The 56,482-nt window shown below is 68.1% G+C and carries 49 protein-coding genes (2 of these 49 running past the window's edge); 23 read left to right on the top strand and 26 right to left on the bottom strand.

Features of this window, described 5'->3' with window-relative positions:
* Together pvdN and pvdM are read right to left on the bottom strand one after the other, a co-directional pair.
* On the bottom strand, positions 1-56 hold the 5' portion of the coding sequence (pvdN, locus tag FOC67_RS12505; RefSeq protein WP_003122677.1) for a pyoverdine-tailoring periplasmic protein PvdN. It extends 1,228 nt beyond the left edge of the window; the window shows 56 of its 1,284 coding nt (coding positions 1-56); it begins with the start codon at positions 54-56; its stop codon lies beyond the left edge, outside the window.
* 22 nt (positions 57-78) lie between these two features.
* Positions 79-1,425 carry a pyoverdine-tailoring dipeptidase-like protein PvdM gene (gene pvdM / locus FOC67_RS12500; RefSeq protein WP_003103610.1) on the bottom strand — a complete coding sequence of 449 codons (1,347 nt, stop codon included), beginning with the start codon at positions 1,423-1,425 and terminating at the stop codon, positions 79-81.
* A gap of 215 nt (positions 1,426-1,640) precedes the next feature.
* Between pvdM and pvdP the strand changes: the two genes are divergently transcribed.
* Positions 1,641-3,275, top strand: coding sequence for a pyoverdine maturation tyrosinase PvdP (gene pvdP, locus FOC67_RS12495; protein WP_009316148.1), 1,635 nt, complete (start codon positions 1,641-1,643; stop codon positions 3,273-3,275).
* A 48-nt stretch (positions 3,276-3,323) separates the two neighbouring features.
* On the opposite strand, the gene ompQ is transcribed toward pvdP, so the two are convergent.
* The 4 genes from ompQ to fpvR form a co-directional block, all read right to left on the bottom strand.
* A complete protein-coding gene (gene ompQ, locus FOC67_RS12490) occupies positions 3,324-4,748 on the bottom strand; it encodes a pyoverdine export/recycling transporter outer membrane subunit OmpQ (RefSeq protein WP_020989355.1) in 1,425 nt (474 codons plus the stop codon).
* A gap of 5 nt (positions 4,749-4,753) precedes the next feature.
* A complete protein-coding gene (pvdT, locus tag FOC67_RS12485; RefSeq protein WP_003139295.1) occupies positions 4,754-6,745 on the bottom strand; it encodes a pyoverdine export/recycling transporter ATP-binding/permease subunit PvdT in 1,992 nt (663 codons plus the stop codon).
* Complete coding sequence (pvdR, locus tag FOC67_RS12480; RefSeq protein ID WP_003089547.1) at positions 6,745-7,920, bottom strand: pyoverdine export/recycling transporter periplasmic adaptor subunit PvdR; 1,176 nt, start codon at positions 7,918-7,920, stop codon at positions 6,745-6,747. The genes pvdT and pvdR overlap by 1 nt, the downstream gene beginning before the upstream one ends.
* A gap of 100 nt (positions 7,921-8,020) precedes the next feature.
* Positions 8,021-9,016, bottom strand: a complete 996-nt coding sequence (gene fpvR, locus FOC67_RS12475) for a pyoverdine signaling pathway anti-sigma factor FpvR (RefSeq protein WP_024947806.1) — start codon at positions 9,014-9,016, stop codon at positions 8,021-8,023.
* A gap of 163 nt (positions 9,017-9,179) precedes the next feature.
* Between fpvR and fpvI the strand changes: the two genes are divergently transcribed.
* From fpvI to lldA, 6 genes are all read left to right on the top strand, one after another.
* Positions 9,180-9,659: a pyoverdine signaling pathway sigma factor FpvI gene (gene fpvI / locus FOC67_RS12470; protein ID WP_003103620.1), complete on the top strand. Its 480-nt coding sequence runs from the start codon at positions 9,180-9,182 to the stop codon at positions 9,657-9,659.
* A gap of 132 nt (positions 9,660-9,791) precedes the next feature.
* Positions 9,792-11,123 (top strand): L-ornithine N(5)-monooxygenase PvdA, encoded by a 1,332-nt coding sequence (pvdA, locus tag FOC67_RS12465; protein WP_003103622.1) that lies wholly within the window; start codon positions 9,792-9,794, stop codon positions 11,121-11,123.
* 122 nt (positions 11,124-11,245) lie between these two features.
* Positions 11,246-13,534 (top strand): acyl-homoserine lactone acylase PvdQ, encoded by a 2,289-nt coding sequence (gene pvdQ / locus FOC67_RS12460; protein ID WP_126573579.1) that lies wholly within the window; start codon positions 11,246-11,248, stop codon positions 13,532-13,534.
* 180 nt (positions 13,535-13,714) lie between these two features.
* A complete protein-coding gene (locus tag FOC67_RS12455; protein ID WP_003089535.1) occupies positions 13,715-14,038 on the top strand; it encodes a transcriptional repressor in 324 nt (107 codons plus the stop codon).
* Between the two features lie 41 nt (positions 14,039-14,079).
* Positions 14,080-15,000: a LysR substrate-binding domain-containing protein gene (locus tag FOC67_RS12450; protein ID WP_003124571.1), complete on the top strand. Its 921-nt coding sequence runs from the start codon at positions 14,080-14,082 to the stop codon at positions 14,998-15,000.
* Between the two features lie 96 nt (positions 15,001-15,096).
* The gene (lldA, locus tag FOC67_RS12445; protein WP_009316140.1) at positions 15,097-16,248 is read left to right on the top strand and encodes an L-lactate dehydrogenase LldA; all 1,152 of its coding nucleotides are present in this window, start codon (positions 15,097-15,099) and stop codon (positions 16,246-16,248) included.
* A gap of 65 nt (positions 16,249-16,313) precedes the next feature.
* Here lldA and FOC67_RS12440 read toward each other — a convergent pair whose 3' ends face one another.
* A complete protein-coding gene (locus FOC67_RS12440; RefSeq protein ID WP_003089526.1) occupies positions 16,314-16,556 on the bottom strand; it encodes a DUF1654 domain-containing protein in 243 nt (80 codons plus the stop codon).
* Between the two features lie 294 nt (positions 16,557-16,850).
* On the opposite strand from FOC67_RS12440, the gene FOC67_RS12435 reads away from it, so the two are divergent.
* The 3 genes from FOC67_RS12435 (at position 16,851) to FOC67_RS12425 (ending at position 20,135) form a co-directional block, all read left to right on the top strand.
* Positions 16,851-17,087: a hypothetical protein gene (locus FOC67_RS12435; RefSeq protein ID WP_003104944.1), complete on the top strand. Its 237-nt coding sequence runs from the start codon at positions 16,851-16,853 to the stop codon at positions 17,085-17,087.
* A gap of 265 nt (positions 17,088-17,352) precedes the next feature.
* Positions 17,353-17,823 (top strand): (2Fe-2S)-binding protein, encoded by a 471-nt coding sequence (locus tag FOC67_RS12430; protein WP_003089521.1) that lies wholly within the window; start codon positions 17,353-17,355, stop codon positions 17,821-17,823.
* A complete protein-coding gene (locus FOC67_RS12425; protein WP_003131517.1) occupies positions 17,820-20,135 on the top strand; it encodes a xanthine dehydrogenase family protein molybdopterin-binding subunit in 2,316 nt (771 codons plus the stop codon). The genes FOC67_RS12430 and FOC67_RS12425 overlap by 4 nt, the downstream gene beginning before the upstream one ends.
* Before the next feature lie 416 nt (positions 20,136-20,551).
* Here FOC67_RS12425 and FOC67_RS12420 read toward each other — a convergent pair whose 3' ends face one another.
* On the bottom strand, positions 20,552-21,673 hold the full coding sequence (locus FOC67_RS12420; RefSeq protein ID WP_174707735.1) for an ABC transporter substrate-binding protein: 1,122 nt from the start codon (positions 21,671-21,673) through the stop codon (positions 20,552-20,554).
* Positions 21,674-21,957: 284 nt separating this feature from the next.
* Positions 21,958-22,599, bottom strand: a complete 642-nt coding sequence (locus FOC67_RS12415; protein WP_023116885.1) for a response regulator transcription factor — start codon at positions 22,597-22,599, stop codon at positions 21,958-21,960.
* A 276-nt stretch (positions 22,600-22,875) separates the two neighbouring features.
* On the opposite strand from FOC67_RS12415, the gene FOC67_RS12410 reads away from it, so the two are divergent.
* Positions 22,876-23,271 carry a DUF4280 domain-containing protein gene (locus FOC67_RS12410; protein WP_003089513.1) on the top strand — a complete coding sequence of 132 codons (396 nt, stop codon included), beginning with the start codon at positions 22,876-22,878 and terminating at the stop codon, positions 23,269-23,271.
* 22 nt (positions 23,272-23,293) lie between these two features.
* On the opposite strand, the gene FOC67_RS12405 is transcribed toward FOC67_RS12410, so the two are convergent.
* The 11 genes from FOC67_RS12405 to tssB all read right to left on the bottom strand — a co-directional run bounded on the left by FOC67_RS12405 (position 23,294) and on the right by tssB (position 35,966).
* Positions 23,294-23,830, bottom strand: coding sequence for a toxin-antitoxin system YwqK family antitoxin (locus FOC67_RS12405; RefSeq protein ID WP_003131532.1), 537 nt, complete (start codon positions 23,828-23,830; stop codon positions 23,294-23,296).
* Positions 23,831-23,840: 10 nt separating this feature from the next.
* A complete protein-coding gene (gene tssI / locus FOC67_RS12400) occupies positions 23,841-25,847 on the bottom strand; it encodes a type VI secretion system tip protein VgrG (RefSeq protein ID WP_009316136.1) in 2,007 nt (668 codons plus the stop codon).
* Positions 25,848-25,883: 36 nt separating this feature from the next.
* The gene (locus tag FOC67_RS12395) at positions 25,884-26,951 is read right to left on the bottom strand and encodes a M91 family zinc metallopeptidase (RefSeq protein ID WP_003124577.1); all 1,068 of its coding nucleotides are present in this window, start codon (positions 26,949-26,951) and stop codon (positions 25,884-25,886) included.
* Between the two features lie 38 nt (positions 26,952-26,989).
* Positions 26,990-27,523 carry a hypothetical protein gene (locus FOC67_RS12390; protein WP_003089506.1) on the bottom strand — a complete coding sequence of 178 codons (534 nt, stop codon included), beginning with the start codon at positions 27,521-27,523 and terminating at the stop codon, positions 26,990-26,992.
* Positions 27,524-27,596: 73 nt separating this feature from the next.
* Positions 27,597-30,146 (bottom strand): type VI secretion system ATPase TssH, encoded by a 2,550-nt coding sequence (gene tssH / locus FOC67_RS12385; protein ID WP_009316135.1) that lies wholly within the window; start codon positions 30,144-30,146, stop codon positions 27,597-27,599.
* Position 30,147: 1 nt separating this feature from the next.
* A complete protein-coding gene (tssG, locus tag FOC67_RS12380) occupies positions 30,148-31,164 on the bottom strand; it encodes a type VI secretion system baseplate subunit TssG (RefSeq protein ID WP_009316134.1) in 1,017 nt (338 codons plus the stop codon).
* Positions 31,128-32,921, bottom strand: coding sequence for a type VI secretion system baseplate subunit TssF (gene tssF, locus FOC67_RS12375; protein ID WP_009316133.1), 1,794 nt, complete (start codon positions 32,919-32,921; stop codon positions 31,128-31,130). The genes tssG and tssF overlap by 37 nt, the downstream gene beginning before the upstream one ends.
* Positions 32,905-33,330 (bottom strand): type VI secretion system baseplate subunit TssE, encoded by a 426-nt coding sequence (gene tssE, locus FOC67_RS12370; protein ID WP_009316132.1) that lies wholly within the window; start codon positions 33,328-33,330, stop codon positions 32,905-32,907. Before tssE ends, tssF begins: the two co-directional genes overlap by 17 nt.
* 12 nt (positions 33,331-33,342) lie before the next feature.
* Positions 33,343-33,840 (bottom strand): Hcp family type VI secretion system effector, encoded by a 498-nt coding sequence (locus FOC67_RS12365; RefSeq protein ID WP_003089495.1) that lies wholly within the window; start codon positions 33,838-33,840, stop codon positions 33,343-33,345.
* Positions 33,841-33,913: 73 nt separating this feature from the next.
* Positions 33,914-35,398 (bottom strand): type VI secretion system contractile sheath large subunit, encoded by a 1,485-nt coding sequence (gene tssC, locus FOC67_RS12360; RefSeq protein ID WP_003089494.1) that lies wholly within the window; start codon positions 35,396-35,398, stop codon positions 33,914-33,916.
* A gap of 22 nt (positions 35,399-35,420) precedes the next feature.
* Positions 35,421-35,966 carry a type VI secretion system contractile sheath small subunit gene (gene tssB, locus FOC67_RS12355; RefSeq protein WP_003089493.1) on the bottom strand — a complete coding sequence of 182 codons (546 nt, stop codon included), beginning with the start codon at positions 35,964-35,966 and terminating at the stop codon, positions 35,421-35,423.
* Between the two features lie 207 nt (positions 35,967-36,173).
* On the opposite strand from tssB, the gene FOC67_RS12350 reads away from it, so the two are divergent.
* The 12 genes from FOC67_RS12350 (at position 36,174) to zapE (ending at position 50,965) form a co-directional block, all read left to right on the top strand.
* On the top strand, positions 36,174-36,650 hold the full coding sequence (locus FOC67_RS12350; RefSeq protein ID WP_009316131.1) for a hypothetical protein: 477 nt from the start codon (positions 36,174-36,176) through the stop codon (positions 36,648-36,650).
* 59 nt (positions 36,651-36,709) lie between these two features.
* Positions 36,710-38,041, top strand: a complete 1,332-nt coding sequence (gene tssK / locus FOC67_RS12345) for a type VI secretion system baseplate subunit TssK (RefSeq protein WP_023095587.1) — start codon at positions 36,710-36,712, stop codon at positions 38,039-38,041.
* A gap of 17 nt (positions 38,042-38,058) precedes the next feature.
* Entirely contained in the window at positions 38,059-38,817 is a 759-nt protein-coding gene (locus tag FOC67_RS12340; RefSeq protein ID WP_003131567.1) for a DotU family type IV/VI secretion system protein, read from the top strand.
* The gene (locus tag FOC67_RS12335; protein WP_009316127.1) at positions 38,814-42,629 is read left to right on the top strand and encodes a type VI secretion system membrane subunit; all 3,816 of its coding nucleotides are present in this window, start codon (positions 38,814-38,816) and stop codon (positions 42,627-42,629) included. The genes FOC67_RS12340 and FOC67_RS12335 overlap by 4 nt, the downstream gene beginning before the upstream one ends.
* The gene (gene tssA, locus FOC67_RS12330; RefSeq protein WP_009316126.1) at positions 42,626-43,726 is read left to right on the top strand and encodes a type VI secretion system protein TssA; all 1,101 of its coding nucleotides are present in this window, start codon (positions 42,626-42,628) and stop codon (positions 43,724-43,726) included. Before FOC67_RS12335 ends, tssA begins: the two co-directional genes overlap by 4 nt.
* Positions 43,727-43,835: 109 nt before the next feature.
* Positions 43,836-44,921 (top strand): sigma-54-dependent Fis family transcriptional regulator, encoded by a 1,086-nt coding sequence (locus FOC67_RS12325; protein WP_003089480.1) that lies wholly within the window; start codon positions 43,836-43,838, stop codon positions 44,919-44,921.
* Between the two features lie 235 nt (positions 44,922-45,156).
* A complete protein-coding gene (locus FOC67_RS12320; RefSeq protein ID WP_003089476.1) occupies positions 45,157-45,423 on the top strand; it encodes a hypothetical protein in 267 nt (88 codons plus the stop codon).
* A gap of 159 nt (positions 45,424-45,582) precedes the next feature.
* Positions 45,583-46,143: an FMN reductase gene (gene msuE / locus FOC67_RS12315; protein WP_003089470.1), complete on the top strand. Its 561-nt coding sequence runs from the start codon at positions 45,583-45,585 to the stop codon at positions 46,141-46,143.
* Positions 46,144-46,152: 9 nt separating this feature from the next.
* On the top strand, positions 46,153-47,298 hold the full coding sequence (gene ssuD / locus FOC67_RS12310; protein ID WP_009316125.1) for an FMNH2-dependent alkanesulfonate monooxygenase: 1,146 nt from the start codon (positions 46,153-46,155) through the stop codon (positions 47,296-47,298).
* A gap of 29 nt (positions 47,299-47,327) precedes the next feature.
* The gene (locus tag FOC67_RS12305; protein ID WP_003139331.1) at positions 47,328-48,512 is read left to right on the top strand and encodes an acyl-CoA dehydrogenase family protein; all 1,185 of its coding nucleotides are present in this window, start codon (positions 47,328-47,330) and stop codon (positions 48,510-48,512) included.
* A complete protein-coding gene (locus tag FOC67_RS12300) occupies positions 48,509-49,639 on the top strand; it encodes a sigma-54-dependent Fis family transcriptional regulator (protein ID WP_009316123.1) in 1,131 nt (376 codons plus the stop codon). Before FOC67_RS12305 ends, FOC67_RS12300 begins: the two co-directional genes overlap by 4 nt.
* A gap of 171 nt (positions 49,640-49,810) precedes the next feature.
* Positions 49,811-50,965 (top strand): cell division protein ZapE, encoded by a 1,155-nt coding sequence (gene zapE, locus FOC67_RS12295; RefSeq protein WP_009316122.1) that lies wholly within the window; start codon positions 49,811-49,813, stop codon positions 50,963-50,965.
* A gap of 65 nt (positions 50,966-51,030) precedes the next feature.
* On the opposite strand, the gene FOC67_RS12290 is transcribed toward zapE, so the two are convergent.
* From FOC67_RS12290 to FOC67_RS12265, 6 genes are all read right to left on the bottom strand, one after another.
* On the bottom strand, positions 51,031-52,158 hold the full coding sequence (locus FOC67_RS12290) for a glycerophosphodiester phosphodiesterase (RefSeq protein ID WP_003131579.1): 1,128 nt from the start codon (positions 52,156-52,158) through the stop codon (positions 51,031-51,033).
* Between the two features lie 177 nt (positions 52,159-52,335).
* Entirely contained in the window at positions 52,336-52,989 is a 654-nt protein-coding gene (locus FOC67_RS12285; protein ID WP_003111646.1) for a methionine ABC transporter permease, read from the bottom strand.
* On the bottom strand, positions 52,973-54,082 hold the full coding sequence (locus tag FOC67_RS12280) for a methionine ABC transporter ATP-binding protein (protein ID WP_073646974.1): 1,110 nt from the start codon (positions 54,080-54,082) through the stop codon (positions 52,973-52,975). Before FOC67_RS12280 ends, FOC67_RS12285 begins: the two co-directional genes overlap by 17 nt.
* Positions 54,079-54,873 carry a MetQ/NlpA family ABC transporter substrate-binding protein gene (locus FOC67_RS12275; protein ID WP_009316120.1) on the bottom strand — a complete coding sequence of 265 codons (795 nt, stop codon included), beginning with the start codon at positions 54,871-54,873 and terminating at the stop codon, positions 54,079-54,081. Before FOC67_RS12275 ends, FOC67_RS12280 begins: the two co-directional genes overlap by 4 nt.
* A gap of 31 nt (positions 54,874-54,904) precedes the next feature.
* Positions 54,905-56,293 carry an LLM class flavin-dependent oxidoreductase gene (locus tag FOC67_RS12270; RefSeq protein WP_015502895.1) on the bottom strand — a complete coding sequence of 463 codons (1,389 nt, stop codon included), beginning with the start codon at positions 56,291-56,293 and terminating at the stop codon, positions 54,905-54,907.
* 17 nt (positions 56,294-56,310) lie between these two features.
* On the bottom strand, positions 56,311-56,482 hold the 3' portion of the coding sequence (locus FOC67_RS12265) for an SfnB family sulfur acquisition oxidoreductase (RefSeq protein ID WP_003089457.1). Its footprint extends 1,046 nt past the window's final position; only the last 172 of its 1,218 coding nucleotides appear in the window; the start codon falls outside the window, past its right edge — the gene reads right to left on this strand; its stop codon occupies positions 56,311-56,313.

Raw genomic sequence — 56,482 nt, 5'->3', positions numbered from 1 at the left:
GGCAGGCCGGCGGCGAGAATGCCGGCCTGCTTGAGAAAGGTACGACGGTCGTTCATCGGGAGGTCCGTTGCGGCGTGGTCAGGGGGTAGCTGTCGGCTTGGCGCGTTTTTGCACTTCGCCCCAGGCGCGCAGGAAGTTGCCTCCCCAGAGCTTGGCGATGTCGGCATCGGAATAACCGCGGGTGATCAGTTCGGCAGTGACGTTGCGGATTTCGCTGACATCCTTCCAGCCGTCCACGCCGCCACCGTCGTTGAAGTCCGAGCTGATGCCCACGTGGTCGATGCCGACCTTCTTCACCGTGTAGTCGATGGCGTCCACCAGTTCCTTGAGGCCGGCCTTGGGCTCCTCCTCCAGGATGCCGTAGAGGGCGCTGGCGTATTCACCGAAGCGTTGTTCCGGCCAGATGGTGATGATCGGATCGCCCGGCATCAGCGCATAGTCCAGGCCTTCCAGGGGTGGCAGGTCGAAGCGCGCGCGCAGGGCGTTGAGCTTGTCCAGGGTCGGTTTGCTCAGCGGACGCAGGTAGGCGGGGAAGCCGACCACCTGGATCACGCCGCCGCTGTCCTTGATCAGTTGCATCTCGTGGTCGCTGAGGTTGCGCTTGATGTCCACCAGGGCACGCGGCGCGGAGTGCGAGGCGACGATGGGCGCGCGGCTGAGGGCGGCGACCTGTTCCAGGGCCTTGGTCGACATCTGCGAGACGTCGATGATCACCCCGAGATCGTTGAGCCGTTCGACCGCCTGCTTGCCTAGCGGGGAGAGGCCGCCCAGGGCATCCGCCGTGTCGTTGAAGAACGGCAAGGGACGGGAAGAGTCGGACCAGTCGTTGTTGCCGACATAATTGAAGCCGAACATGCGCACGCCGCGGGCGGCCCATTTGTCCAGCTGGGACAGGTCGTCGCCCAGCGGGTAGGCGTTGAGCATGCTCATGACGATGGCGAACTTGCCTTCCATGGCCAGGCGGCGGAAGTCCTCGGGGGAGTAGGCGATGCCGACCTGGTTGGGGAAGTCGCGGACCATGCCGGTGAGAATCTTGTAACGAATTTCCTGCTGGTGACGAGCCTCGTCGACGAATCCCGGGGTCGGCTTGTGTGGCGCGTTCGGGCCGTTCCACATCTCCGGCCAGCCGAAGATCGCCAGGGCAGCGCCGGACAGGCGCCCGCGGCCCGCCTTGACCAGGTCGAGCTGGTTCGGTCCGTCCTTGTCGAACTCGTTGCCTTCGGTGCCGAAGTCCGGCGGGATGGTGATCCGGCTATCGAAGGAGAGGATGCGCTCATGCAACTCCTCGGCGTGCTTCATGACCTTGCGCGGGTAGCCCGCTTCGCTCGGGCCGAAGGTCTTCCAGGCCAGCAGGCCGCCGCCGACGAGGATGAGGAAGATCGGCAAGCCGAGGTAGAGGGCCTTGCGTGTGCGTGTTCTAGTCATTGCCGTCCCAGTCAGGTTCGAGATCGAAAGCGCGGATGAGCGTCTGCCGAAGCGGACTCACCTGTCAGGGTGGGACGAGGCCGGAGCGGGAAAATTTAGCGCCGCGGGAGGGATTGTCGAGTTGCCTGTGGAACGGCATGTGGGCGGTAAATTTGCCGACGGAAGGAACGTTCTAGCTGGATAAAGCGAGCTTCACGGTTGATACAGGTAGGACGATGACGGTTTCTCGACGCGGATTCATGGCGGGCCTGGCCCTTACCGGGGCGGCGGCGCTGCCGGTGGCTTACTACACACATCGTCATCTGACCCGCGAAGAGGAGCCGCAGACGCCTGACGAGGCTTCGCTCGACCTGGCGGCTACCGATGGCATACGACTGGGCGACCGCCTGCGCGGTCTATGGGATCTGCGCCTGGTAGGCGGTGATGCCGAACTGCCCGGGCTGCCTCGGGAGGGCTTGCAACTGGTGCTGGACGTGGCACCCAAGGGACGCGGCCTGATTGGCTACCTGGATACTCCTGAACGTCTCCTCGCGGCGGAGCCGCCGCGCTTTCGTGTGCTTGGCGACTTGCTCGGAGCCAGTTCTGCAAGCATCCGCTGGCGTTTGGTGGACCAGGCGAGCGGTTCCGTGGCACCGACTCACGATTGCTCGGCGGTGTTCGACGAGGTCTGGGCAGACTATGCGAACGCGGGCGACGGAACTCTGAGCGGACGCATACAGCGCCTGGAGCGTTCGCCGCTGTCGCCGAACGAGGATTTTCGCTTCGTTGCGGTAAAGCGTCACTTCCCCCTGGCCCATGAGCGCATCGTGCTCAACGAGAAACTTCTCGGTTGGCTGGTGTCGCCGCAGCACCGACTGTTCCACCAGCTATGGCACGCTTCGCGGGACAAATGGCATCGGCTTTCGGAAAAACAACGCAATGCGTTGCGCGGAGTCGGTTGGCAGCCCGGCCCGCTGGACCGCGAACGCGATGCGCGAGGGCCACGCAAGGATCGCAACGCCTCGGGTATCGACTTCTTTTTCATGCACCGGCACATGCTGCATACTGCGCGTTCCATGCAGGACCTGCCGTCCTGGGAGCGTCTGCCGCGACCTGTGGTGCCGCTGGAGTACGATCGTCCCGGCTTCATCCGTTACTTCGACAATCCGGACGGGTTTTCCGTGCCTCCGGCCTGGGTGGCAGTGGATGACGACGAGTACAGCGAGTGGCTGCATGGCCTGAAAAGCGCCGAGGCCTACCATGCCAATTTCCTGGTCTGGGAATCGCAGTACCAGGACCCGGCGTACCTGGCGAAGTTGACCCTCGGCCAGTTCGGTTCGGAGTTGGAACTGGGCATGCATGACTGGCTGCACATGCGCTGGGCCTCGGTGACGAGGGACCCCTCCAACGGCGCCCCGGTCATGACCGACCGTTTTCCGGCCGATTTTGCCCCGCGCTGGTTCCGCCCGGAGAACGACTTCCTCGGCGACCCGTTTTCCTCCCATGTGAATCCAGTGTTTTGGTCGTTCCACGGCTGGATCGACGACCGCATCGAGGACTGGTATCGCGCCCACGAGCGTTTCCATCCTGGCGAAGTGCAGCGCCGCGAAGTGGAGGGCATCCACTGGTTCGCGCCCGGTCGATGGGTCGAGGTCGGCGATCCCTGGCTGGGCCCGGCGACCCATGGATGCGGGCTTTCGGATGTCCAGGCGAGCAGCAACTCGGTGGAGCTGGACGTGGAAACCATGAAGCTGGCTTTGCGCATCATCTTCAGCGAAGAAGATCAACTGAGCGGCTGGCTCAAGCGTGCGCCGCGGCGGCCCTGGTACGCGCGCAACCTGAAGCTGGCGCGCGACCAGCTCAGGCGCTGAACGGCGAAAGAGCGAGTAAGGATGGAGGAGGCCCGCGCAACGCGGGCCTCAGTCTTTCCGCGCGAGACCCTGGCGGTCGCTCTGCCAGCCGCCGCCGAGGGCCTTGTACAGGCCGACCGAGGCCTGCAGGCGGGCCAGTCGCAGTTGCACGGCGGCATCCTGCGCCGCGTACAGCGTGCGTTGCGTTTCGAGGACCGTCAGCAGGGTTTCCGCGCCGGCCTGGTAGCGGCTGTCGGAGAGATCGAAGGCGCGCTGCGCCTGCTCCAGCTCCTGCTGCTGCCAGTGCAGCTGGCGGTCGAGGCCGTCGATGCTGTTCAGCGAGCGTTCGGTGTCGGCAAAGGCGGTGAGGATCGCCTTGCGGTAGGTTTCCAGCAGTTCTTCCTGGCGCGCCAGGCTGCGGTCGCGCTCGGCGCGCAGGCGGCCGTGGTTGAAGATCGGGGCGAGCAGGTTGGCGCCCAGGTTGTAATAGGGGTTGCGGAAAGTGTCGGCGGCGCGGTTGGCGCCGGACGACAGCGAGGCGCTCAGGGTCAGCTTGGGGAACAGCGCCGCGCGCGCCACCTGCACGTCGGCCTGGGCCGCGGCCAGTTGCGCTTCGGCGTTGGCGATATCGGGACGGCGACCGAGCAGTTCGCTCGGCAGGCCCGCTCCGGTCTCCGGCCAGCGCAGGCTGTCGAAAGGCCGCTCGGCCACCTGTAGCGCCTGCACCGGCTCGCCGATCAGGGTGGCCAGGGTAATCAGCGCCTCATGGGCCTGCTGCTCGAGCAGCGGCAGCTGCTTGCGCTGGCTGGCGACCAGGCTGCTCTGCTGGGCGACCTCCAGGGCGGTGGCCGAGCCCGCGGCATGGCGGGTCTCCACCAGGCGCAGGACGTGCTCGGCGTTGTCCAGGTTGAGCCTGGCGATGCGCTGCTGTTCGCGCAGCGCCAATACCTGCAGGTAGCTGTTGGCGACGCCGGAGAGCAGGGTCAGCTCTACCGTGGCGCGGTCGTACTCGCTGGCCTTGAGGCTTTCCAGGGCACTGCGGTAGGCAGCCCGGCGACCGCCCCAGAAGTCCACTTCGTAGCTGGCGCTGAGGCCGGCGGAGAAGGAGTCGACGGCATCGTTGTCGGAGGTCGCGTCGGTACCGCTGTAGCCCGAGTCGCGCAGGAGTTTCTGCCGGCTGGCGCCGAGCGTCGCATTCAGCTCCGGCAGCAACGGCGCGCCGGCGATCACCGCCGAGGCCTGGGCCTGGCGCACGCGGGCCACCGCTGCGCCGAGGTCCTGGCTGTTCAGCAGGGCGCGTTGCAGCAGGCTGTCCAGTTCCGGCGCGCCGAAGGCCTTCCACCACTGGCGGATGTCGCTGGCATCGCTGCGCCCGGCCGCCAGGTAGCGCCACTGGCTGGGCGCGGCCAGGCCGCTGTCGAGGGGCGCCGGCGTGCTGCCGCAGGCGCCGAGCAGCAGGCAGGCGGAAATCAGGGAAAGATTCTTCATGGACATGTCCGTCATTGGCTGGCCAGGGCGGCCACCGGGTCCAGCTGGGCGGCCTTGCGCGCCGGCATGAAGCCGAACACCAGGCCGGTGACCAGCGCGCAACTGAAGGCGCCGACGATGGCCGACAGGGAAAAGGCCACCGCGACCTGGCCGAGCAGCAGCACGCCGCCGATGCACAGGGCCAGGGCGATCCCGGCCAGGCCGCCGACCACCGAGAGCATCGCCGCCTCGGTGAGGAACTGGCGGAGGATATCGCCCTGGCGGGCGCCGGTGGCCATGCGGATGCCGATCTCGCGGGTGCGTTCGCGCACGGTCATGAGCATGATGTTCATCACGCCGATCCCGCCTACCAGCAGGGAGATCGCGGCGATCGAGCCGAGCATCAGCGACAGGGTGTTCTGGGTCTTCGCCTCGGCCTGGATCATCGCCGCGTTGTTGGTCAGCTCGTAGTCGCGCTGGCCGCGGTGCAGGCGCAGCATCAACTGGTCGATGGCGCGTTCGGCCTGGTGCACGCGCTGGGCGTCGGCGGCGGCGATGATCACGTACTCGGGATTGCGCGTGCCGAACAGGCGGATGCTGGCAGCGGAGTAGGGGATGGCGATACGGTTGTCGGCATCCTTGTCGCCGGAGCTGGAGCCTTTCTCGGCGAGCACGCCGATGACCTGGAACGGCACGTTCTCGATGAGGATGTAGCGGCCGATCGGGTTGGCGCTGCCGAACAGCTTCTTGCGCACCTTGTAGCCGATCACCGCGACCGTGGTGGCGGCGTCTTCGTCGCGCTCGGTGAAGTAGCTGCCCTCGGCCACCGGCCAGTTGAGGATTTCCGGGAAGTCGGTGTTGTTGCCGCCGACGTAGGCGTGGTAGTCGATGTTGCCGTAGCGCACCACCAGCTCGCCGCCGTTCACCGGCATGACCTTCTTCACCTGGGGCAGGGTGGCGATGGCGGCGACGTCGTCGCTGCTGACGATGCCCATCGGCGCGCGCGGGTTCGGCGAGTAGCCGCTGAGATAGATGATGTTCGAGCCGAACGCGCCCATCTGCGCCATCACCTGGCGCTTGCTGCCCTCGCCGACGGCGAGCATGACCACCACCGAGGCGACGCCGATGATGATCCCGAGCAGGGTCAGCGCGGTGCGGAACCGATTGATCCACATCACCCGCCAGGCGGCGCGCACCGCCTCCAGCAGTTCGGCGCGCCAGGCCCCCGAGGGTTCGCTGCTGCCCTCGGCGAGGCGCTGGCTGAGATCGTCGGCCTGCAGGTGGCGCTCGACGCCGGCGCTCGGTTGCGCCGGGCGCTCGTCGTTGGCGCTGTCGCTGACGATCTCGCCGTCGCGCACCTCGATGATGCGCTTGGCGCGGGCGGCGACGTCGCGGTCGTGGGTGATCAGGATCACCACGTGGCCCTGGCTGGCCAGCTCGTCGAGCAGCGCCATGACTTCCGCGCCGCTGTGGCTGTCGAGGGCGCCGGTGGGTTCGTCGGCGAGGATGATATGGCCGCCGTTCATCAGCGCGCGGGCGATCGACACCCGCTGCTGCTGGCCGCCGGACAACTGGTGCGGACGGTTGGCGGTGCGCTCGGCCAGGCCCAGGCGTTCGAGCAGGGCCCGCGCTCGGGTGTGCCGCTCGCTCGCCGGGATGCCGGCGTAGATCGCCGGCATCTCGACGTTTTCCTGGGCCGAGGCGGAGGGGATCAGGTGATAGCCCTGGAACACGAAGCCGAATGCCTCGCGGCGCAGCCAGGCCTGCTCGTCGCTGTCCAGTTCGGCGACGTCGTGGCCGGCGAAGTGGTAGCTGCCGGAGCTGGGCCGGTCGAGGCAGCCGAGGATGTTCATCAGGGTCGACTTGCCGGAGCCGGAGGCGCCGACGATGGCGACGAACTCGCCGGCGTGGATCGACAGCGATACGCCCTTGAGTACCTCGACTTCCGGGGTGCCATTGCCGCCGTAGCGCTTGCGGATGTCGCGCAGTTCGATCAGGGGGACGGGGTGCGTGGCGTTTTCCATCAGCTGTCGCTGCCGTCGGGAGCGGCCATCAGCAGGCGGTCGCCTTCCTCCAGGCCGGCAAGCACCTGTACCCGCAGGCGGTCGCTGATGCCGGTCCTGATCTGGCGGCTCTGCGGCTTGCCGTTGCTGCCGACCACCCAGGCGACCTGGCCGCCCTTGCCGTCGTCGTGGATGGCGGCGACCGGCGCGGTGAGGATGTTTTCCGCGGTGGCGGCGACGAAGAACACCTGGGCGGTCATTTCCGCCATCAGTTGGTGGTCGCCGTTGTCCACGTCGACCAGCACGGTATACAGCACCACCCGGCCGCTGCCGCTCTGCCCGCCGCTGCCGCTGGTGGGGCTGCCGCCGCCCTGGTTGCTCTGGTCCAGCGGCTTGGGCGGCACCGGGAGGATCTGCCGGACCTTGCCGGTCCAGCGCCGGCCTTCGCCGCTGAGGGTCGTGAAGTAGGCCGGCATGCCGGGCTTGACCCGGCCGATGTCGGCTTCCGAAACCTGGGCCCAGACGGTCATCGGCGACAATTTGGCGATCCTCAGGATCAACGGGGTCTGCTGCTGGGCATTGAGGGTCTGGCCTTCGCGCGCATCGACCGCCACCACCGTGCCGGACATCGGCGCGTAGATGCGGGTATAGCCGAGTTCGGCTTCGTCGCTGCGCAACGAGGCCTGGGCCTGGCGGATCTGCGCCTGGTACATCTCGATCCGCGCCTGGGTGGCGAGCATCTGCGCCTGGGCGCTCTGCACGTCCTCGGTACGCGTCGCGCCGCCGGCGGCCAGCCGCTGCTGGCGCTGGTACTGCTGGCGGGCGAGGGTGTACTGGGCACGTTGCTCGGCCAGCTGGGCCTTGAGCATCTCGATCGAATAGCGGCCGGCATCGACCTTGGCCTGCTGGGTGGAGGGGTCGATCTCGACCAGCAACTGGCCTTCCGTCACATCGTCCCCGGCCTCGACGTGCAACTTGCGGATCTGCCCGGAGGCCTGGGCGCCGACGTCGACGTAGCGCCGCGGTTGCAGGGTGCCGAGCGCCGAGACGCTGCTCTCGATGCTGCCGCGGCTGACGCTCACGGTATCGAAGCTGTTGCTGCGGAACGGATAGGCCTGCCAGGCGGCCAGGGCGATCAGGGGGCTGAGGCAGACTGCGACGAGCAGTGCGCGACGAGTACTACGGGTTCGTCTCATTCGGGAATCCGGCCGGTGCGTGGAGAGACCGCCGCCGCTGGATCGGCAGGCTGGGCACTGCCAGATATACGAGGCCAGGGCGGCTAAATTTAACCTGGGTTCAGAGCTGGGCGTAACGGCTGCTGATGCGGATGCTGCCGTCCTCGCGATGTTCCAGGTCCACGGGCAGGACTTTCGGCAGGGCGTCGACCAGGCTGCGGATGTCGCGGGTGCTGTAGATCCCGCCAATGCGCAGTTTCGCAGCGCTCCTGTCGCCCAGGACCAGCGGAGCGTCGAGGTAGCGGTTGATCAGCGGCAGGGCCTTGGACAGGGGCAGGTCGTCGAGTACCAGGCGGCCCTCGCGCCAGGCTAGCGTCTGGCGGGTATCCACGGCTTCGACCAACGGTTGCAGCAGGCCCGGATAGTAGCTGGCCTGCATGCCGGGAGTCAGGCTGCTGTCGTTGCCCGAGCCTTCGCTGCGGACCTTCACCGAGCCCTCGGTGACGGTGACTACCACGTTGTCCTGGTACTTCCAGACGTTGAAGCGGGTGCCGGTGACGGTGATCGAGCCGTTGCCGGCCTTGACCACGAAGGGGTGCGCGCTGTCGTGGGTGACATGGAAGTAGGCCTCGCCCCTGTCCAGGGAAACCCGGCGGATGTCCTTGAAATTGGCGAAGCTCAGCTGCGTATTGAGGTCCAGTTCGACCTCGCTGCCGTCGGGAAGAACGGCATGCCTGACGTTGCCCTCGGCCTCGTAGCGCTGGTAGTTGGAAGGAATCCAGCCTTGCAGCCAGCCGAGGTAGCCGGCCGTCGGCAACATAAGCAGGGCGAGGGCGGCGGCGCGTGCCTGGCTCTTCCAGCCCCTGCGGCGACGGCTGAACGGGCGGGTTGCGGCGTGGTTGCGAAGCTCGGGCGCCGGCGTTCGCGGCAGCAGTTCGCTGAGCGCCCAGATCTCCTCCATTTCTGCGTATTCGGCGGCGTGCCGGGGATCGGCTGCCAGCCAGCGCTGGAACTCGCCACGCTCTTCCTCGGAGAAGTCCTCGGCGTGCAGGCGCATGCACCAATGCGCGGCGTCCTGCACAAGGGTGTCGCTGTCGGCGGGAGAGGGTGTCTTCATCGAGGGTTCCAGTTATGCCTTCGGATTGCGCTGCGAGCGAAACAAGGCTTTAAAGCTTGATGAGAATTATTATAAATTTAATGATTTCATACTGCCAATGTCGCCGGCAGGCGATCCCGCCCTTGGAAGGACAGTGCCGTAGAGGCAGCGAGCAGGAGTCGTCTTGGAAAACCATTATCGGGAGCTGCTGCGATTCCTCAGTGCCAGGCTCGGGGATCGACACGCAGCGGCGGATGTCGCCCACGACGCGTATTTGCGCGTTCTGGAGCGCTCCAGTCAAGCGCAGATCGAGCATCCGAAGGCTTTTCTGTACCGGACGGCGCTCAACCTGGCGGTGGACGAGCACCGTCGCAGCCGGGTGCGCCGGGCGGAACCCCTGGAGGTCCTGGACGACGAGGAGGGCCTGGCCAGTCCCTCGCCGCAGACGGTGGTCGACCAGGGGCAGCGCCTGGACAACCTGCAGCGCGCGCTGGCCGAGTTGCCGGCCATCTGCCGCAGTTCCTTCCTGTTGCGCAAGCTGGACGGCCTGTCCCATTCGCAGATCGCCGAACATCTCAATATTTCCCGCAGCCTGGTGGAAAAGCACATCGTCAACGCGATGAAGCACTGTCGGGTGCGCATGCGCGAATGGGAAGCCGACTGATTTCGCTATTCGTGCTCGGCAACGCTTAAATTTCATTTCCCTGTCCTCGTTCCTAGTCAACAGATGGCCCTCCAGGGCTGCTCTCGACTTATCGCTCCCGCTTGAAAGGGGGCCAATCCAGAGGAACTGGAAATGACTCAGGCAACTGCAACCGCCGTGGTTCACGATCTCATCGGTGTCGGCTTCGGCCCTTCCAATATCGCCCTGGCGATTGCCCTCCAGGAACGGGCCCAGGCGCAGGGCGCCCTGGAAGTGCTGTTCCTGGACAAGCAGGGCGACTACCGCTGGCACGGCAACACCCTGGTGTCGCAGAGCGAGTTGCAGATCTCCTTCCTCAAGGACCTGGTGTCCCTGCGCAACCCCACCAGCCCGTATTCCTTCGTCAACTACCTGCACAAGCACGATCGCCTGGTCGACTTCATCAACCTGGGCACCTTCTATCCCTGCCGGATGGAGTTCAACGACTACCTGCGCTGGGTCGCCAGCCACTTCCAGGAGCAGAGCCGCTACGGCGAAGAGGTCCTGCGCATCGAGCCGATGCTGAGCGCCGGCCAGGTCGAGGCGCTGCGGGTGATCTCGCGCAACGCCGACGGCGAGGAGCTGGTGCGCACCACCCGCGCCCTGGTGGTCAGTCCCGGCGGCACCCCGCGTATCCCGCAGGTGTTCCGTGCGCTCAAGGGCGACGGCCGGGTGTTCCACCACAGCCAGTACCTGGAACACATGGCCAAGCAGCCCTGCAGCAGTGGCAAGCCGATGAAGATCGCCATTATCGGCGGCGGGCAGAGCGCGGCGGAGGCCTTCATCGACCTCAACGACAGCTACCCGTCGGTGCAGGCCGACATGATCCTGCGTGCCTCGGCGCTCAAGCCGGCGGACGATAGCCCGTTCGTCAACGAAGTGTTCGCGCCGAAGTTCACCGATCTCATCTACAGCCGCGAACATGCCGAACGCGAGCGTTTGCTGCGCGAATACCACAACACCAACTATTCGGTGGTGGATACCGACCTGATCGAGCGCATCTACGGCGTCTTCTACCGCCAGAAAGTCTCCGGCATCCCGCGCCACGCCTTCCGTTGCATGACCACCGTGGAGCGCGCGACCGCCACCGCCCAGGGCATCGAGCTGGCGTTGCGCGACGCAGGTAGCGGCGAGCTAAGCGTAGAGACCTACGACGCAGTGATCCTGGCCACCGGCTATGAGCGCCAGTTGCACCGCCAACTGCTCGAACCGCTGGCGGAGTACCTCGGCGACCACGAGATCGGCCGCGACTACCGCCTGCAGACCGACGAGCGCTGCAAGGTGGCGATCTACGCGCAGGGCTTCAGCCAGGCCAGCCACGGCCTCAGCGACACCCTGCTGTCGGTGCTGCCGGTGCGTGCCGAGGAAATCTCCGGCTCCCTGTACCAGCACCTGAAGCCCGGCGCTCCGGCCCGCGCCCTGCACGAGCACGCCCTGGCCAGCTGATCGGCGCCACGCCGCCACGCCCTGTGTTGCCCGTTTCCCCGCCAGGGGATGCCCGGCACGCAGGGCGTTTTCGTTGCATGTCCCGGCCGTTCCGGCCACCACTTTGCAGAGAAACGACATCGATGGGGATGCGTACCGTACTGACCGGCCTGGCCGGCATGCTGTTGGGTTCGATGATGCCGGTCCAGGCCGATATGCCGCGGCCGACCGGGCTGGCCGCGGATATCCGCTGGACCGCCTATGGCGTGCCGCACATCCGGGCCAAGGATGAGCGCGGCCTGGGCTATGGCATCGGCTACGCCTACGCGCGCGACAACGCCTGCCTGCTGGCCGAGGAGATCGTCACCGCGCGCGGCGAGCGGGCGCGCTATTTCGGCAGCGAGGGCAAGTCGTCGGCCGAGCTGGACAACCTGCCGTCCGACATCTTCTACGCCTGGCTCAACCAACCCGAGGCGCTGCAAGCCTTCTGGCAGGCGCAGACGCCCGCGGTGCGCCAGTTGCTCGAAGGCTACGCCGCCGGTTTCAACCGCTTCCTCCGCGAGGCCGACGGCAAGACCACCAGTTGCCTTGGCCAGCCCTGGCTGCGGGCCATCGCGACCGATGACCTGCTGCGCCTGACCCGGCGCCTGCTGGTGGAAGGCGGGGTCGGCCAGTTCGCCGACGCGCTGGTGGCCGCCGCGCCGCCCGGCACGGAGAAGGTCGCCCTGAGCGGCGAGCAGGCGTTCCAGGTCGCCGAGCAGCGGCGCCAGCGCTTCCGCCTGGAGCGCGGCAGCAACGCCATTGCCGTTGGCAGCGAACGTTCGGCGGACGGCAAGGGCATGCTCCTGGCCAACCCGCACTTCCCCTGGAACGGCGCGATGCGTTTCTACCAGATGCACCTGATCATTCCCGGCCGGCTCGACGTGATGGGAGCCTCGCTGCCCGGCCTGCCGGTGGTCAACATCGGCTTCAGCCGCCACCTGGCCTGGACCCACACGGTGGATACCTCCAGCCACTTCACCCTGTATCGCCTGGCGCTGGACCCGAAGGACCCGCGGCGCTACCTGGTCGACGGTCGTTCGCTGCCGCTGGAGGAGAAGTCCGTCGCGATCGAGGTGCGCGGCGCCGACGGCAAGCTGTCGCGCGTCGAGCACAAGGTCTACCAGTCGATCTACGGCCCGCTGGTGGTCTGGCCCGGCAAGCTGGACTGGAACCGCAGCGAGGCCTATGCGCTGCGTGACGCCAACCTGGAGAACACCCGGGTACTGCAACAGTGGTACTCGATCAACCAGGCCAGCGACGTCGCCGACCTGCGCCGGCGCGTCGAGGCGCTACAGGGGATCCCCTGGGTCAACACCCTGGCCGCGGACGAGCAGGGCAACGCCCTGTACATGAACCAGTCGGTGGTGCCCTACCTGAAGCCGGAACTGATTCCCGCCTGCGCCATTCCGCAACTGGTCGCCGAAGGCCTGCCGGCCCTCCAGGGGCAGGACAGCCGCTGTGCCTGGAGCCGCGACCCGGCCGCAGCCCAGGCTGGCATCACCCCGGCGGCGCAACTGCCGGTGCTGTTGCGCAGGGACTTCGTGCAGAACTCCAACGACAGCGCCTGGCTGACCAACCCGGCGAGCCCGTTGCAGGGCTTTTCGCCCCTGGTCAGCCAGGAGAAACCCATCGGTCCGCGGGCGCGCTACGCCCTGAGCCGGCTACAGGGCAAGCAGCCGCTGGAGGCGAAGACGCTCGAGGAAATGGTCACCGCCAACCATGTCTTCAGCGCCGACCAGGTGCTGCCGGACCTGCTCCGCCTGTGCCGCGACAACCAGGGCGAGAATTCCCTTGCCCGTGCCTGCGCGGCCCTGGCGCAGTGGGACCGTGGCGCCAACCTCGACAGCGGCAGCGGCTTCGTCTACTTCCAGCGCTTCATGCAACGCTTCGCCGAACTCGACGGCGCGTGGAAGGAACCGTTCGATGCGCAACGTCCCCTGGATACGCCGCAAGGCATCGCCCTCGACCGGCCGCAGGTGGCGGCCCAGGTGCGCCAGGCGCTGGCGGACGCGGCGGCGGAGGTGGAGAAGAGCGGGATTCCCGACGGCGCGCGCTGGGGCGACCTGCAAGTGAGCACCCGTGGCCAGGAACGCATCGCGATTCCCGGCGGCGATGGCCATTTCGGGGTCTACAACGCGATCCAGAGCATCCGCAAGGGCGACCACCTGGAGGTGGTCGGCGGCACCAGCTACATCCAGCTGGTGACCTTCCCCGAGGAAGGGCCCAAGGCTCGCGGGTTGCTGGCTTTCTCCCAGTCCAGCGATCCGCGCTCGCCGCACTACCGCGACCAGACCGAGCTGTTTTCCCGCCAGCAATGGCAGACCTTGCCGTTCAGCGACAGGCAGATCGACGCCGACCCGCAACTGCAACGGCTAAGCATTCGCGAATGATAAGCAATGCCTATCAGATCTGATGGGAAAAAAACTGACGGTTTTTCCGCGCTCGTTCGTCTTTAACCATAGAGGCGGCCCACAGCCGCCCGGTTTCAGGGAACACGTGCAGGCAGCGAGCAGGGATGCTCGGCTTCGGCGGGGACCCGCTACCCACTCGTCCACGAAAGGAGCGTCACGATGACCCATTCGCCCGTCAAACAGATGTTGAAGGAGGCCGGCCTGAAGATGAGCCTGGCCCGGCTGAAAGTGATCGATGCGCTCTGGGAAGCCTCGGGGGAGCAGGGTCGGGTGCCGATCCGCACCCTGCACCGGCGTCTCTCCGAAACCGGTACGCCGCTGTCCCTGGTGAGCATCCGCCAGGTCCTCGGGCGCCTGGTGGAAAGCGGCCTGGTGACCCTCGACGAACAGGATGTCTACAGCCCCGGCAAGGCTTCCTGGGGCGGTGCCGCCGGTTCCGCGGCGCCCGAGCGCCGCGCCGCGGCCAACGAGCAGCGGCTCTGACGCGGTATCCCTGATCTCGGGCAGCGGGTAAAGTCTGCCCCATGCTCAATCCCGACGATTTCCGTTTTCCTTCCATCGAAGCGTTGCAGGCGTTCGAAGCGGCTGCCCGGCTGGGTACCTTCGAGCGCGCCGCCGAACTCCTGTCGATCACCGGCAGCGCCGCCAGCAAGCGGGTTTCCGGTCTCGAGGGGATGCTCGGGGTGAGCCTGTTGCAGCGCGACGGCCGCTCTCTGGCGCTGACCTCCCACGGCCGCGAGTACCTCGAACAGATCGCGCCGATCCTCGCCCAGCTCGCGGCGGTTCCGCTGCATCGTCGCCAGGTCCAGCGCCAGCAGCGGCTGACCCTGCGCACGCCGCCGACCTTCGCCCGGCAGATCCTGATTCCGCGCCTGGCGTCCTTCGCCGAGGCCTGTCCGGAAATCGAGCTGGAGATTCTCCTGTCGAGTCCTTCGGACGGCCAGGACCTGCCGCTGGCCGACGTCGAGGTGCGCGGCGACAGCCATGGCGTGGCGGCCGGCGAGCGGCTGCTGGAGGAGCGCGTGCTACCGATGGCCGCGCCGGGGCTGCTGCTCGGCCTGCCGCGGCCCTGGACGCCAGCCATGCTCGCCGGCCTGCCGTTGCTGCGCTCGCCGCTGGAGCCTTGGCAGCCGTGGTTCCGCGTGGCCGGGCTGGACTGGCCGGAGCCCTGCGCCGGGCCGCGCCTGCTCGATTTGGGCATGACCCTGGAAGCCGCCGCCAACGGCCAGGGCGTGGCCCTCGCGCGACCCTCGCTGGCGCGCGCCTGGCTTGCCGAGGGGCGGCTGGTGGTGCTGTTCCCGCTGCGTTCGGCGCCCACCCACCATTACCACCTGCGCAGCCACCAGGCCTCGCCGGCCAGCCAGCGTTTCGCCGCCTGGCTGGCGGCGATCTGCCGCGAGGCGGTGGCCCAGGGCAGGGAATTCCTTCCGGCGGCGGACGACTGAAACGGCGGAATTTCCTTCCGCCGATGCCGACAATTATTCCGCCTGCGGCGGTACGTCGCGCTCTACCATCCAGCCACCCCCGAAGGAGTGGACTGCATGAGCGTCATCACCGATATCGAAGACCTGCGCCGCCTGGCGCGCAAGCGCGTGCCGCGGATGTTCTACGACTACGCCGACTCCGGTTCCTGGAGCGAAGGCACCTACCGCGCCAACCAGGACGACTTCGCCGCGATCAAGCTGCGCCAGCGGGTCGCGCGGAACATCGAGAACCGCTCGCTGCGCACCCGCATGCTCGGCCAGGAGATGGCCATGCCGGTGGTCATCGCGCCCACCGGGCTGGCCGGCATGCAGCATGCCGACGGCGAGATCCTCGCCGCCCGCGCCGCCGCCGAGTTCGGCGTGCGCTACACCCTGTCGACCATGAGCATCTGTTCCCTGGAGGACATCGCCACGGAAGTCGGCCAGCCGTTCTGGTTCCAGCTCTACGTGATGCGCGACCGCGATTTCATCGAACGCCTGATCGACCGTGCCAAGGCCGCCGGCTGCGACGCGCTGGTGCTGACCCTCGACCTGCAGATCATCGGCCAGCGCCACAAGGACCTGAAGAACGGTCTCTCGGCGCCGCCGCGGCCGACCCTGGCCAACCTGCTGAACATCGCCACCAAGCCGCGCTGGGCGCTGGGCATGCTCGGCACCCGGCGTCGCGGTTTCGGCAACATCGTCGGGCACGTCAAGGGCGTCGACGACATGGGCTCGCTGTCCGAGTGGACCGCCCGCCAGTTCGACCCGCGGCTGAACTGGGGCGACGTCGAATGGATCAAGCGGCGCTGGGGCGGCAAGCTGGTGCTCAAGGGCATTCTCGATGCCGAGGATGCGCGGTTGGCCGCCGACTCCGGCGCCGATGCGCTGGTCGTCAGCAACCATGGCGGACGCCAGCTGGACGGCGCGCCCTCGACCATCAGCGCGCTGCCGGAGATCGTCGAGGCGGTGGGCGAGCGCATCGAGGTCTGGCTCGACAGCGGCATCCGTTCCGGGCAGGACGTGCTCAAGGCCATCGCCCTCGGTGCGCGCGGGACCATGATCGGCCGTCCCTATCTCTATGGGCTGGGCGCGCTGGGGCAGGCCGGAGTGACGCGGGCGCTGGAGATCATCGCTCGTGAGCTGGACCTGACCATGGCCTTCTGCGGCCATACCGACATCCGCGAGGTCGGCCGGGACATCCTGTTGCCGGGAAGCTATCCGCGATAGCCGCGAACGGCGAAGGGGAGGGAAGAGCGCAAGCCGCGCGGCTGACGGCCGCGCGGCAAACAGGATCAGGCGGCGGAACTCCAGCGCAGGACGATGCTGCCGTCGCGCTGCGGGTCGAGCAGCCACTGGTTGGAACGGTCGAAGCTTTCCAGCAGGTGGGCCCAGTCGCCCTCGTCTTCGCCGGGCAATCGGGAAATGCAGGCCTGGCAGGCCTGTTGCGCAGCCGGGGCGTGGATGATGCGCTGGATGCGGGTGTTCAGCAGGTCATAGGCCGTGGGCAGGGCGGGGATCGATGCAGTGTGGTTCATGGGTGCCTCCGCTTGCTTTCTCGGTTATGGGTGGGTGGACAAAGGAACCCTCGGTTCCGGCGAGATACCTTTGTAGCGGAACTCGTGTGAAGAAAGTATTGCAACGTTGTCGCAGGGGCGCGCCGCAGGGATGTACGGCTCTTGGCAACGGCTCTGGCGGTAGGCGACACTGCGTCGCGAGGAAAATCGTTGCGCATTGTTTCAATTCGCGGAAAGGCGTTTTTCCAGGGATGGGCTTTGACCGGCACCCAGTGCAAGGCAAGGTGACCGGTACTTCTCGACGGATACGACTGCATGGCGTTAGAACCTTCCGATGTTTTGCTCGAATCGGTGTTTTGTCAGCTGGATGCCGACACCCCGCGTTCCCTCCATGATCTCAAGGGCGACCCCAGGGCCAACCTGCTGGCGATCCGCCTGCTGTTCCGCCAGGGCCGCATCACCGGCGTGCTGCTGGACGACCCCAGCGGTGCCGAGGACCAGCATGGGCCGTTGATCTACCACGCCGAGCGCCTGCGCGTGCGGCGCGGCTAACGCCGTTTCCCCTGGCCGAGCCGCTCGCTTTCCGGCGAGCGGCGAGGAGCGGGCCACCGGGAATGCTGCCTCGCCCGGGCGATTCCCGCCCGGCTTGGGTATCGTTGAATTCCATTCAACGATACGTTCAGTTCTGCCAGGTTATCCGCCGCAGTCCTCTCGCCAATAATCTCCCTTCAGTCCGATGAGAGACTCGCCGCGCCCATGGGGGGCGGCGCAGTCGCCGTGCGACTCCATAACCAGAAACCAGAAAAGGCGTGCACCGATGATTACCCTGAACCTCAATGGCAAGGATCATCAGCTCGATGTCACCGAGGATATGCCCTTGCTCTGGGCTATCCGCGACGTCGTCGGCTATACCGGGACCAAGTTCGGCTGCGGCATGGGCCTGTGCGGCTCCTGCACCATCCATATCGACGGCCAGGCCACCCGTTCCTGCATCACGCCGGTGAGCCTGGCGCAGGGCAGGAAGGTCACCACCATCGACCACCTGCACACCGACAAGGTCGGCGAAGTCGTCCAGCAGGCCTGGCTGGACATCGGCGTGGCGCAGTGCGGCTACTGCCAGGGCGGGCAGATCATGTCGGCCACGGCGTTGCTGAAGAGCAACCCCGCGCCCAGCGACGAGCAGATCGAGGCGGCCATGGCCGGCAACATCTGCCGCTGCGGCACCTACAACCGGATCAAGACGGCGATCCACAACGCCTCCGCCAAGTTGCAGGAGGCCAAGGCATGAAGCGCTCGTACCCCGACGATCTGGTCATCGGCAATCTCAGCCGCCGCGGTTTCCTCAAGGGCGTCGGCGCCACCGGCGTGCTGCTGGTGGCTGCCAACTGGGGCTGGCGCGACGCCCTGGCCGCCGAGAAGAAGGCCTTCGGCGCCGACGCCATGCCCCACGGCTGGGTGGATAACCCGAAGATCTACGTGAGCATCGACCGGGACGGCACGGTCGGCATCGTCTGCAACCGCTCGGAAATGGGCCAGGGCGTGCGCACCAGCCTGGCGATGGTGGTGGCCGACGAGCTGGAGGCCGACTGGAGCCGGGTCAAGGTGATCCAGGCGCCCGGCGACGAAGCGCGCTACGGCAACCAGGACACCGATGGCTCGCGCAGCATGCGCCATTGGTTCGAACCCATGCGCCGCTGCGGTGCGGCGGCGCGACAGATGCTCGAACAGGCCGCGGCCAACCAGTGGAAGGTTCCGCTGGGCGAGTGCCGCGCCGAACAGAACAAGGTGCTGCATGCGCCCAGCGGCCGTTCGCTGTCCTTCGGCGAACTGGCCGAGGCCGCCGCGGGCCTCGAAGTGCCGGCGCGCGACAAGCTGCTGCTGAAGAAGCCCGAGCAGTTCCGCTACATCGGCAAGGACGTGGCGCGCGCCATCGACGGCGCCGATATCGTCAATGGCCGCGCCGGCTTCGGCTTCGACGCGCGCTTCGACGACATGCTCTACGCCGTGGTCGCCCGGCCGCCGGTCTACGGCGGCAAGCTCAAGCGCTACGACGCCGCCGCGGCGCTGAAGGTGCCGGGGGTGGTCAAGGTGATCGAGATCGAGGGCCGGCCGATCCCGTCCGAGTTCCAGCCGCTGGGCGGGGTCGCCGTGGTGGCGCAGAACACCTGGGCGGCGATCAAGGGGCGCGAGGCGCTGGTGGTCGAGTGGGACGCCGGGGTCAACGGCGGCTACGACTCGGTGGCCTACCGCAAGCAACTGGAAGAGGCCGCGCGCAAGCCGGGCAAGGTGGTGCGCGACAGCGGCGATGCCGCGGCGCTGTTCGCCAAGGGCGGGGATGTCGTCGAGGCCGAGTACTACCTGCCGCACCTGGCCCAGGCGCCGATGGAACCGCCGGTATCCACCGCCTGGTACAAGGACGGCGCCTGCGAGGTCTGGGCCCCAACCCAGGCGCCGCAAGTGACCCGCGAGCGCATCGCCGAGCGCCTGAAACTGCCGTTCGACAAGGTCACGGTCAACGTGACCCTGCTCGGCGGCGGTTTCGGCCGCAAGTCCAAGCCCGACTTCGTGCTGGAAGCGGCGATCCTGGCCAAGGCGTTCCCCGGTCGCCACCTGCGCGTGCAGTGGACCCGCGAGGACGACCTGCATTTCTCCTATTTCCACACGGTCTCGGTGGAGCGCCTGCAGGCCGTGCTCGGCGCCGACGGGCTGCCGCAGGCCTGGCTGCATCGCTCGGTGGCGCCGAGCATCACCGCACTGTTCGGCCCGGACAGCAAGCACCAGGGCGCCTTCGAACTGGGCATGGGCCTGACCAACCTGCCGTTCGCCATCCCCAACGTGCGCCTGGAGAACCCCGAGGCCCCGGCGCACACCCGGGTCGGCTGGTTCCGCTCGGTCTCCAACATCCCCCACGCCTTCGCCATCCAGAGCTTCGTCGGCGAACTGGCGGCGAAGGCCGGCCAGGACCCGAAGGACTACCTGCTCAAGCTGCTCGGCCCGGCGCGGCGGATCGACACCGCCGAACTCGGCGACAGCTGGAACTACGGCGAGTCGCCGGAGCGCTACCCGCTCGATGTCGGCCGCCTGCGCGGGGTGATCGAGGAGGCGGCGCGCCAGTCCGGCTGGGGCGGCGAGCTGCCCAGGGGCAGGGCGCGGGGAATCGCCGCGCACTACAGCTTCGTCACCTACGTGGCGGTGGTGATCGAGGTGGAGGTGAAGGACGACGGCGCGCTGCTGGTGCACAAGGCCACCATCGCCGCCGACTGCGGTCCGCAGATCAACCCCGAGCGCATCCGCTCGCAGCTCGAAGGCGCCTGCGTGATGGGCCTGGGCCTGGCGGCGCTGGGCGAGATCAGCTTCAAGGATGGCAAGGTCCAGCAGGACAACTTCCACCAGTACGAGCTGGCGCGCATGCCGCTGGCGCCCAAGGCGGTGTCGGTGCATCTGCTCAAGCCGGACGGCGACCTGCCGCTGGGCGGGGTCGGCGAGCCCGGCGTGCCGCCGATAGCGCCGGCGCTGTGCAACGCGATCTTCGCCGCCACCGGCAAGCGCATCCGCGAGTTGCCGATCCGCAATCAGTTGCAGGGGTGGCGGAAGGCCTAGGTCCTAGGTCCTGATCGTCGCCTGCGTGAGTTCGCGCGAGCGCAGGCGATGGATCAGGTTCTACGCGGAAGTCGTTGTCGAAGAAGAGTTTTCCGTGCCGCCGTCCCTCCCTGGCAGAGGCCTGTCGGCGGATAACGCGCGTGGCCTCGTTCGCCCTGCGCAGCGAAGACGGTAAGCGGATGCCAGGGCGGACAACGGGTAGCGTTATGCGCCGCCTTGTCGTTTCAACTTAAAGTGAATTCTAGTATTTTATTTATCTTATTAATCAATAGGATAAATCGTTTATTAAAAGTATTTTATAAGAATTGGGGGTCTTCCCAGCCGCTCCAGGCCGCCTGCTTGCCGTCGAAACCTGATTGGCAATTCTCCAGGATCGACGACCCCGCGTCGTCCGTGCGCGAGGCCGTCATGGCGGTTCAGTAGATCGGCAGGTCCGGTTCGGGCAAGGCGACGATGTCGTTCGCCGTCAGCCCCAGCAGGCTCATCAGCGCCGGGTCGCGCAACGGCGACTCGCCGCGTACCGGGCCGAAGATTTCCGCCATGTGCCTGCGCAGGCTGGCCACCCGTTGGCGATCGGCCATCCAGCGGGTGAAATCGTGCACGTCGACGTTCTTCAGCGACTCCAGTGGCGGCAGCCCAGGCGCTTCGCCGACGTCAGCGCGGGCGCGCCAGCCGCCGTAGCTGGACTGGAACTCGGCCGAGCCCAGGTAGGACAGCAGCAGCTTGGCCGTGGCCGGATGACGGGCGGCCTTGAAGATCGCCGCGCGCTGGTTCCAGACGATGAACGGCTCGTCGGTCGGGATGAAGTAGCCGGCCGGCGTATCGCTGTCGGTCGCATAGCCGGTCAGGTTGCCCAGCGAACCGATGGAGTCGGTGCCCACCGAGGCCGCCGGCGCCGCCGTGCCGCGCAGGAAGTTCGGCTTCTGCGCCGCCAGGGCGCGCAGGAAACCGCTGCCGTAGCGCCGTTCCAGCTTGTCGTAGACGTACAGCACCGCATCGTCGTCATGGGGATAGGTCAGCACCAGCTTGCCCTTGAAGGCCGGCTTCAGGTAATCGGCGAAGCGCGTCGGATAGCGCTCCGCTGGCAGCCGGACGGAAGCGTAGGTCGGCACGAAGGCGTTGTTGTAGGCCGTGACATAGGCGCCGTCGGGATCGGCGTAGCCTTTCTTCTGCCGGGCGAAGCCGATCGGCTTGTAGCGCAGCAGCACGTCGCGGGCCTTCCATTTGTCGAAATCGAAGGTGGTTTGCAGCATCGCCACGTCCGGCGTCAGGGTGCCGGCGGCGAGTTCCTGGTCGATGCGCAGGTCGTGGAACTTGGAGAGGTCCACCGTGACGTCCAGGGTCACGCCGGGAAAGCGGCTCTCGAAGGCCGTCTTCAACCAGTCCATCTGGTTCGGCGCGTCGCCGCCGGCCCAGAGCACCACCTTGCCGCCTTCGCCCTGTGCGCGGGCGTAGAGCGACGCGAGCCTGTCGGTCTCGCCGGGAATGACCAGGGTCGCCCCCGCGGTTTCCGGCCCTAGAGCTGGCTTTCGTGGCAATTTTCCCGCCGTTTCGCCGGCGAACGAAGAAGATGCGAAGACCACAACCCATGCCGCCATCAGCGGCTTCACCCTGTCGATCATGTGCCGTTCCTCTGCTGAAAACGAGCGTCGCCGCTCCCGGTGAGGCCGGCGCGCAGGCGCGCCCCTCATGGATGGGACTGGTCCGCTGCGCCGGGCTTCAGCGCCGCGAGGAGACTTCGCGGAAAATCGCGGCAGACTTCTCGTTTCGGCATTCTCGGATGCTTGCGCGGGAACTCCGGGTACGGCCGCGTAGAGCCTGCCTAGAAGCCGGCCTTCGCCGCCAGCGCCGCAGCGGCTGTCCGCGTGTTCACTTCCAGGGCGCGCAGCAGCGAGGAAACGTGCACGCGCACGGTGAACGGCGAGATCGACAGCGCGCGGCCGATTTCCTTGTTCGACAGGCCATCGGCGATCAGCCGCAGTACCGCTTGCTGCCGTGGGGTCAGGGCGTCCAGGAGGGCGCGTTGCCGACTGCCGGCGCTCGACCCGCCGCGCAGGCGCACCACCGGTTCGCCGCTGCCGAGCGTCTGCAACGCCGTGCCGATCTCCCCGGCCTCCAGGGATTTGCCGAGGTAGCCGTCGGCGCCGGCGGCCAGCACCTCGTCCACCAGACGCGGGTCGTCGAGCATCGAGACGATGACGATTGCGCTGTGCCGATAGGCGCGACGCAAGCGCTCGATGGACTGGGAGGCGGCGAAGCCGGGAAGCAGCAGGTCGAGGACGAAGAGGGCGGGAGGTTCCGGCGAGACGCTCGAGGCCAGGCGCAGCACCTCGTCGAAGCTGCCCGCTTCGCTTACGGCGGCTTGCGGGAGGTAGCGGCGGACGACCCGTCTCAGGCCATCGCGGAACAGGGGATAGTCATCGGCGACGATGACCCGTGCGGGGAGGCTTCTTGTGCTAGGCATTGTCGTCCCGTCCTTGGGGGCGGCCAGGGTGCGGCAACCCCTGCATCGACCGGCCGCAGGCCGGCCGGCGAGGGCGCTGCGGGCACCGTTCGATCCGCCGAAAATCCTTTTTCGTCGATCCCTGTCGCGGGGCTCCGCCCCGCATGACAGCGGAATTCTAGCGCCGCTGGCGACACGCATGTCGGGCATTCGTCAGAAAAACAGCAAGCCAGCCCCACGGCGAGCGCGATGGGCTGGTCTATCCTGCTACAACGCCATCGCGCTCGGGAGGACGGCATGGGCTGCCCGCAGGTCTGCGCCGGCGCCACCCTGCAATGCAGCTTCGGGGCGGCGCCGACGGTGCTCAACGTGTTGCCGCAGAACCGCACCCTGACCAGCGGGATGCCGGCGGCGAACATCATGGACCACATCCCGCTGCTGAACATTCCCACCTTCGGCCTCTGCCAGAGTCCGGCCAACCCCGTGGTGGCCGCCGCCACCGCCGCCGCCCTCGGCGTACTGACGCCGATGCCGTGCATTCCCGCCACCGCCAGCCCGTGGATCCCCGGCGGTCCGCCGACCCTGCTGCTGGGCGGGATGCCCGCGCTGGACGCCAACGGCACGCTGATCTGCACCTGGGGCGGGGTGATCAAGATCAGCGTGCCGGGACAGGTGCAGATGCTGATTCCCTGAGCGCCGCCTGGCCGATGCGCGCCTAGGGCTCCGCCAGCCTGATCCACCACCAGCGCCAGCGCGCCATGGGTCTGCCCTCGCTGTCCAGCGGCCGGCCGTCATCGGCGAACGGCTGGGCGCCGTCCAGTAGCTGGCCGTTCAGGTAGCGTCCGTCGAAGGCCAGTTGGCCATTGCCATGGAAGCGCTGGTAGACCCCGTCGCGCACGCCGTCGCGGTAATGCTCGCGCTCGGCCACCTGGCCGTTGGCGAAATAGGTGAGCGCTTCGCCGTGGAGCAGCCCGTTGCGGTAGTGCGCCTTGCGCTGCAACCAGCCTTCCGCGGCATGGAAACTGACCGGCCCGTGCAGCTTGCCGTCGACGAAGGCGAGTTGCGCGGAGACCTTGCCGTTGGGATGGAACAGGGTGCTGGCGCCGTGCAACTGGCCCTGCCGGTAGCCGAGGCTGGCCTGCGGCCTGTCGTGCTCGTCGATGCGCAACGGACCTTCCAGGCTGCCGTCGAGCAGGTTACCAGCGAGATGGCTGTCGCCACGAACCAGGTCGAGCTTGCCGGATGCCGCCATGCGCTTCTCCTCAGTTGACCTTTACTAGGCCGCCCTTGATGGTCAGCATGCCGCCGCCGTCCACCGTCTGTTCGGCGCCGGCCTTGTTGGTCAGGCTGACGCCGGCATCGTTGGTCAGGCTGGTGCCGGCCTTGTTGGTGAGGGAGGTGCCGGCCTGGTTGGTCAGCGACGTCCCGGCCTTGCTGGTCAGCGAGGTGCCGGCCTGGGCGGCGAGGTCGGCGTCGCTCTTCAGGGTCAGGCTGCCGCCGCTCTGCAGGGCGAGGGTGCCGCTGACCTTGATGGTCAGGTTGCCGTCCACCGTCAGCTCGAAGTTGCCGCTGACCTTGTGGCTGTAGTTGCCGCCGGTGCTGTGGGTCTGGTCGGCGCCCACCGTCACCGTGCGCGTGTCCTTCACATCCAGGCTGTCGCTGCCGGTCTGGATGGTCACCGTGCGCTTGCCTTTCTCCAGGGTGACGGTCTCGTCGCCTTCCTTCACCGTGCGGGTGCGGGCATTCTGCACCGTCAGGGTCTCGTCGTGGCCGATGCTGGCGGTGCTGTCGTTGAGCACGTTGACGTTGAGGTCCTTCTGCGCCTGGAGGAAGACTTCCTCGGCGTCCTTCTTGTCCTCGAAGCGCAGCTCGTTGAAACCGCCGCCGCCCTTCGACGAGTTGGTCTTGATCCCGGACTGCGTCTGGTTGTCCGGCAGCGCGTAGGGCAGGGCGTTGTCGCCGTTGTAGACGCAGCCGGTGACCAGCGGGCGGTCCGGGTCGCCGTCGATGAAGGTGACGATCACTTCCTGGCCGATGCGCGGCACGAACTGCATGCCGAAGCCCTTGCCGCTCCAGGGCAGCACCACGCGCACCCAGCAGGAGGAGGTCTCGTCGTTCTTGCCGTCGCGGTCCCAGGGGAACTGGATCTTGATCCGGCCGTACTGGTCGGTCCAGATCTCCTCGCCGGCCTTGCCCACCACCAGGGCGGTCTGGGTGTGCATGCGCGGCTTGGGCGTGACCCGCGCGGGGCGGTAGGCGGTGGCCTTGGGGATCGCCTCGAAGCGATTGCGGTAGTGCGCGTGACTGGCGTCATGGGTGACCGAGGTCAGCACCCAGTCGATATTCAGCGAATCGTCGTCATGCCCGCTGAGGGTGAACCAGTGGCCGGGCACCAGCCAGCGGCAGTCGCTCTCGCCGATCAGGCGCGTCTCCTGGCTGCGCAGGCCGTCGATGCGTTGCTTGGTCAGGCTGTCGCCCTGGGCCTTGGCGGTGTAGCCGCCGGGGTGCTGGTAGACGCCGGCGGCGCCGGAAACCGCCTCGGCCTGGGAGTACAGCGAGGTGCCCGGGGTGGTGAACTCGTAGTCGGTGGCGCTGTAGGTCCCGGATACCGCCTGGAGGCTGTACTGCGCCGAACGCACGCCCTGCAACTCGCGCACGCCGATTCCTTGGCCCAGGTAGGCCACTTGCGGGCCGTTGGGAATCGGCGGGAAGGCGTCGTTGCTGTCGGCCAGCACCAGGGTGTGCTTGCCGGCGGCATGGGTGAAGAACCAGAAAATGCCGTCTTCCTCCAGCAGCCGCGAGACGAAGGCAAGGTCGCTCTCGCCGTACTGCACGCAGTATTCGCGGGGCTGGTAGCTGCCGCTGAGCTGCAACTGGTAGTCGCTGAAGCCGTGCTGGTCGAAGACCTGGGTGACGATGTCGCTGGTGGCGAGGTTCTGGAACACCCGGTTGTTGCTGGCCAGCGTCAGCCACCAGAGCCAGGGGCGCAACAGCACCTGGTAGCGCTCGGCGCTGGCATCGCCGGGGAGTTGGCGGATCTCCGCGACCAGGCCGTCGAGCGGACGCTGGTCGGCGTCGTTGTGCAGGGTGGCGGTGAGATGGGTGGCGATTGCGCCGTCCAGGGCTAAGGGGCTGGCGCTGTAGCCCAGCAGTTCCCAACCGGGCAGTGCGTTCAGGCGTTCTTCCCCGGCCAGACGCTCCGGGAACAGGGCTGCCAGCGCCGAGGCGGTCAGGGAGAGGCTGGTATTGCTATCGGTGGGACGGGGCATCTGGGTCCCTCGTTTCTGTCGGGACAGCGGCGACGACTACATGTAACTGATGCGTTTGCCGATGGCCTTCCTGTTCTCTGGGTCGCTTCCGGGCACCTGCTGGCAGGCATAGCTCCACCATTCTTTGCGTAGGGCATTTTCCGATAATGGTGCTTCGTCCCAGGGGCCGAGGCCGACGCAGCGGTATTCGAACAGTACCGTGGAGTAGTGGTTGTCGTCGTAGCCGGGTTGTGCGCCTCGGCAACTGTAGTAGGCATGCAGCAGCTCATGAGCCAGGCCGATTGCCGGAGGACGTATCCGGTTCAGCGGGTTGGTCGCTGTGGGGTTCCATCTCACATGGGCGGAACAGCCAGCCGAAGGCGGCGAAACGTCCTTAAGGGCAACTATGGTCGCAAGCCGCGCATGGTTCTGCTGGGCATCGCTGAGGCGGTGGGGTAGCGGCTGTCCGGCAAGCCAGGCCGCCACTTCGTGGTTGGTGATGGCGATGTTGTGGGCGGAGATACCGAAATGTCCGCTGTAGCTCTGCTCATTGAAATAGCCTTCATTGCTGTCGCTCCAGCGGAAGTAGCGGTGGTCGAACAGCAGCATCCAGCGGTTGGCATACTGGCGGGCGCGCTCTAGATAGCCGTAAAGGCCACCACCGTTGCCCGGCACGCCGTCCAGGGCCCAATGCGGCGAACTGTTGATGACATAGGTCAGCCACTGGGTCTGCGCCTGCGGGGCGATGCCTGTCTGATTGAGCGCGATCTGGGTCTGGGGGCCGGGACCGGTTCCTACGATGATTTCTCTGGCGACCTGATTGAGCGCCATGGGCTGATTGGTGGACTGGACATTGTTGCCCAGCGACGAGGGGGTGATGTCGACGAAATTGTTCGTCGTGTAGAGGTTCCAGAGCAGCGATGCGCCCGTCGGCGTAGCGTTTATGTAGTTCAGCGCGCGATACACCTGTCCCTTGAAGGCGGAGGGATACGGGCTTTCCTCGTAGAAGCCGGTGGCTTCGTTGAGCACCTCCCAATCGCTGTCCTGGGTCAGCACGGCGATTCCGGGCGGGGTCGCATGATACAGGCCGTTCGTGGGGCGCCAGTATTCGATGGTTCGGGGCATGACGGCAGTCCTCGAAGGTGGGGCAGTTCGGCGGGCGTTCAGCGTCGGTAGAACACCAGCCCGGTGGGTGCGAAGAGGAAGATGGTGTTGTCGGGGGCGCCGTCGTAGCCGTCATCGCTGGAGACGACGATAGTATGTGGTCCGTTCTGGGCGAGCTGGCGGTAGCCGGCGCGGCAGCGCGTACAGGGTGCGACGCTCTGGCGCACGATGATGTTGCCAACGATGGCGTTGATGCGACCGACCAGGGCATCGTTGAACAGTGTGTTCTCGTAGCACACGGCGGAGCCGGCTTTCTGACCGACGAACTGGCTGGTGATGGTCAGAGACGCGCCACCGGGCACGTATTGGGCGATGTGGAAGGAAATACCGTCGGACACACCACCGCGCCTGGTCCTCGGGGCCTCGGTCAGACGTAGGGCGTCGGCAGCGTTCATCATGGCGGTCAGCGTCGCGCCGTTGGGCATTCCGGTCCTTCCACGTCGGTCGTGGTCGACGCCGGGACCGACCAGGGTCGGGATGTCTATGGCTTTTCCGGCTACCGTGTTTATTCCGCAAAGATCGTTCCAGTTCATGAATTCGTCCGCTGTTCTCTAGCCGATACGTTCTCCATCGGAAACGGGCGGATGCCGCGATGCCTCGGGACGCTCATTCGAGTACCCACTCCGCCAACTTCCCCGTCACCTGCGCCATCAGCACGTTCTCGATATCCCGCGCGCCCGCCGCGCTGCACTTGGCGAGCACGGCCTTGACGATGGCCGGGTCGAAGTCGAACTGTTTGCCGGTAGCGGCCTTGTAGCGTTCCCGCAGTTTTTCCAGCTTGGCCACGACGATGCCTTCCAGGGTGGCTTCCTCCAGCGGCCGGTAAGGCACCACGGTCATGCGCGCGAGGAACGCCGGGCGGAAGGTTTGCAGCAGGACTTTGCGCAGGCGCTCGTCGAAGGCCGGGGTGGCGACCTGTTCGGCCGGGCTGTCCAGCAGCAGTTCGGCGCCGACGTTGCTGGTGGCGAGGATCACGGTGTTCCTGAAGTCCACCACCAGGCCGGTGCCGTCTTCCATCACACCCTTGTCGAACACGTTGTAGAAGGCTTCCAGCACGTCCGGATGGGCTTTCTCGATCTCGTCCAGCAGCACCACCGAATAGGGCTTGCGGCGCACCGCTTCGGTGAGCACGCCGCCGCTGCCGTAGCCGACGTAGCCGGGCGGGGCGCCCTTGAGCTGGCTGACGGTGTGGGCCTCCTGGTACTCGGAGAGGTTGATGCTGATCAGGTTGCGTTCGCCGCCGTAGAGGGCGTCGGCCAGGGCGTAGGCGGTCTCGGTCTTGCCCACGCCGGTGGGGCCGGGCAGGAGGAATACGCCGACCGGCTTGGCCGGGTCGCTGAGTCCGGCGCGATAGGCCTGGATGCGCTGGGCGATGGCGCCCAGGGCGGCCTCCTGGCCCATCACCCGCTGGCCCATTCGTTGCGCCAGGGAACGGATGGCGTGGGCTTCGTCGGCGAGCATCTTGCCCACCGGGATGCCGGTCCAGCCGGCGATCACCGCGGCCACGGTACGCGAGTCCACCTGCTCGGGAACCAGCGGGTCGTCCTGGCGGATGGCTTCGAGGCCGGCCGCCAGGCGCGCCAGTTCGGCGGCCAGGTGGTCGATGCGACCGTCCAGTTCCTCGTCGGGCTTGGCCGCGTCGGCGCTTTCGCTGAGGGCCAGCAATTCGCGGCGGGTGTCGAGCAGTTCGCGCACCGCTTCGCGTTCCTCGTCCCAGCGGGTCTCCAGCTCGCGGATGGTCCGGCGGTTATCGCCCGACTCGCTTTCCAGGGCGGTGATACGCGCGCTGTGGTCGAGGCCGGTGGCCTGTTCCCGGCGCAGGCGTTGCAGTTCCTCTTCCAGCGCCTGCTCGCGATGGCGCAGGCTTTCCAGCGGCGGCGGCACGTCGTGCTGGCCGAGGGCGACCCGCGCGCAGGCGGTGTCGAGCACGCTGATCGCCTTGTCCGGCAACTGGCGGCCGGAGATGTAGCGGTGCGACAGCTTCACCGCATCGACGATGGCCGCGTCCATGATCTGCACGCCGTGATGCTGTTCCAGCTTGCCGGCGACGCCGCGCAGCATCTCCACGGCGGTGGCCTCGTCCGGCTCCTCGACCTGGACCAGTTGGAAGCGCCGGGTCAGCGCCGGGTCCTTCTCGAAGTATTTCTTGTATTCCAGCCAGGTGGTGGCCGCCAGGGTGCGCAACTCGCCGCGCGCCAGGGCCGGCTTGAGCAGGTTGGCGGCGTCGCTGCCGCCTTCCGCGCCGCCGGCGCCGATCAGCGTGTGCGCCTCGTCGATGAACAGGATGATCGGCTGCGTGCTGTTGCGCACGGCGTCGATCACCCCCTTGAGGCGCTGCTCGAACTCGCCCTTCATGCTGGCGCCGGCCTGCAACAGGCCGAGATCGAGCACCCGCAGGATCACCTCCTGCAACGACGGCGGCACTTCGCCGGCGGCGATGCGCAGGGCCAGGCCCTCGACCACCGCGGTCTTGCCGACGCCCGGCGCGCCGACCAGGATCGGGTTGTTCTGCCGCCGGCGCAGGAGGATGTCGACGCACTGGCGGATCTCCCCGTCGCGCCCGACTATGGGGTCGATGCGCCCGGCGCGGGCCTCGGCGGTGAGGTCCTGGGTGTACTGGTCGAGCAGCGGGTCCGGGGCGCTTTCCGGCTTGTCGCCGCCTGCCGCCGGGCGGTTCGGCGCGGCCGGCTGTTCGCGGGAGGTCTGGATCCACTCCAGCAGGTTGGCCTGCAAGGCCTCGTGGGGAATCCGCAGTAGCGACGACGCGCTGTTCAGCAGCAGGGCGCGGCGCTCCTCGCGGTCGAGCAGGGCGAGCAGCAGCAGGCCGGAACGGATCTGCGCCTGGCCGAGCACGCTGGCGTGGACCACGGCGTCCTCGAGCAGGCCGATGGTGTGCGCGGACAGCGCCGGAGTGCGGGTATTGCCGGCCTTGAACAGCTCCAGCGACAGGTTGATCTCGGCGACCAGGGCGTCGCGCTCCAGGCCGAAGCGCGGCAGCAGGCAGGCGAAGTCGCCGCCGTCGATGTCCAGCAGCTCCAGCAGCAGGTGCTCGATCTCTACGTAATGATGGGTGCGTTGCAGGCAGCGTTGCGCGGCGCGCTCCAGGGCGCGGCGACAGTCCGGGTTGAGGCGGCCGATCAGGGCGGCGAGTTCCATTTCAGGCTACCTCCGGCTGCCGCAGGTCGAGATCGATGCGCTGCCGCTGGCCGTCTTCGACGCGCCGCAGGCCGGTGTTCCAGCTCAGCCTGGGCGGTGCACCGCGCTCCAGGCGCAGCGGCGCGCCGCCGCTCACCAGCAGGCTCAGGCGACAATCCAGGTCGGGGCCGAAGTACAGCGCGGCGAGGCTGGCCAACTGGCCATGGGCGTCGCCGTCGGGGAAGAAGCGGGCGGCCTCGCGGGCATCCAGCGGACCGAGGCTGAGGGCGATGCCGGCGTGTTCGTCCCAGGTGCGCGTGCCGGCTATGGCGTCGCGGCCCAGGCGCAGGTTGCGCCCGCCGCGTTGCAGCCGGCTGCGGCTGGCCGCGGGGATTTCCTTCCAGGCGCCCTGGTAGGCGTCGAGCCGTGCCTCCACGCCGAAGTGCTGGCGTACCAGGCCGGCGAAGCCGGCCAGGGAGCGACGCCCGCCGGCGAACAGCGCGGTGCGTGCCAGCACCGCGCTGTCCGGCAGCGCCAGGCGCTCTTGCAGGGCTTTCGGCAACAGGCCGCTGAGGGCGCGTAGCTGCGCCTGCACCGGGGTCGCCGCCGGCACCGTGAAACCGAGCGCCACGCGATGCTTGCGCAGCACCCGGTAGAGCAGGCTGAGCAGGCGGTGCTGGAACAGGTCGAGGAACTCGGCGGGGGCATGGTCCTTCTGCCGGGCGCGTTGTTGCAGCCATTCCTGGTAGGCATAGGGCAACGGGCCGTCGGGGCCGCCGAGGCCGAACACCGGGGTGGACAGCACCGGTTGCTGCGGGTCGTCGAGCAGGCTTTCCACCTCGCTCGAGGCGAACAGCGGCAGCAGCGGCCCGCGCAGGCGCAGGGCCTCCGCCCGCGGCGCGTTGCCGGTGCCCAGCGGCAACGCCTGGGGACGCTCGCGTTCGAGCAGCAGCAGCGCCTGCAACAGTTCGAAGCGCTGCGGCGTGCGGCGCAGCCGTTGGCTCAGAGGGAGAGCGGCGAGCCGGCCTGGGGTTGCCATGTCTTCACCTCCTTGTCGGCTTCCACCAGGACCGTGCGCACGAAGCGGTTGGCGGTGGCATACAGCGAGAAGAACTGCGCCAGCACGGCGGAGAACAGCACGCCGCTGGCGCCGACGAAGTGTTGCGGATCGAGTCGCAGGCGGATTTCCAGGCCATTGCGCCAGCCGCGCCAGGCATCCTCGCCGACGTGCGCCACCACCCGCTGGCAGTCGAGTTGCCTCAGGCCTTCTATCTGCCGGCGGGCGCTGGCGTCGTCGCGCAGGTTGTGCAGGGCGAGGATTTCCCGCAGGGCTTCGAGGGCGCGCGGGCCTTCCACCAGCGAGAGGTGGTTGAGGGTCAGCTGCGAGACCAGTCTCCAGCGCGACTGGCCGTCCAGGCGCGGCTGGCTCTGCGCGCTGGGTGCGTTGCGCAGGCGTGCGGCGGCGACCGGCCCGGGCCGTTCGAAGCCCAGCGCGGTGCCGGCACCCAGGCGCTCGGCCAGATAGCGATTGGTGCATAGCAGCTCGGCGGTCAGGCTGAAGGCCGGGGCCTCGCGCAACGGGTCGAAGCCGGTATCCACCAGGCTCAGCAGCAGGTCGCTGCCCAGCCGGTTCGGGGTCAGCCCGGCGATGCGCCGGGCGTGCCAGTAGAGCGTGCCGAGGTGGCTGTCGTGGCGGCAGCCATAGTAGGCCGGGACTGGCTGCACGGTGCTCCCGGCAACCGAGCGCACGGCGCGGATGCTATGGATTTCCACGCTGTTCTCGCGGTGACTGTCGGCGACCAGGCGGTACTCGCTGCGGGTGCCGTCCGGGCGCAGCGGCTCCGAGGTCCGCGGAAAGAGGTTGATCGCCGGCGCGCAGCCGAGCTGGAAGTCTTCCGCCTGCAAATGCAGGCGTGCCGTCGGTGCGCGATCGAAGACCAGGTACAGGTAGAGCGTCTGTCCGTCGGCGAGTGCGCCGGACAGCGGCAGGTCGAAGAAGTGGAACTTGTCGGGGAAGGCGAAGTACTCGGCGAGCAGGCGCAGGCCCGGATGTCCGCCGTCTTCCTCCGGCAGCAGCGCCTCGTCGGCGGCGAAGCCGACGATCTCCGGCAGTCCGCGGAGCGCCGCCGGCGGCGTGCCGGGCGCCCCCGCCATGACCTGCACGGCATGCGCGGCGAGCAGGTCGTAGAGGATCGCACAGCCCATCGGCGAAGCCGCCAGGTGGATGCGCAGGCGCTCGATCGACAGTTCGACCCAGCGGTACTCGCCCAGGCAGCGCAGGCTCAGGCGCAACGCCGAGCGGGCGGCGCCGACTCCGGTCAGGGCTTGCGCCTCCTCGCCGCCGAGCAGGGTCGCTTCGTCGATCGCCAGCGGCCACAGGGTCGCCTCGGCGCTGCTGCGGAAATGCACGCTGTCGCCGCCGCGGGTGGTGACGAACAGTGCGGTGTCGCGCGGCAGCCGGTAGCCCTCGGCGAGGTTGCCCTGGGTCGGGTCCGGTTCGAACTGGACGATCGTGCAGGACGGCAGCGGGCGCAGCGCCAGGGGGTAGAGCTGTTCGAGGAGGGCGTCGCTGAACTCCGCGTAGTCGTCGTCGAGGCGCCGTTGCAGGCGCGCGGTGAGCAGCGAGAAGCCTTCCAGCAGACGCTCGACGTGCGGGTCGGGGCATTCGCCGGGGGCCAGTTGCAGGCGCCGGGCGACCTTCGGATAGCGCTCGGCGAAGGCGCCGCCGGCATGCCGCAGCCAGGTCAGCTCGCGCTGGTAGTAGTCGAGCAGGTCGGCATCAATCGAATCGCTCATGGCGCACCTCGAGGCCATCGTTGCCCTGTTCGATGACGAATAGCGCAGGCATCAGGCGCGACCCGCTGCGCAGGCGGCCGCCGAGCTGGATACGCAGGCGCTGCGGATTGTCCGGGTCAGGTTCGACCTCGACCTCGGCCAGTTGCAGGCGCGGCTCGAAATGCTCGACCGCCGCCCGCACCTCGCGTGCCAGCTGGCGCCGGTCCTCGGCGCGCAGGCGTTGCACGGCGGTCCAGTCGGCGAGCCCGTAGGCGAGGATGCCGCTGCGCGCATGCGCCGGGCGCCGTGTGTTGAGCAGGCGCAGCAGCTCGCCGCGGACCGACTCGGCCAGCGCCCGGTCGTCGAACGCGGGACGTTCGTCGGCCTCGGCGCTGAGGCGCTCGAACAGCGGCGGCAGGGCTCCGGACATGTCGGCGCCCGGTCACTTGACCAACTGGTTGGCGGCCAGGTCCCAGGTCGAGGCGGCCGTGCCTTCCTTGGTGCCGTCGTCCTTCTGCGCGGTCAGCTCCCACTTGATCTTGGTGAAGTTCAGCGACAGGGTCTCCACCGGCTTGCCGCCGGCGCCGCCGCTGACGCTGACGTTGGAGAGCACCACGTTGTTCAGGGTGTAGACGATGAAGGGCATGATCTGCCCGTTGCCCTCGGCGGCGTTGCGGCCGATGGTGATGGTCGCCTCGGCGATCGGCTTGCCGGCGCAGCAGTATTCGTTGAGGGTCGGGGTCGAGGTGTCGATGAACTTGGTGAGGGTGAATTCGCCGACGTGGGGTTTGCCGGAGGTGCGCTCCGAGTTGCTGACGTCGTTGGTGACCTGCATCGCCACGTTGTGGCTGTAGGACATGATTTCGATCTTGTTTTCGTAGCCGACGAGCAGGCTGTCGCCTTTGATGTCGCTGCCGAAATCGAGAATGATCGCATCCATCGCATCTGACTCCTGGAGAGGGGCTGTCTGGAACGGGAAGGGCGCCCCGCCGGCGCTGCCGGCGGGGGCGGACTCACGCCGCTACCGGCGGCGGCAGGTTGGCGACCAGGCGGATCGACGCGCTGAGTTCCTCGAGCTGGAAGTGCGGCCGGAGGAACACCGTGGCGCGGTAGGCCCCCGGTTTGCCGGCCACCTCGCTGACATCCACCCGCGCCTCGCGCAGCGGGTACTGCGCCTTGATTTCCTGCGGTGCGTTGTCGTTGATCAGCACGTAGTCGGCGATCCAGTTGTTCAGGTAGGTCTGCACGTTGTCGCGGGTCATGAAGCTGCCGACCTTGTCGCGCATGATCACCTTCAGGTAGTGGGCGAAGCGCGATGCCGCCAGCACGTACGGCAGCATCGCCGACAGGCGCGCGTTGGCGTTGGCCTCGTTGGTGTTGTAGAGCCTGGCCTTGTTGGTGGTCTGGCCGCCGAAGAACACCGCCACGTCGCTGTTCTTCTTGTGGCACAGGGAAATGAAGCCGAGATCGTTGAGTTCCTTCTCGCGGCGGTCGGTGATCGCCACCTCGGTCGGGCACTTCAGCGACAGGTCGCCGGAGCTGGTGCGGAACGTGTGCGCCGGCAGGCCCTCGACCGCGCCGCCGCCTTCCGCGCCGCGGATCGCCGCGCACCAGCCGTACTTGGCGAAGGCCTCGGTGATGCGCTGCGCCAGGACCCAGGCGGCGTTGCCCCAGAGGTACTTGGAGTGGTCGGTGCCGTTGACGTCCTCGACATAGTTCATGCCTTCCACCGGTCGCGTCTCCGGGCCGTAGGGCAGGCGCAGGAGGAAGTTCGGCAGCACCAGGGACACGTAGCGCGAATCCTCGCTCTCGCGGAAGGCGCGCCACTTGATCAGCTCCAGGCTCTCGAAGATCTTGGTCAGGTCGCGCGGCACGGCCAGTTCGGTGAAGCTGTTCATGTCGAACAGGCGTGGGCTGGCGGCGGCGATGAACGGCGCGTGGGCAGCCGCGGCGACGTTCGACAGCTTCTCCAGCAGGCCGATGTCCTGCGGATGGCGGCCGAAGGTGAAGTCGCCGATCAGCAGGCTGAAGGGGTGTCCGCCGAAGGTGCCGTATTCCTCTTCGTAGATCTTCTTGAACAGTGCGCTCTGGTCGAACTCGACCGCCTTCTCCAGATCGTTCTGCAGTTCGTTCTTGCCGACGTTCAGCAGGCGCAGCTTGAGCCGCGCGCTGGTCTCGGTGTTGCTCACCAGTTGGTGCAGGCCACGCCAGGAGGCTTCCAGCTTCTGCAACTCGGGGTGGTGGATGATCTGGTTGAGCTGGTCGCTGATCAGCGCATCGATCTGGCTGATGCGGTCGTTGATCATCGCCACGGTGTCCTTGTCGACGGCCATGCCCTCGTCGAGGACCTGGGTGGCGAATTCCGCGAGCATGTCGCGGGCGTAGTCCTGCTGGCTGTCGTCGTGGGCCATGCGGCCCTTGGCAATGATCTCGTCGAGCAGGGACAGGGTCTGGGTCGAACTCTCGCCGGATTGTTCGGCGGCGGATGACTTGGGCATGGCGGCTTCTCCGGGAAGAGGGTCAGGCCGGCTGGTCGGCCGGGGGTTCGCTGTCACCGGCCGGGGCCGCTTCGGCTTCCGGGCGGGCCGCTTTGATTTCCTGCAGGCCTTCGGTGTTGGCCACCACGTCCTGCAGCAGCTGGTCGAGGTCGTCGTTGCCGTCGAGCTTGGTCAGCAGGTCGCGCAGGCGCTGGCGCGCTTCGAACAGGCGACGCAACGGGACCACCTGCTTCACCAGGTTGACCGGGTCGAAGTCCTCGATGTGGTTGAAGCGCAACTCGACGTTCAGCTTGCTGTCGTCGCCGCTGATGGTGTTGTCGACCTGCAGGGTGGCGCGGGGAGAGATGGAGGAGAGGATCTCGTTGAAGTTGTCGCGGTCGATGTCGACGAAACGCCGTTCGACCAGCTTCGCCGGCGGGGTATCCGGCTTGCCGGAGAGGTCGGCGAGGATGCCGACCACCAGGGGCAGTTCCTTCTTCTCGATGGCGTTGCCGATCTCGACGTCGTAGGTGATCTGCACGCGCGGCGGGCGCACCCGGTCCAGCTTGTGCTGCGTACTCTCGGCCATGGCGGCTGACTCCGATGCAATGGTGGGGGCGCAATGCATCGGGGGATGCCCTGATCATCGCAGTCCCTTGCTGGATCACAGGCATGACAGGGAAAACGGCGCAGAACCTGTCCTTGGCGATCCCTCTGGTCCGTCACTGGCGACGAACTACAAAAGACGCTAGAACAGGTCTATGGATTTGCAAAATAAAATTTTCGTTGGACTCCCATGAAGCACGGATGTTTCACCATATGTCGGAAATTCTCCCTGGGGCTGGCGATCCTGGCGCTGGCCGGCTGCTCGTATTTCTTCGCGCCGCGGGTCGAGTTGCAGCGGCTGACCCTGGATGTCGCCGCGCGCGCCAACGACGACTCGCCGATCGCCGTGGACTTCGTCGCGGTGAAGGATGCGGAGCTGTTCAAGGAACTGGCCGGACTGCCAGCCAGCCAGTGGTTCGCCAATCGTGAGCAGTACCGCCGCGACTACCGGCAGCAGTTCGCGGTATGGAGCCTGGAGCTGGTCCCAGGGCAGTTCATCGAGTCGGAGTCCTTCCCCTTGCGCGGCGACCGCGCAACTGGACTTTTGGTCTTCGCCGGCTATAACACACCCGGCGCGCACCGCTTGCGCCTCGACCAGCAGCAGCGTGTCTGGCTGCGTCTGGATACCCGGGAAATGCGACTGGTCAACGATCCCGCCACGCGTTAGCGAAGGGGCAGGCGAGCGACCGTCGTGCACGACAACGTAGGACGTCGAAGGGGAGTCGTATGAGTGTTCTGCCTGACGCGGTGTGCTGGCACGAAGGGATGCAACTGCTTCCCCAGCATTTCCAGTTGCAGGGATTGCGTGCCGAGGCGCTGGCGGCGCGCACCGGACAGGCCTGCAACCCTTGGTTCTGGGGCGTGACCGCCCTGGAACTGGACCCCTCGGCGTTATGCGCCGGCCAGGTGCGGGTCCTGCACCTCGAAGCGATCCTGCCCGACGGCCTGCCGGTGAGCGTGCAGGCTGGTGTCGACGCACCGCTGGAGTTCGACCTGGAGACTGCGCTGGCGGCCGCCGAAGGGCCGCTGCTGAACGTCCACCTGGCGGTCAGTCCGCTGTGGCGGGCGGGTCAGTTGCTGCCGCTGAAGGGCCGTCTGCAATCGCGGGTCGGCGCGCCGCTGCCGGACCTGGCCAGCGGCGAGCACCCCGAGCCGATCACCGTCTGGCGAGCGTCGCTGCGGCTGGTCGGCGACGACGGCAAGGCCGACTCCGTGTGCCTGCCGTTGCTGCGCGTGGCGAAGGAGGGCGGCGCCTATGTCAGCCTGCCCTACGTCCCGCCGACGCCATTGGTGCTGCCGGAGTCGCCCCTGGGCAGGCGCGTGCAGTCGCTCTGCGCGTGGGCCCGGGAGAAGGCGCTGTTCCTCGGCGGGCGCCTGCGCCTGGCGCAGCAGGCGGGTAACCAGGACGACGCCGTGGAAGTCCGTCGCCAGCTCGCCGCGCTCTGGACCCGCCTGCCGGAGGTGGAAGGCCTGCTGGCAAGCCGCGCGGCCTCGCCGCTGGCCCTGCACGGCAGCCTGCTGGGCCTGGCCGGGGCCTGGGCGGCGCTCGATCCGCTGGCCGGCGTGCCGGCCTTCGAAGCGCTCGACTTCCTCGACCTGCGGCGTGGCTACGAGCCGCTGCTGGACTGGCTGGAGCGCGCCATCGAGTCGATCCGCGCGGGCTACCGCTGCCTGCCGTTCGAGCAGGAGGAACAGGTGTTTTCCGTGCGCCTGCCCGATCCGGCGCCGCGCCAGCGCCTGGTGGTCGGCCTGCGGATGCCCGCCGGCGCCGGCGAACAAGCGGCGGCTGACTGGCTGGAGCGCGCCATCGTCGCCTCCGATCCGCACCTGCCGTTGCTCGCCCGGCAGCGCATGAGCGGGCTGGCGCGGCAGCCGATGAATCGCCAGGAACAGGTGGCCTACAGCGTCGGCGACGACACCCGTTTGTTCGTCGTGCAGGGCGCCGGCGACTGGTTCGATGCCGGCCAGCCGCTGCGCATCGTCGCGCCGGTCAGCGGGGTTGCCAGCAGTCCCTGGCAGATCGTGCTGTTCGTCGCCGACGGCAGCGACAACACCTAGACAGGAAGGAGCCGCCAATGCCCGAAGGGAGTGCAGGGCCTTTTTCCCAGGCGTACCAGGAGCAGCCGCTCAGCACGGCATTCCGCCAGGCCTGGCAGGAATGGCTGGAGGCCTGGGGCGCCCTCGACCGCGACGCCCAGGATGTGCCACGGATGGTCGAGCGCGCCCTCGAACTGTCCACCCGCATTACCCGGCGTCTGTGGCGCAGCGCCTTCGCCAGCGTCGGCGACGCGGCGGGCGTGCAGGTCAAGGCGATGGTCTATGCCTTCGTCGCCCTGGTCGACGAGACCCTGGTCTTCAGCGCCTGGCCGGGGCAGGGCGCCTGGCAGGAAAAACCGCTGGAGTCGCATCTCTACGGCAGTCGCCAGGCGGGCGAATACCTGCCGCTGGCGATCAAGCGCCTGCTCGACGAACGCGCCCCGGCCAGTCGCGACCTGGCCAACGTCTACCTGCAATGCCTGATCCTCGGCTTCCGCGGTCGCCTGCGCGGGCCGCGCGGCGAGGCGCTGCACGAGAAGTGGCGGCAGGCGCTGTTCGCCTTCGCCTGGCAGCGCGAGGCGGACGCCGCCGACCTCGGCCGTCGCCTTGAGCAGCCTGCCGCCGCGCCGCCACGGCGCCTGCCGGTGCGCGCGGCGCTGCCGGACGGTTTCCGCCTGGGCCTGGCGGTGCTCGGCCTGGTGCTGCTGATGAGCGGCATCGGGCACCTGTTCTGGCGCGACATCCAGCATGAAATGGCGGCGGTGACCCACCTGGCCGATGCGGAGCAGGCGCCATGAGCGGCGCGACGCTGTTCATGCTGGTTCTCCTCCTGGTGCTGCTGGCGCTGCTGCTGGGGGCGCTGGGCTGGTGGTGGCGAACCCGCGGCGGTACGGAGATCCGCAGCTTCTACGCGGCGGTCCGGCAGATGGAGCGCGAGCAGGGCTGGCAGGGCCGCTACGAAGCGCCGTGGCTGCTGATGCTAGGCAACGAGACCGAGGGCGAGCAGTTGTGCGCCACCTGGCGCCTGCTGCCGGTGGCGCGTCCGGCCTGGTTCGGCCGCTGGTGGTCGGACGGCGAGGGGGCGATCCTGCTGGTGCCCGAGTCGGTGTTCCTGCCCGACGAGGGCCTGCGCCGGCAAAGCGGCGCCTGGCTGCGCCTGTTGCGTCTGTTCCTGCGCCTGCGCGGCAGGCGCGCGCTGGACGGAGTGGTCTGGAACATTCCGCTGGCGCGGCTGCAGGATGGCGAGCAGGCGGCCAACCTCGGCCTCGCCGCCCGTCGTCGCTACGTGGAACTGACCCAGCGCCTTGGCCTGAGCCTGCCGGTTTACGTGGTGATCACTGGCCTGGAAGACCTGCCGGGTTTCCAGGAGCTTCTCGCGGCGCTGCCCGAGGAGGCGCGCGAGCGCGCCCTCGGCTGGTCCTCGCCGTTCGCCGCCGAGGCGGCCTGGCAGTCGCGCTGGTGCGAGCAGGCGCTGGAGGAAATCACCGCCACCCTGACCGAGTCGATCGTCGAACTCGGTACCTTGCGCGGCCAGGTGAACAACGACCTGTATTGCCTGCCGCCACGCCTGGAAAGCCTCCGCGGTTCGTTGCAGGCGCTGCTCGAACCGGTCTTCCAGGGCAACGCCAGGGGCGAGGCGCCGCGCTTTCGCGGTCTCTACCTGAGCGGCAGCGAGGCGGCGGGGGCGGCAAGCGACGAAGCCCTGCCGGCGGTCGACGCGCCGCGTCGGCGCAGCAGCTTCGCCAGCCAACTGTGGGCACGGCGGATCCTTGCCGAGGAAGGCCTGGCCCAGGCGGTGCCGCGCATCCTCCAGCTGCGCCAGCGCTGGCAGCGCGGTATCGGCCTCGCTGCGCTGTGCCTGTGCCTGCTCTGGGGCGGCCTGATGACCTGGGTCTGGCGTGACGCGCTGCGCGACGCCGGCGAACTGTCGCAACTGCTGCATGGCGCCAGCGAGCGCTACCAGCCGCTCGACGACGACACCCGGCGCGCCGCCCAGGTCCGGCAGAACGTCCAGGCCTGGTGGCAACTGGTGGCACAGGCGCCGCGCTGGCGCTTCACCTCGCTGGCGTTCCCCAGTTCCTGGTTTTCCTCCCTGGACGCACGTATCGACAGCGCGTATCGCCGCGTTTCCGAGCGCCTGCTGGTGCGCCCGCTGCGCAGCCTGCTGGAAGGCGAGGCGAGCGACCTGCGGGCGATCCGCAGCGACGGCCAGCCCGGCCTGAAGGAGGGCGACGACCCCAGCCAGTGGAAGGACTACCTGGCGGCGAAGGACCTGGTCGCCCGCGCCACCACCCTGGAGCGCCACAATCGCCTGTTCGCCCAGGCCATCGACAACCGCAAGACGCCGCTCGACGACCTTCTGCAACTGAGTAACGATGCCTTGGGCAGCAGCTACAACGCCGGCAGCCTGGCGCGCCTGGCCTATTACAACCGCACGCTGTTCGCCGAGCGTCCGGCCGATCTCGCCGCCCTCGACCTGGGCCGGGTCGGCGCCACGGCGGCGGATAACTTCCATGACCTGATGGCACGCTGGCTGAACGCCTACTTCCTCACCGACAGCCTGGAACGCACCGGCAATGCCCTGACCCAGGAACTCACGCAGCTCGGCCAGGAACGAGATGCCACGGCGGCCCAGTTGCTGGGGGTCGGCGAATTGATCAACCACCTGCAGCAGCAGGTCAACCGCATCAACCTGATCTGGGGCAATGGCGTCGGCCAGGATCTCGTCCCTGGCTACCAGAACCTGCTCAAGAGCGCCCAGCAAAGCAGCCTGCTGGGAGACCGCGTGGAGGAACTGCAGAACCTCACGGTGCAGTTGCAGCAGCAGTTCCGCAGCGAATGGATCGCGCCTCCGGAGGCTGCCGGCGACGGCCTGCTGGTGAAGCAGGGGGCGACGCTCAAGCTGGCCGATGACCTGCTCGGCCTGAAACGCGCCATCGATGACCTGAAGACCAAGGACTTCGTCTCCGTGGCCCTGGCCGGCAAGACGCTGGCGGAGCACTCCCTGCTGAGCATCGACGACATCGGCGTGACCCAGGCGTTGAGCTTCTTCAACGACTTCAGCGGCTACTACGAGAGCACCCTGCCGTCGCTCAACCCGCGCTATCGCTACTCGGTCCTGCACGCCGCCGCCAGCGCGACGACCGAGGCCATGTGGCAAAGCCTCGGGCCGCGCAGTCGCAGCCTGACCAGCCGCAATGCCTCGCGCTTCGACGTGCAGGTCAAGCAGGTCCAGGCATTGCAGGCGGCGCTGCTGGAGTTGCAGGACATGCAGGCCGGCGCGCGCCTGCTGGCCAGCCTCAACGCGCTGGCCGTGGCCGATATCGGCCAGGCCCTGCGCGACATCGACGAGCAGGCGGTGCTGCGCGAGCCGGTCGATTTCAGTCGCTGGTCGGGCGCGCCGAATTTCGGCCTGCAGGCGTTCCGCGCCCAGGACAGCGCCGAGCTGAAGCAGAGCCTGACCAGCCAGTTCAATGCCATGGCCGCGGTCGCCGAGCGCCACGCCCCGGCGCTGGAGTGGCTGCAGGCGCAGCAGTCCAGCCTGGCCACCGCCGACTACAACGCGTTCGTGCGCTTCAGCGCGCTCAACGCCGAACTGCAGAAATTCAAGGCCGACAACCCGGCGAGCACCGCGGCGCAGCTGGCGAAGCTGGTGGGTAACGATTTCAACCAGATGGACATCGGCAGTTGCGCCGACATTCTCAACGGCGTGCTCCTGCCGTCCAGCCGCAGCGACCTGGCGACGCGCCTGGTGGACCTGCGCCAGGGCGCGCTCGGGCGCTGCCAGTCGTTGCAACAGCAGCAGGCGGCGCAGGCCTGGAAGGACCTCGCCGACTACTTCAACCAGTACCTCGCCGGACGCTTCCCGTTCGCCTACAGCCTGGAAGCGGCCGATGCCGAGCCGGGGCGGGTGCGGCACCTGCTGAAGCTGATGGAGACGCGCTTGCCGCAGGTGCGCGAAGGGCTGGCCCAGGTTCGCTCGCCGGACCTGCCGGCCGCCGAGGACTTCGTCCGCCGCCTGGAACAGGCGCAGGGCTGGCTCGGCCCGCTGTTCGAGCGCGACAAGTCGGGCCTGCTCGGCGTCGCCCTGGACATCGACTGGCGCAGCGACCGCAGCCTGGAACGCGGCGCCGACCAGGTGATCGCCTGGAGCCTGTACTCGGGCGACCAGGAAAGCCGGTTCCCCGGCGCGCAGGACAAGGGCCTGACCTGGAATGTCGGCGATCCGCTGAAAATCATGCTGCGCTGGGCGAAGAACGGTTCGCAGCGTCCGGCAGACGACCCGCGCCAGGCCAGCCTGGCGGTGGCCGACCTCGAGGCCGGCTGGAGCTACCAGGGGTCCTGGGCGCTGCTACGCATGATGCGCGCGCACTTCTCCCGGCAGCGCCCGCCGAACGTCGACTACACGGAGTTTCCGCTGGTCCTGCAACTGCCGGTGTATGCGCCCTACAGCCCGGAAAACGAGGCGCGGATGTTCCTCCGCCTGTCGTTGATGAGCCTGGGCGGCAAGACCCCGCTGTCCATCCAGCCGCTGCCGGTGCGCGCGCCGCAATCGCCGTTCGCGACGCTGTTGCCGGCCACCGTCGCCAGCACCGGAGGTACCCCATGACCCTGCCTCTTTCCGGCAACGCCCTGTCCCTGGAAGTGCTGCTCGAACCCATTGCCGCGGAACAGCCGTGTGGCCCCAGCCTGCGCTACGACCCGGACTACGACCGCTTGCGCGAGTTGCGCCGGGAGGACGACAGCAGCCTGCCGACCGGCGTCTGGCAGGCGGAAGCCAAGCGCGCCGACTGGGCCGCGGTGGAGCAGTTGGCCAGCGAACTGTTGCAGCGGCGCAGCAAGGACCTGATGCTCGCCGCCTGGCTCGGCGAGGCCTGGCTGCAACGCGGCGGGCTGGGCGGATTGCAGCGCGCGCTGGTGCTGCTGGCGGAACTCTGCGAGCGCTACCCCGAGGAGGTGCATCCGCAAGCCCAGGACGGCGATCAGTCGTGGCGGGTGCCGCCCATCGACTGGCTGTTGCGCCGCTATGCCGAGCTGCTGCACACGCGCCTGCCGCTGATGGGGCAGGGCGCCTTCGCCGAGATCACCCTCTATGCCTGGCAGAGGTTGCAGCGCCAGCAGGTCGCCAGCGGCGACAGCAAGAGCGCCAAGGCGGCGCTGGAAGCGGCGCAACTTCAGCAGAAGAAGCTCGACGAAGCGTTGCGCGCGGAGCCCCTGGTGCAATGGCAGCGCAAGCAGGCCAGCCTGCTCGCCTGCCAGCAGCAACTGCAACGCCTGGAACAGTGGTGCGACCGCTGCCTGGGCGAACTCGCCCCCAGTTGCCAGCCGCTGCGCGAGGTCATCGCGCAATGGCTGGCCTTGCTCAAGGAGTTCATCGCCATGCACCCGCAAGCGCCGCTGCCCGAAGAACAGCCACCGGTCGCGGAGGCGGACGCCGCCGAAGGCGACGCGGACGGCGAGGAAAGCGTCCCGGCGAGCGCGCCGAGCGGACCGGCTGGCGCGCCGACCAGTCGCGAGGACGCCTATCGGCAACTGCTGCTGATCGCCGACTACCTGGCGCGCACCGAGCCGCACAGCCCGGTTCCCTACCTGATCAAGCGCGCGGTGGAATGGGGCAACAAGCCGCTGAGCGAGCTGCTGGCGGAGCTGATCAATGCGGACTCGGAGGCGCGCCGGGTCTGGTCGCTGCTTGGCGTACTGCCCTAGGAGGCGTGGCTATATCTTTTATTCGAATATATAAATACGAATTCAGAATTTTTTAATCTATGGGTTCCTGGGGCAAGATGGGCGCACATTCCCCGGCTCGGAACCCAGCATGTCCGTCATCACCCATCCCCACGCCCGCGAGCTGACCAAATCGGTGCGCGCCACCGTGCTGGTGTTCAACGACCCCCGTTCCCGCGAGCTGCTGGAGCGCATCGAGCGCCTGGCGCCCAGCGAGGCCAACGCGCTGGTCATCGGCGAGACCGGCACCGGCAAGGAGCTGGTGGCGCGCCATATCCATGCCCTCAGCGGACGCAGCGGCGGCCCGTTCGTCGCGGTCAACTGCGGTGCCTTCGCCGAGAGCCTGGTGGAGAGCGAGCTGTTCGGCCACGAGAAGGGCGCCTTTACCGGTGCGTTGCAGAGCAAGGCCGGCTGGTTCGAGGCGGCCAACGGCGGCACCTTGTTCCTCGACGAGATCGGCGACCTGCCGCCGAGCATCCAGGTCAAGCTGCTGCGCGTGCTGCAGGAGCGCGAGGTGGTGCGGCTCGGTTCGCGCCGGCCGATCCCCATCGACGTGCGGCTGGTGGCGGCGACCAACGTTGACCTGGCCGACGCGGTGGTCGCCGGGCACTTCCGCGAGGACCTGTTCTACCGCCTGCACGTGGCGACCATCCAACTGCCGCCGTTGCGCGAGCGCCGCGGCGATATCCTGCCGCTGGCCGAGTACTTCATCGTCGAGCACTGCCGGCGCCTCGGCTACACCAGCGCGAGCCTGAGCCCGGAAGCCGAGCGCAAGCTGCTCGGGCATTCCTGGGCGGGCAATATCCGCGAGCTGGAGAACGCCATCCACCACGCGCTGCTGGTCTGCCGCAACCGCCTGATCCAGCCGGCCGACCTGCACCTCATCGACATGCGTGCGCGCCAGGAGCCGAGCGGCTTGCGCCGCGCCCCCGAGAGCGCCGCCGGCTCGGCGCTGGAAGCGGCGCTGCAGGCACTGTTCGAGGAAAACCGCGAGGATCTCTACGAGCACATCGAGGAAACCGTGTTCCGCGCCGCCTATCGCTTCTGCCACGGCAACCAGTTGCAGACCGGACGCCTGCTGGGGATCAGCCGCAACATCGTGCGCGCCCGCCTGGAGAAGATCGGCGAGCTGGAAACCTCGCCACGACACAACGTGGTCTCGCTGGTGGGCAAGTGAGCGTGGTGCTTTACAGTCTTTCACAATTCCCCCACAAAACCGGCAAGAACCCGGACGGCGGCTGTTCTACAACGGAGCGGTGAATCTCGTTGGCCGGACCAGGGACGTCGCCATGCCTCGCTCCGCTCGCCTGTGTCGCTCGCTCCCGGTAGCCGCTTTCCCGGCCGCGCCGAGTCCGCCCGGTCCTCCAGTCACAGCAACCTTGGTTTCCCGACCCGGCGAAGAGGATCGCTGCATGCCGTACTGTTCGCCGGAACAACTCGCCGACCTCGGCCCGCTGCTGGATTGCCTGCGCCGCTGGCCGCGCATCCGCGAGCCGCGGCCGGGGGTGTTCTACCTGGGCGACCAGCCGTTCTGCCAGTTCCATTCGCGCAATGGCCAGCGCTGGGCCGACGTCAAGCGCCGCAAGGGGCGCCTGCCGCCGTTCGTCCTGCCGCCGGGCGACCAGTATTCGGCGCGGGCATTCCAGATATTCCTGCTCCAGGCCTACAAGCTGAACTGAACTGTTGCCCGGGCAACAGTCGGACAGCAGCGCTGTTGCGTGGCTGACAGGCCGAGGCCGGAAACCCGCCGCAACTGCCCGGAAAACGCACATTTCCCCGTTGGTACGGCCCTTGCTCCAGGGCACTGCACCTAGCGCAACAGTCCACAGGGAAATCCCATGACCAGCCCCTTCAAAGTCGTCGCCGTCTCCGGCGGCACCTATCGCCCGTCCCGCACCCTGGTACTCACCCAGGCCCTGATCGCCGAGCTTGGCCAGTCGCTGCCGATCGACAGCCGGGTCATCGAGCTGACCGACATCGCCGCGCCGCTGGGCGCTACCCTGGCGCGCAACCAGGCGCCGGCGGAACTGCAGGCGGTGCTCGACGAGATCGAAAGCGCCGACCTGCTGCTGGTCGCCTCGCCGGTCTACCGTGGCTCCTATCCGGGCCTGCTCAAGCACCTGTTCGACCTGATCGACCTCAACGCCTTGATCGACACCCCGGTGCTGCTCGCCGCCACTGGCGGCACCGAGCGCCACGCGCTGGTCCTCGACCACCAGTTGCGCCCGCTGTTCAGCTTCTTCCAGGCGATCACCCTGCCCATCGGGGTCTACGCCAGCGAGGCCGACTTCGACAACTACCGGATCGTCAGCGAGCCGCTGAAGGCGCGCATCCGCCTCGCCGCCGAGCGCGCCGCGCCGCTGTTCGGCGGACGCTCCGAACTGTTGAAGATCGCCTGAGGTGCGCCGATGAACGTGTTCTGGTTCCTCCCGACCCACGGCGATGGCCACTTCCTCGGCACCAGCCAGGGCGCGCGGCCGGTCTCGCTGCCTTACCTGATGCAGGTGGCACAGGCGGCCGACAGCCTTGGCTATCACGGCGTGCTGATCCCCACCGGACGCTCCTGCGAGGACTCCTGGGTGGTGGCCTCGGCGCTGGCGCCGCTGACCGAGCGCCTGCGCTTCCTGGTGGCGATCCGTCCGGGAATCGTTTCGCCGACCGTCTCGGCGCGGATGGCGGCGACCCTCGACCGCCTGTCCGGCGGGCGCCTGCTGATCAACGTGGTCACCGGCGGCGATCCCGACGAGAACCGCGGCGACGGCATCCATCTTGGCCACGCCGAGCGCTATGAGGTCACCGACGAGTTCCTTCGGGTCTGGCGGCGCGTCCTGCAGGGCGAGGCGGTGGACTTCCACGGCAAGCACATCCACGTGGAGAACGCCAAGGCGCTCTATCCGCCGCTGCAACGGCCGTATCCGCCGCTGTACTTCGGCGGTTCCTCGGAGGCCGCCCACGAACTGGCCGGCGAACAGGTGGACGTCTACCTGACCTGGGGCGAGCCGTTGCCGGCGGTGGCGGCGAAGATCGCCGACGTGCGCCAGCGAGCGGCTCGCCATGGGCGTACGGTGAAGTTCGGCATCCGCCTGCATGTGATCGTCCGCGAAACCGCCGAAGAAGCCTGGCGCGCCGCGGACAGGCTGATCGAACACATCTCCGACGAGACCATCGCCGCCGCGCAGCAGTCCTTCGCCCGTTTCGACTCCGAAGGCCAGCGACGCATGGCCGCGCTGCACGGCGGCCGCCGCGATCGCCTGGAGATCCAGCCGAACCTCTGGGCCGGGGTCGGCCTGGTGCGCGGCGGCGCCGGCACCGCGCTGGTCGGCGATCCGCGGCAGGTGGCGGAGCGCATCGGGGAGTACGCCGAGCTTGGCATCGACAGCTTCATCTTCTCCGGCTATCCGCACCTGGAAGAGGCCTACCGCTTCGCCGAACTGGTCTTCCCGCTGCTGCCCGAACCCTACGCCAGCCTGGCCGGCCGTGGGCTGACCAACCTGACCGGGCCGTTCGGCGAAATGATCGCCAACGACGTGCTGCCGGCTCGCGCCGGCGCTTGAGCGGCCGTGCCCCCGAGGAGAAACGCCCTGTGAATGCGAAGACCCGCCCCGAGGCGCAAACGCCGTTGCAGATTGCCCGGCGCCTGGCCGCCGATTTCGCCGAGAACGCCGCCGAGCGCGACGTCGCCGGCGGCACCCCGAAGGCCGAGCGCGACGCGTTGCGCCGCAGCGGCCTGTTGTCGCTGATCATTCCGCGCGAATACGGCGGCCTGGGGGCGAGCTGGAGCGAAACCCTGCAAACCGTGCGCGAACTGGCCCGGGTCGACAGCTCGATCGCCCACGTCTACGGCTTCCAGCACCTGATGCTGGCCACCGTGCGCCTGTTCTCGCGGCCCGAGCAATGGCAGCCATGGTTCGAGCTGACCGCGCGCAACCGCTGGTTCTGGGGCAACGCGCTGAATCCGCTGGACAACCGTACCGTGGCCCGGCGCTTCGACGGCTGGCGCGAGTTCTCCGGGAAGAAGAGCTTCTGCTCCGGCGCCCGCGATTCGGAGATGCTCATCGCCTCGGCGCTGGACGGCGAGGGCGGGGCGCTGCTGATCGCCGCCATCCCCACCGCGCGCAGCGGTATCAGCCTGGGCCAGGATTGGGACAACATGGGCCAGCGGCAGACCGACAGCGGCAGCGCGATCTTCGAGCGGGTGCGGGTGGAGGAGAGCGAGTTGCTGCTCGATCCCGGGCCGCTGAGCACGCCGTTCGCCTGCCTGCGGCCGCTGATCGCCCAGTTGATCTTCACCGAGGTGTTCCTCGGCATCGCCGAAGGCGCCTTCGAGGAGGCTCGCCAGTACACCCTGCGCGAAGCGCGACCGTGGTTCCGCTCCGAGGTCGCCGAGGCCAATGCCGACCCCTATGTGCTGGCGCGCTACGGCGAATTCTGGGTCGGCCTGGAAAGCACCCGGGCGCTGGTCGAGCGCGCCGCGCAGCGCCTCGACGCCGCCTGGTCCGAGGGCCCGGCGCTGGACGCCAGCGAGCGCGGCCAGTTGGCCCTGGCCATCGCCGCCGCCAAGGTCGCCGCGACGCGCAACGGCCTCGACCTGTGCAACCGCATGTTCGAAGTCACCGGCGCCCGCTCCACTCACGCCGCCCTGCGCCTGGACCGCTACTGGCGCAACCTGCGCACCCAGACCCTGCACGACCCGCTGGACTACAAGATCCGCGAGCTGGGCGACTGGGCGCTGAACCAGTCACCGCCGCAACCGACCTTCTACTCATGAACGCTTCTACCCATACTCCCGACCGGCTGCTGACGCTGCCACGTTCGCCGAACCTGGCGACCTCGATCCGCGCCACCGCCCAGGTCTTCGAGGACCCGAAGTCCCAGGCCCTGCTCGAACACCTGTGCCAGGTGGCGCCGAGCGAGGCCAGCGTGCTGGTGATCGGCGAGACCGGCACCGGCAAGGAACTGGTGGCGCGGCATATCCACAACCTCAGCGCGCGGCGCAACGGCCCGTTCGTGGCGGTCAACTGCGGGGCCTTCTCCGAGTCACTGGTGGAAGCCGAGCTGTTCGGCCACGAGAAGGGCGCCTTTACGGGCGCCCTGGCGGCCAAGGCCGGCTGGTTCGAGGAAGCCAACGGCGGCACCCTGTTCCTCGACGAGATCGGCGACCTGCCGATGCCGATCCAGGTCAAGCTGCTGCGTGTGTTGCAGGAGCGCGAGGTGGTGCGCCTGGGTTCGCGCAAGAGCATCCCCATCGACGTGCGCGTGCTGGCGGCGACCAACGTGCAACTGGAGCGGGCGATCAACGCCGGGCACTTCCGCGAGGACCTGTACTACCGGCTCAATGTCGTCAGCCTGGAGCTGTCGCCGTTGCGCGAGCGACCCGGCGACATCCTGCCGCTGACCCGCCACTTCATCGCCGAGTACAGCCGTCGCCTGGGCTACGGCCAGAGCCAGTTGAGCCCGGAGGCGGCGCAGAAGTTGCGCGCCTATTCCTGGCCGGGGAACATCCGCGAGCTGGAGAACGTCATCCACCATACCTTGCTGATCTGCCGCGACGGGCTGATCCGCGCCGATGACCTGCACCTGTCCAACCTGCGCCTGGAGCGTGGCGAGGAGCTGGCGCGCGGGGTCCCGGCGAGCGGCGCCGCCGAGCACTTGTTGCAGCAGGCTTTCCAGCGGCTGTTCGAAGAGCAGGGCGAGAACCTCCATGGGCGGGTCGAGGATGCCCTGCTGCGCGCGGCGTACCGTTTCTGCCATGGCAACCAGGTGCATACCGCCAACCTGCTGGGACTCAGCCGCAACGTCACGCGCACGCGGCTGATCGCCATCGGCGAGCTGGTGGTGAACAAGCGCGGTGGCCAGCGGATCGATGGCGAGCGGGCGGTGCGGTTGTCGATCTGAGTTCAGGCGCTCGGGATCGCGGCGGATAAGCGCAAGCGGTTATTCGGCCAACCTCCCGCGACTATCCGCCGTGCCGGCGCTGCGGCATTCGCCCAAACCCAGCCGGGCGCAGTAGACTCGGCGCTTTGCGGAGCGTCTGGCTCCGCGCTCTGCGCCAGGTGGAACTGCCCGATGCCCGATACCTCTCCCGATCTGCCGGCCATGTCGCCGCTCGCCGCCTATCGTCAGGCCGTGGAACAGCGCGGTTTCGCTCCCGACGAGGCGCAGCGGCGCGCCGCCGAGGCGCTGGAGCGTTGTTTCCAGGCCCTGCACGAGCCGCACCGCCACGGCGCGATCCAGGGCGTCTACCTGTGGGGACCGGTAGGACGCGGCAAGACCTGGCTGATGGATCACTTCTACCAGTGCCTGCGCGTGCCCGCGCGGCGCCAGCACTTCCACCACTTCATGCAATGGGTGCACCAGCGCCAGTTCGAACTGACCGGTACAGCCGACCCGTTGCGCGCCCTGGCCCGCGAGTTGGCGCGGGACGTGCGGGTGCTGTGCTTCGACGAGCTGTTCGTCAGCGATATCGGCGACGCCATCCTGCTCGGCAGCCTGCTGCGCATCATGTTCGAGGAGGGCGTGGTGCTGGTCGCCACTTCCAACCAGCCGCCGGAGCAGTTGTACGCCGACGGCTTCAACCGCGAACGCTTCCTCCCGGCGATCGAGGCGATCCAGCGGCACATGGCGGTGGTCGCGGTGGATGGCGGCGAGGACCACCGCCTGCATCCCGGCCGGGCCGAGCAACGCTACTGGGTGGTGGAGGCGGGGCAGGCGGGCGGTTTCGTCGAACTCTTCGCGCGCCTGAGCGCCGGCGAAGTGGTGTCCGCGCAGCCCATCGAGCTGGGGCACCGCCCGCTGGCGGTGCGCCGGCACAGCGAGTCGGTGCTCTGGTGCAGCTATGCGCAGCTCTGCGAGGTACCGCTGTCGGCGCTGGACTTCATCGGCCTTTGCGACCGCTACCGGGCGATCCTGATGGACGACCTGCCGTGCCTGAGCGCCAGCCAGCGCGAAGGCCGCATAGCCCGTGGCACCGAGGACGGCGCGCAACTGGTGGAGGCGGGGGATCGCGAATTGCCGCAGTTGTCGGTGCACGACGACGGCGTGCGGCGCTTCATCGCCCTGGTGGACGAATGCTACGACCGCAAGGTGCCGCTCTACCTGGAGGCCAGGGTGCCGTTGGAGGCACTTTATACCGAGGGCTACCTGGCCTTCGCCTTCCGTCGCACCCTCAGCCGGCTGCGCGAGATGCAGTTGGCGCGCTTCGGCAGCGACAGCGCCGGCTAGCGCCGCGCCGCCGAAGCGGGAACTGCGGATGGCCGCCCGCGCTCATCCGCCGGCCAGGCCGAGGCTCAGTAGCCGTGCCGGCGCAGCAGCGCGTCCATGTCTTGCGCCGCCGGGCGGCCCTGGAACTTCAGCAGTTCCGAGGTGCGGTTGGTGAAGAAACCGTCGACGCCGGCCGCGCCTAGGGCCTTGAAGTCTTCCGCCGAGTCCACCGAGTAGGCATGGATGAACAACCCGCGCGCGTGGGTCATGCGGTTCATCCAGGGTTTCACCAGGTCGGCGTAGCTCTGTTCGCCGCGTTCGCTGAGGGTCGCCGAGGGCCCGGTGCCCAGCGCGCCGTGGGCCTTGGCCCAGTCCAGCCAGGCGCCGAACTCGGCTTCGGACTTCACTTCCTGCCTGGCGTAGAAGGCCGCCTTGTCGGTTTCCCCGGATTCCTTGAAGGTCACTGGCGAACGGGCTTCCAGGTAGCCGTCACCGAGCCACAGCAGGAGAATCTTCGGCACTTGCGGCATGCTTTCTTGCAGCAGTTCCAGGCTGCTCTTCTCGAAGGTCTGCAGGATCACCCGGCCATTGCCGTGGGCCACGTCGACATGCCCGGCGGCGGCGCGCTCGCGGGGTTGCAGCCAGCCGCGGCGTTCCAGCAGCTTGCGCAGGTCGTCTTCGATGCCGGGGAATTGCGCCGGTACCTTGGTCTCCAGGTACAGGCCCGGCTTGTTGGCGCCGCCCTCGGCGATGTCGAGCATCTCGTCGAGGGTGAGGATGCGCAGGCCGACGAAGCCGGGCCGGGCGCGCTCGGGGAAGGCGCGATTGAACCAGGAGCCGGCGTCCAGGCGCTTGAGTTCGGCGAGAGTGAAGCTGCTCACCGGGTCCTTGGCGCGTCCCGGGAAGACCTCGGCGACGTCGGTGGTGCGCTCCAGGGTGTCGTCGTGGAGGGCGACCAGTACGCCGTCGCGGCTGCGCTGCACGTCGGCTTCCAGGTAGTCGGCGCCGAGGTCGCGGGCCAGCAGGTAGGCCGCGGCGGTTTCCTCGGGGGCGTCGTACGAGGCGCCGCGGTGGGCGATGACCGCCGGCCAGGGCACGCCGGCGGCGGCGCTGAGGGCCTTGCCGGACGGCTCCGCGGCCTGGGCGGCGAGCCCCGCCGTCAGGCCGAGGAAGCCCAGGGTCTTGAATGTTCCTTGCCAGAATCTTTGCCGCATGAGGCGCCTTTCCTTCTTTCTTTTTCACGGGATTGCCGACCAGTCTGGCGTCGCCGGATGACCGCAGGACGACAGATACAGGTCTGTCCGGCGCGGGGAAAGATGCGCTGTCGCGGCGACGCTGGTTCCTGTCGCCCTCGGCAAAGCGCCAGCCCTCCCAGGCCGGGAGGGCGGATTCTACAGGCGTTTGTTCAGCAGGCGGGCCAGGCGGTCGCCGCCGAACTGGATCAACGTGACCAGCAGCACAAGGACGATGATCACGGTGAGCATCACCTGGGTGTCGAAGCGCTGGTAGCCGTAGCGGTAGGCCAGGTCGCCCAGGCCGCCGGCACCGATCGCGCCGGCCATGGCCGAGGAATTGATCATGGTCACCAGGGTGATGGTGAAGCCGCCGACGATGCCCGGTCGCGCCTCCGGTAACAGTACGTTGCAGATGATGTGGCGGCGTTCGCAGCCCATCGCCTGGGCCGCCTCCACCAGGCCGTGGTCGACTTCGCGCAGGCTGACCTCGGCGATCCGCGCGAAGAACGGCGTGGCGGCGATGGTCAGCGGCACCACCGCGGCCCAGACGCCATAGCTGGTGCCGACGATCATCCGGGTAAAGGGAATCAGCGCCACCATCAGGATCAGGAAGGGTACCGAGCGCAGCACGTTGACCAGACCGCCCAGGATGCGATTGAGCAGGCGCGCCTCGAAGATCCCGCCCGGCCCGGTGGTGACCAGCACCAGGGCCAGCGGGATACCCACCAGCAGGACGATGGCGGAGGACGCGCCGATCATCAGCAGCGTATCGAGGAAACCTTGCCAGAGCCGTTCAAGCATGGGCGACATGGCCGAGCACCTCCACCTTGTCCGCCACCAGCGCGGCCTTGGCCAGCACGCCGGGAAGCTCGCCGGGCGGCGCGCCGACCTGTAGCAGCAGGCGCCCCAGGGCGCGGCCCTGGATCCGCTCTATGCCGCCGTGGAGCAGGTCGACGCGCTGGCCGATGGCCCTGGCGATGGCTAGCAGGTCCGGCACCCGTCGGCTGGCGCCGGTGTACTGGAGATCGAGCAGCACCGGGTCGCCGGCGCCGGGAGCCTGGCGCAGGCGCGCCTGGAGGTCGGCCGGGAGGGCGGCGCGCAGGCTGCCGAGCAGGCTTCGGGTGACGGCATGGCGCGGATCGCCGAAGACTTCCCAGACTTCGCCCTGTTCGACGATGCGGCCGCATTCGAGGACCACCACGCGGTCGCAGATCTCGCGGATGACCGCCATCTCGTGGGTGATCAGGACGATGGTCAGGCCCAGCCGGCGGTTGATGTCGCGCAGCAGCGCGAGGATCGCCTGGGTGCTCTCCGGGTCCAGCGCCGAGGTGGCTTCGTCGCAGAGCAGGATCTGCGGCTGGTGCACCAGCGCGCGGGCGATGCCGACGCGCTGTTTCTGCCCGCCGGAGAGCTGCGCCGGGTAGGCGTCGCGTTTTTCCTCCAGGCCGACCAGTTGCAGCAGCCCGGCGACCCGCTCCTCGATCCGTGCCCGGGGCACCCCGGCCACCCGCAGCGGCAGGGCGATGTTCTGCCACACGGTCTTGGCCGACATCAGGTTGAAGTGCTGGAAGATCATGCCGATGCGTCGGCGCAGGGCGACCAGACGCTGGCCGTCGTAGCCGCCGATGTCCTCGCCGTCGATCAGCACCTGCCCCTCGCTGGGACGCTCCAGGCGATTGAGGGTGCGGATCAGCGAGGACTTGCCGGCGCCGCTGCGGCCGATGATGCCGAACACTTCGCCGCGGCGGATTTCCAGGTCGATCTCCCGCAGGGCCTGGACCCCGCCGGGGTAGCGCTTGCCCAGGCCGTGGAGACGGATGTGCGGCGTGGAGGCGCGCGTGTCGGGCGCCGTCGGGAACGGTTCGAGGGGCAGCAGGCTCGGGGGAACGGTCATGGTCGTCACTCCCAGCCCGGCTGGTACAGCGTGCCATGGGCCTTGTCCAGCGCGGCGCGGACCACCGGCGAATGCTGGTAGATGTCGACGAAGCGCGCCAGGCGGCCGTCGCGGTCCTGGTAGTCGCCGCGGGTGACGAACTGGATCACGTATTCCCGGTTGTCGATCCCGTCGAACAGCAGCGCCCGGGTCGGGTCGATGGTCCCGGCCAGGCGCAGGTAGTGCGGGTAGCCCTGGGCCAGGTCGAAATCGTCGAGGGCGCGCGCCAGTTGCACCGCCTCCAGCTCGGTGATGCGGATGTCCTTCGGGTTGTCGACGATATCGTCGAGGGTCGCCTTGTAGCCGACGCCGTCCCTGAGCTTCAGCAGGCCGGCCTTCTGTAGCAGTTGCAGGCCGCGGCCGCCATTGATCGGGTCGTTGGCGATGGCCACGCTGGCGCCTTCCGGCAACTCTGCGAGGCTGGCGTAGCGCTTCGAATAGAGCCCGACGTTGTTGATGATCCCCGGCGCGAACGGCTTCAGCCGGAAGCCGCCTTCGCGGTTGGCGTTTTCCAGGAAGGGCACGTGCTGGAAGTAGTTGGCGTCGATGTCGCCCTGGGCGAGGGTGATGTTGGGGGCGTTCCAGTCGCTGAACTCGACCAGTTCGACCTTCAGTCCCTGCTTGCCGGCTTCGCTCACGGCGACTTCCAGCGGCGGGGCGAAGGCGGCGGTGGTGCCGATCTTCAGCGGGGCGTCGGCGGCCTGGGCCGGGCCGCTGCCGAGGAGGACGGCCAGGCTCAGGGTTTTCAGGGTGTTCAGCATGGTGGGCTCCTGAACGAAAGGGAAAGTGGGGTCAGGCCTGGCGCTGGCGCGCGGCCGGGTGCTGGCGGAAGGCGGCGCCGGCGTGTTCCGCCTGCAGGCGCGCGCGGCCGCCGCCGAAGAGCTTCTCCCGCAGGGTGCCGGGGGCGTAGGCGGTCTTGTAGCTGCCGCGTGCCTGCAACTCGGGCACCACCAGATCGATGAAGTCGGCGTAGCTCTCCGGCTCCACGGTGCGGGTCAGGTTGAAGCCGTCCAGGCCGGTATCGGCGATCCAGCCTTCGAGGTCGTCGGCGACCTGGCGCGGGTCGCCTACCAGGGTCACGTAGCGGCCGCCCAGGGCCAACTGGTCGAGGAGCTTGCGCACGGTGGAGTCGGTGCGCGCCACGGTGAGGTTCTTCACCACCGACTCGATGGCGTTGTTCTTCTCGTAGCGGATCGGCTCGTCGAGCCCGTAGCGCGACAGGTCGATGCCGCTGGAGCTGGCGAAGTGCGCCAGGCCGGCCTCGGGGCTGGCGTAGCGGCGGTACTCGGCATGCTTGTCGCGGGCCTCGGCCGCGGTGGCGGCGACGATCACGTTGATGCCCATGAAGATCCTGATGTCCTCGGCGCGACGGCCGGCGCCGACCACCGCCGCGCGGATGCGCTGCACCAGTTGGCGGGTGGCCTCGCGGGTCTGTCCGGAGACGAACACGCATTCGGCGTGGCGCGCGGCGAAGGCCAGGCCACGCTCCGAGGAGCCGGCCTGGAACAGCACCGGGGTGCGCTGTGGAGAGGGCTCGGCGAGGTGGTAGCCCTCGACCTGGTAGAACTCGCCATGGTGACGGACCTTGTGGATCTTCTCCGGCCGCGCGTAGACCCGTCGCTGGCGGTCGGCGAGCACCGCGTCGTCTTCCCAGCTGCCCTCCCAGAGCTTGTAGAGGACCTCCAGGTACTCGTCGGCGCGGTCGTAGCGGCGGTCGTGCTCGATCTGCGCGGACTGGCCCATGGCCTTGGCCGCGCTTTCCAGGTAGCCGGTGACGATGTTCCAGCCGATCCGCCCGTCGCTCAGGTGGTCGAGGGTCGAGAGCCGCCGGGCGAACGGGTAGGGCGCCTCGTAGGTGAGGTTGGCGGTGACGCCGAAACCCAGGTGCTCGGTGACCCCGGCCATGGCCGAGACCAGCATCAGCGGGTCGTTCACCGGCAACTGGACGGCTTCGCGGGCGGTCACCTCGATGCCGCCCTGGTAGACGTCGTAGACGCCGAGGATATCGGCGATGAACAGGCCGTCGAACAGGCCGCGCTCCAGCAGCCGGGCCAGCTCGGTCCAGTGGCGCAGTTTGCGGTAGTCGCTGGAGCGGTCGCGCGGGTGGGTCCAGAGGCCGTGGTTGATATGGCCGACGCAATTCATGCTGAAGGCGTTTAGGAGAATCTGCTTCTTGCTCATGGCGGTTCCTTCGGCGTTCAGAGCGTGCCGCGGCGTGGCGGCAGGCGGCCGTTGAGGTAGTAGTCGCCGACCGCGTGGTACTTCCAGCGCACCGGGTCGTGCAGGGTGTGTACGCGGGCGTTGCGCCAGTGGCGGTCGAGACCGAGTTCGGCGAGACAGGCGCGGCTGCCGCCAAGCTCGATCAGCTTG

The sequence above is a fragment of the Pseudomonas sp. FDAARGOS_761 genome, assembly GCF_013343155.1.
Lineage (GTDB): Bacteria > Pseudomonadota > Gammaproteobacteria > Pseudomonadales > Pseudomonadaceae > Pseudomonas > Pseudomonas aeruginosa.
The sequence above is the reverse complement of the archived record's forward strand: the minus strand, read 5'-3'. Positions and strand labels throughout refer to the sequence as shown.

Bases quoted from the DNA above. Each gene is read 5' to 3' on its own strand.
- pvdM (WP_003103610.1), bottom strand. From the start codon at position 1,425: ATGACTAGAACACGCACACGCAAGGCCCTCTACCTCGGCTTGCCGATC.
- pvdP (WP_009316148.1), top strand. From the start codon at position 1,641: ATGACGGTTTCTCGACGCGGATTCATGGCGGGCCTGGCCCTTACCGGG.
- ompQ (WP_020989355.1), bottom strand. From the start codon at position 4,748: ATGTCCATGAAGAATCTTTCCCTGATTTCCGCCTGCCTGCTGCTCGGC.
- pvdT (WP_003139295.1), bottom strand. From the start codon at position 6,745: ATGGAAAACGCCACGCACCCCGTCCCCCTGATCGAACTGCGCGACATC.
- pvdR (WP_003089547.1), bottom strand. From the start codon at position 7,920: ATGAGACGAACCCGTAGTACTCGTCGCGCACTGCTCGTCGCAGTCTGC.
- fpvR (WP_024947806.1), bottom strand. From the start codon at position 9,016: ATGAAGACACCCTCTCCCGCCGACAGCGACACCCTTGTGCAGGACGCC.
- pvdA (WP_003103622.1), top strand. From the start codon at position 9,792: ATGACTCAGGCAACTGCAACCGCCGTGGTTCACGATCTCATCGGTGTC.
- pvdQ (WP_126573579.1), top strand. From the start codon at position 11,246: ATGGGGATGCGTACCGTACTGACCGGCCTGGCCGGCATGCTGTTGGGT.
- FOC67_RS12455 (WP_003089535.1), top strand. From the start codon at position 13,715: ATGACCCATTCGCCCGTCAAACAGATGTTGAAGGAGGCCGGCCTGAAG.
- FOC67_RS12450 (WP_003124571.1), top strand. From the start codon at position 14,080: ATGCTCAATCCCGACGATTTCCGTTTTCCTTCCATCGAAGCGTTGCAG.
- lldA (WP_009316140.1), top strand. From the start codon at position 15,097: ATGAGCGTCATCACCGATATCGAAGACCTGCGCCGCCTGGCGCGCAAG.
- FOC67_RS12440 (WP_003089526.1), bottom strand. From the start codon at position 16,556: ATGAACCACACTGCATCGATCCCCGCCCTGCCCACGGCCTATGACCTG.
- FOC67_RS12435 (WP_003104944.1), top strand. From the start codon at position 16,851: ATGGCGTTAGAACCTTCCGATGTTTTGCTCGAATCGGTGTTTTGTCAG.
- FOC67_RS12430 (WP_003089521.1), top strand. From the start codon at position 17,353: ATGATTACCCTGAACCTCAATGGCAAGGATCATCAGCTCGATGTCACC.
- FOC67_RS12425 (WP_003131517.1), top strand. From the start codon at position 17,820: ATGAAGCGCTCGTACCCCGACGATCTGGTCATCGGCAATCTCAGCCGC.
- FOC67_RS12415 (WP_023116885.1), bottom strand. From the start codon at position 22,599: ATGCCTAGCACAAGAAGCCTCCCCGCACGGGTCATCGTCGCCGATGAC.
- FOC67_RS12410 (WP_003089513.1), top strand. From the start codon at position 22,876: ATGGGCTGCCCGCAGGTCTGCGCCGGCGCCACCCTGCAATGCAGCTTC.
- FOC67_RS12405 (WP_003131532.1), bottom strand. From the start codon at position 23,830: ATGGCGGCATCCGGCAAGCTCGACCTGGTTCGTGGCGACAGCCATCTC.
- tssI (WP_009316136.1), bottom strand. From the start codon at position 25,847: ATGCCCCGTCCCACCGATAGCAATACCAGCCTCTCCCTGACCGCCTCG.
- FOC67_RS12395 (WP_003124577.1), bottom strand. From the start codon at position 26,951: ATGCCCCGAACCATCGAATACTGGCGCCCCACGAACGGCCTGTATCAT.
- FOC67_RS12390 (WP_003089506.1), bottom strand. From the start codon at position 27,523: ATGAACTGGAACGATCTTTGCGGAATAAACACGGTAGCCGGAAAAGCC.
- tssH (WP_009316135.1), bottom strand. From the start codon at position 30,146: ATGGAACTCGCCGCCCTGATCGGCCGCCTCAACCCGGACTGTCGCCGC.
- tssG (WP_009316134.1), bottom strand. From the start codon at position 31,164: ATGGCAACCCCAGGCCGGCTCGCCGCTCTCCCTCTGAGCCAACGGCTG.
- tssF (WP_009316133.1), bottom strand. From the start codon at position 32,921: ATGAGCGATTCGATTGATGCCGACCTGCTCGACTACTACCAGCGCGAG.
- tssE (WP_009316132.1), bottom strand. From the start codon at position 33,330: ATGTCCGGAGCCCTGCCGCCGCTGTTCGAGCGCCTCAGCGCCGAGGCC.
- FOC67_RS12365 (WP_003089495.1), bottom strand. From the start codon at position 33,840: ATGGATGCGATCATTCTCGATTTCGGCAGCGACATCAAAGGCGACAGC.
- tssC (WP_003089494.1), bottom strand. From the start codon at position 35,398: ATGCCCAAGTCATCCGCCGCCGAACAATCCGGCGAGAGTTCGACCCAG.
- tssB (WP_003089493.1), bottom strand. From the start codon at position 35,966: ATGGCCGAGAGTACGCAGCACAAGCTGGACCGGGTGCGCCCGCCGCGC.
- FOC67_RS12350 (WP_009316131.1), top strand. From the start codon at position 36,174: ATGAAGCACGGATGTTTCACCATATGTCGGAAATTCTCCCTGGGGCTG.
- tssK (WP_023095587.1), top strand. From the start codon at position 36,710: ATGAGTGTTCTGCCTGACGCGGTGTGCTGGCACGAAGGGATGCAACTG.
- FOC67_RS12340 (WP_003131567.1), top strand. From the start codon at position 38,059: ATGCCCGAAGGGAGTGCAGGGCCTTTTTCCCAGGCGTACCAGGAGCAG.
- FOC67_RS12335 (WP_009316127.1), top strand. From the start codon at position 38,814: ATGAGCGGCGCGACGCTGTTCATGCTGGTTCTCCTCCTGGTGCTGCTG.
- tssA (WP_009316126.1), top strand. From the start codon at position 42,626: ATGACCCTGCCTCTTTCCGGCAACGCCCTGTCCCTGGAAGTGCTGCTC.
- FOC67_RS12325 (WP_003089480.1), top strand. From the start codon at position 43,836: ATGTCCGTCATCACCCATCCCCACGCCCGCGAGCTGACCAAATCGGTG.
- FOC67_RS12320 (WP_003089476.1), top strand. From the start codon at position 45,157: ATGCCGTACTGTTCGCCGGAACAACTCGCCGACCTCGGCCCGCTGCTG.
- msuE (WP_003089470.1), top strand. From the start codon at position 45,583: ATGACCAGCCCCTTCAAAGTCGTCGCCGTCTCCGGCGGCACCTATCGC.
- ssuD (WP_009316125.1), top strand. From the start codon at position 46,153: ATGAACGTGTTCTGGTTCCTCCCGACCCACGGCGATGGCCACTTCCTC.
- FOC67_RS12300 (WP_009316123.1), top strand. From the start codon at position 48,509: ATGAACGCTTCTACCCATACTCCCGACCGGCTGCTGACGCTGCCACGT.
- zapE (WP_009316122.1), top strand. From the start codon at position 49,811: ATGCCCGATACCTCTCCCGATCTGCCGGCCATGTCGCCGCTCGCCGCC.
- FOC67_RS12290 (WP_003131579.1), bottom strand. From the start codon at position 52,158: ATGCGGCAAAGATTCTGGCAAGGAACATTCAAGACCCTGGGCTTCCTC.
- FOC67_RS12285 (WP_003111646.1), bottom strand. From the start codon at position 52,989: ATGTCGCCCATGCTTGAACGGCTCTGGCAAGGTTTCCTCGATACGCTG.
- FOC67_RS12275 (WP_009316120.1), bottom strand. From the start codon at position 54,873: ATGCTGAACACCCTGAAAACCCTGAGCCTGGCCGTCCTCCTCGGCAGC.
- FOC67_RS12270 (WP_015502895.1), bottom strand. From the start codon at position 56,293: ATGAGCAAGAAGCAGATTCTCCTAAACGCCTTCAGCATGAATTGCGTC.